This window comes from Arthrobacter sp. RT-1 (assembly GCF_003367205.1).
Lineage (GTDB): Bacteria > Actinomycetota > Actinomycetes > Actinomycetales > Micrococcaceae > Arthrobacter.
This window is the reverse complement of sequence record NZ_QRGQ01000014.1, coordinates 111,233-154,613: the sequence shown is the minus strand read 5'-3', so window position 1 is coordinate 154,613 and position 43,381 is coordinate 111,233. Positions and strand designations below refer to the sequence as shown.

44 protein-coding genes and 1 pseudogene (1 of these 45 only partly in view) are annotated in these 43,381 nt (G+C 67.1%); 15 read left to right on the top strand and 30 right to left on the bottom strand.

Going from position 1 to position 43,381, the window contains the following annotated elements; translation table 11 throughout:
- A pseudogene (locus DXK94_RS21430) lies at positions 1–487 on the top strand (peptidase); the annotation flags it as partial.
- Between the two features lie 26 nt (positions 488–513).
- Here the strand turns inward: DXK94_RS21430 and DXK94_RS13960 are convergent.
- Positions 514–963 carry a PaaI family thioesterase gene (locus DXK94_RS13960; protein ID WP_115525430.1) on the bottom strand — a complete coding sequence of 150 codons (450 nt, stop codon included), beginning with the start codon at positions 961–963 and terminating at the stop codon, positions 514–516.
- Between the two features lie 164 nt (positions 964–1,127).
- Here DXK94_RS13960 and paaZ point away from each other — a divergent pair, with 164 nt between their 5' ends.
- Complete coding sequence (gene paaZ, locus DXK94_RS13955) at positions 1,128–3,239, top strand: phenylacetic acid degradation bifunctional protein PaaZ (RefSeq protein ID WP_115525429.1); 2,112 nt, start codon at positions 1,128–1,130, stop codon at positions 3,237–3,239.
- Positions 3,240–3,295: 56 nt separating this feature from the next.
- Positions 3,296–3,520 carry a hypothetical protein gene (locus DXK94_RS13950; RefSeq protein ID WP_115525428.1) on the top strand — a complete coding sequence of 75 codons (225 nt, stop codon included), beginning with the start codon at positions 3,296–3,298 and terminating at the stop codon, positions 3,518–3,520.
- Here the strand turns inward: DXK94_RS13950 and DXK94_RS13945 are convergent.
- From DXK94_RS13945 to phnD, 5 genes are read right to left on the bottom strand one after another with little or no spacing between them, the layout of a single operon-like run.
- A complete protein-coding gene (locus tag DXK94_RS13945; RefSeq protein ID WP_115525427.1) occupies positions 3,517–4,197 on the bottom strand; it encodes a TetR/AcrR family transcriptional regulator in 681 nt (226 codons plus the stop codon). The genes DXK94_RS13950 and DXK94_RS13945 overlap by 4 nt on opposite strands.
- The gene (locus tag DXK94_RS13940) at positions 4,194–4,958 is read right to left on the bottom strand and encodes a tyrosine-protein phosphatase (RefSeq protein ID WP_115525426.1); all 765 of its coding nucleotides are present in this window, start codon (positions 4,956–4,958) and stop codon (positions 4,194–4,196) included. Before DXK94_RS13940 ends, DXK94_RS13945 begins: the two co-directional genes overlap by 4 nt.
- Complete coding sequence (gene phnE / locus DXK94_RS13935; RefSeq protein WP_115525425.1) at positions 4,955–5,806, bottom strand: phosphonate ABC transporter, permease protein PhnE; 852 nt, start codon at positions 5,804–5,806, stop codon at positions 4,955–4,957. The genes DXK94_RS13940 and phnE overlap by 4 nt, the downstream gene beginning before the upstream one ends.
- Complete coding sequence (locus DXK94_RS13930) at positions 5,790–6,608, bottom strand: phosphonate ABC transporter ATP-binding protein (protein WP_115525424.1); 819 nt, start codon at positions 6,606–6,608, stop codon at positions 5,790–5,792. Before DXK94_RS13930 ends, phnE begins: the two co-directional genes overlap by 17 nt.
- Complete coding sequence (phnD, locus tag DXK94_RS13925) at positions 6,608–7,513, bottom strand: phosphate/phosphite/phosphonate ABC transporter substrate-binding protein (RefSeq protein WP_115525423.1); 906 nt, start codon at positions 7,511–7,513, stop codon at positions 6,608–6,610. The genes DXK94_RS13930 and phnD overlap by 1 nt, the downstream gene beginning before the upstream one ends.
- A gap of 234 nt (positions 7,514–7,747) precedes the next feature.
- On the opposite strand from phnD, the gene DXK94_RS13920 reads away from it, so the two are divergent.
- Both DXK94_RS13920 and DXK94_RS13915 read left to right on the top strand, forming a co-directional pair.
- The gene (locus DXK94_RS13920; protein WP_079597467.1) at positions 7,748–8,695 is read left to right on the top strand and encodes a manganese catalase family protein; all 948 of its coding nucleotides are present in this window, start codon (positions 7,748–7,750) and stop codon (positions 8,693–8,695) included.
- A gap of 69 nt (positions 8,696–8,764) precedes the next feature.
- A complete protein-coding gene (locus DXK94_RS13915) occupies positions 8,765–9,172 on the top strand; it encodes a VOC family protein (RefSeq protein WP_176156859.1) in 408 nt (135 codons plus the stop codon).
- 70 nt (positions 9,173–9,242) lie between these two features.
- Here DXK94_RS13915 and DXK94_RS13910 read toward each other — a convergent pair whose 3' ends face one another.
- The 5 genes from DXK94_RS13910 to DXK94_RS13890 all read right to left on the bottom strand — a co-directional run bounded on the left by DXK94_RS13910 (position 9,243) and on the right by DXK94_RS13890 (position 13,439).
- On the bottom strand, positions 9,243–9,548 hold the full coding sequence (locus DXK94_RS13910) for a hypothetical protein (protein WP_115525422.1): 306 nt from the start codon (positions 9,546–9,548) through the stop codon (positions 9,243–9,245).
- Positions 9,549–9,574: 26 nt separating this feature from the next.
- A complete protein-coding gene (locus DXK94_RS13905; RefSeq protein ID WP_115525421.1) occupies positions 9,575–10,690 on the bottom strand; it encodes a S1C family serine protease in 1,116 nt (371 codons plus the stop codon).
- A gap of 204 nt (positions 10,691–10,894) precedes the next feature.
- Positions 10,895–11,533, bottom strand: a complete 639-nt coding sequence (locus tag DXK94_RS13900; protein WP_079597464.1) for a TetR/AcrR family transcriptional regulator — start codon at positions 11,531–11,533, stop codon at positions 10,895–10,897.
- Between the two features lie 60 nt (positions 11,534–11,593).
- Positions 11,594–12,967 carry a phenylacetate--CoA ligase PaaK gene (gene paaK, locus DXK94_RS13895; RefSeq protein ID WP_181884838.1) on the bottom strand — a complete coding sequence of 458 codons (1,374 nt, stop codon included), beginning with the start codon at positions 12,965–12,967 and terminating at the stop codon, positions 11,594–11,596.
- A gap of 7 nt (positions 12,968–12,974) precedes the next feature.
- Complete coding sequence (locus DXK94_RS13890) at positions 12,975–13,439, bottom strand: hotdog fold thioesterase (protein ID WP_115525420.1); 465 nt, start codon at positions 13,437–13,439, stop codon at positions 12,975–12,977.
- A gap of 200 nt (positions 13,440–13,639) precedes the next feature.
- On the opposite strand from DXK94_RS13890, the gene pta reads away from it, so the two are divergent.
- Positions 13,640–15,718: a phosphate acetyltransferase gene (gene pta, locus DXK94_RS13885; RefSeq protein ID WP_115525419.1), complete on the top strand. Its 2,079-nt coding sequence runs from the start codon at positions 13,640–13,642 to the stop codon at positions 15,716–15,718.
- Between the two features lie 84 nt (positions 15,719–15,802).
- On the opposite strand, the gene DXK94_RS13880 is transcribed toward pta, so the two are convergent.
- Positions 15,803–16,108 (bottom strand): hypothetical protein, encoded by a 306-nt coding sequence (locus DXK94_RS13880; protein ID WP_115525418.1) that lies wholly within the window; start codon positions 16,106–16,108, stop codon positions 15,803–15,805.
- Between the two features lie 136 nt (positions 16,109–16,244).
- Between DXK94_RS13880 and DXK94_RS13875 the strand changes: the two genes are divergently transcribed.
- The gene (locus DXK94_RS13875) at positions 16,245–17,405 is read left to right on the top strand and encodes an acetate kinase (protein WP_115525417.1); all 1,161 of its coding nucleotides are present in this window, start codon (positions 16,245–16,247) and stop codon (positions 17,403–17,405) included.
- A 15-nt stretch (positions 17,406–17,420) separates the two neighbouring features.
- Complete coding sequence (locus tag DXK94_RS13870) at positions 17,421–17,933, top strand: GNAT family N-acetyltransferase (protein WP_395929339.1); 513 nt, start codon at positions 17,421–17,423, stop codon at positions 17,931–17,933.
- Positions 17,934–18,116: 183 nt separating this feature from the next.
- Here the strand turns inward: DXK94_RS13870 and DXK94_RS13865 are convergent, their stop codons facing one another.
- From DXK94_RS13865 to DXK94_RS13850, 4 genes are read right to left on the bottom strand one after another with little or no spacing between them, the layout of a single operon-like run.
- Positions 18,117–19,313 carry an NAD(P)/FAD-dependent oxidoreductase gene (locus tag DXK94_RS13865; RefSeq protein ID WP_115525416.1) on the bottom strand — a complete coding sequence of 399 codons (1,197 nt, stop codon included), beginning with the start codon at positions 19,311–19,313 and terminating at the stop codon, positions 18,117–18,119.
- Positions 19,314–19,317: 4 nt separating this feature from the next.
- Entirely contained in the window at positions 19,318–19,524 is a 207-nt protein-coding gene (locus DXK94_RS13860; protein WP_009356625.1) for a DUF2945 domain-containing protein, read from the bottom strand.
- Positions 19,525–19,532: 8 nt separating this feature from the next.
- Positions 19,533–21,944: a M50 family metallopeptidase gene (locus tag DXK94_RS13855; protein WP_115525415.1), complete on the bottom strand. Its 2,412-nt coding sequence runs from the start codon at positions 21,942–21,944 to the stop codon at positions 19,533–19,535.
- A 6-nt stretch (positions 21,945–21,950) separates the two neighbouring features.
- Positions 21,951–22,694 carry a peptidoglycan-binding protein gene (locus tag DXK94_RS13850; RefSeq protein WP_115525414.1) on the bottom strand — a complete coding sequence of 248 codons (744 nt, stop codon included), beginning with the start codon at positions 22,692–22,694 and terminating at the stop codon, positions 21,951–21,953.
- 314 nt (positions 22,695–23,008) lie between these two features.
- Here DXK94_RS13850 and DXK94_RS13845 point away from each other — a divergent pair, with 314 nt between their 5' ends.
- A complete protein-coding gene (locus tag DXK94_RS13845) occupies positions 23,009–23,461 on the top strand; it encodes an SRPBCC family protein (protein ID WP_115525413.1) in 453 nt (150 codons plus the stop codon).
- Positions 23,462–23,516: 55 nt separating this feature from the next.
- Here DXK94_RS13845 and DXK94_RS13840 read toward each other — a convergent pair whose 3' ends face one another.
- Entirely contained in the window at positions 23,517–25,757 is a 2,241-nt protein-coding gene (locus DXK94_RS13840; RefSeq protein WP_181884836.1) for a S9 family peptidase, read from the bottom strand.
- A gap of 657 nt (positions 25,758–26,414) precedes the next feature.
- Between DXK94_RS13840 and DXK94_RS13830 the strand changes: the two genes are divergently transcribed.
- Positions 26,415–26,837, top strand: coding sequence for an Hsp20/alpha crystallin family protein (locus tag DXK94_RS13830; RefSeq protein WP_079597450.1), 423 nt, complete (start codon positions 26,415–26,417; stop codon positions 26,835–26,837).
- 256 nt (positions 26,838–27,093) lie between these two features.
- Here the strand turns inward: DXK94_RS13830 and DXK94_RS13825 are convergent, their stop codons facing one another.
- The 5 genes from DXK94_RS13825 to DXK94_RS13805 all read right to left on the bottom strand — a co-directional run bounded on the left by DXK94_RS13825 (position 27,094) and on the right by DXK94_RS13805 (position 32,735).
- On the bottom strand, positions 27,094–28,023 hold the full coding sequence (locus DXK94_RS13825; RefSeq protein WP_115525412.1) for an NAD(P)H-hydrate dehydratase: 930 nt from the start codon (positions 28,021–28,023) through the stop codon (positions 27,094–27,096).
- A complete protein-coding gene (locus DXK94_RS13820) occupies positions 28,001–28,777 on the bottom strand; it encodes a histidine phosphatase family protein (protein ID WP_115525411.1) in 777 nt (258 codons plus the stop codon). Before DXK94_RS13820 ends, DXK94_RS13825 begins: the two co-directional genes overlap by 23 nt.
- 101 nt (positions 28,778–28,878) lie before the next feature.
- On the bottom strand, positions 28,879–30,570 hold the full coding sequence (locus DXK94_RS13815) for an alkaline phosphatase (protein WP_115525410.1): 1,692 nt from the start codon (positions 30,568–30,570) through the stop codon (positions 28,879–28,881).
- Between the two features lie 182 nt (positions 30,571–30,752).
- A complete protein-coding gene (locus DXK94_RS13810) occupies positions 30,753–31,877 on the bottom strand; it encodes an LCP family protein (protein WP_115525409.1) in 1,125 nt (374 codons plus the stop codon).
- Positions 31,878–32,072: 195 nt separating this feature from the next.
- Complete coding sequence (locus DXK94_RS13805) at positions 32,073–32,735, bottom strand: low molecular weight phosphatase family protein (protein ID WP_115525408.1); 663 nt, start codon at positions 32,733–32,735, stop codon at positions 32,073–32,075.
- Between the two features lie 205 nt (positions 32,736–32,940).
- On the opposite strand from DXK94_RS13805, the gene DXK94_RS13800 reads away from it, so the two are divergent.
- Positions 32,941–34,158: an FAD-dependent oxidoreductase gene (locus tag DXK94_RS13800; protein WP_115525407.1), complete on the top strand. Its 1,218-nt coding sequence runs from the start codon at positions 32,941–32,943 to the stop codon at positions 34,156–34,158.
- A 168-nt stretch (positions 34,159–34,326) separates the two neighbouring features.
- On the opposite strand, the gene DXK94_RS13795 is transcribed toward DXK94_RS13800, so the two are convergent.
- The 4 genes from DXK94_RS13795 to DXK94_RS13780 form a co-directional block, all read right to left on the bottom strand.
- On the bottom strand, positions 34,327–34,944 hold the full coding sequence (locus tag DXK94_RS13795) for a DUF305 domain-containing protein (RefSeq protein WP_115525406.1): 618 nt from the start codon (positions 34,942–34,944) through the stop codon (positions 34,327–34,329).
- Between the two features lie 72 nt (positions 34,945–35,016).
- Complete coding sequence (locus DXK94_RS13790; RefSeq protein ID WP_115525405.1) at positions 35,017–35,502, bottom strand: hypothetical protein; 486 nt, start codon at positions 35,500–35,502, stop codon at positions 35,017–35,019.
- A gap of 92 nt (positions 35,503–35,594) precedes the next feature.
- On the bottom strand, positions 35,595–37,739 hold the full coding sequence (locus DXK94_RS13785; RefSeq protein ID WP_115525404.1) for a heavy metal translocating P-type ATPase: 2,145 nt from the start codon (positions 37,737–37,739) through the stop codon (positions 35,595–35,597).
- A gap of 52 nt (positions 37,740–37,791) precedes the next feature.
- Positions 37,792–38,139, bottom strand: a complete 348-nt coding sequence (locus DXK94_RS13780; protein ID WP_115525403.1) for a heavy-metal-associated domain-containing protein — start codon at positions 38,137–38,139, stop codon at positions 37,792–37,794.
- Positions 38,140–38,423: 284 nt separating this feature from the next.
- Between DXK94_RS13780 and DXK94_RS13775 the strand changes: the two genes are divergently transcribed.
- On the top strand, positions 38,424–39,098 hold the full coding sequence (locus DXK94_RS13775) for a PAS and ANTAR domain-containing protein (protein WP_258868551.1): 675 nt from the start codon (positions 38,424–38,426) through the stop codon (positions 39,096–39,098).
- 143 nt (positions 39,099–39,241) lie between these two features.
- Positions 39,242–40,597 carry a Na+/H+ antiporter NhaA gene (gene nhaA / locus DXK94_RS13770; RefSeq protein WP_115525401.1) on the top strand — a complete coding sequence of 452 codons (1,356 nt, stop codon included), beginning with the start codon at positions 39,242–39,244 and terminating at the stop codon, positions 40,595–40,597.
- An 88-nt stretch (positions 40,598–40,685) separates the two neighbouring features.
- Here the strand turns inward: nhaA and DXK94_RS13765 are convergent, their stop codons facing one another.
- From DXK94_RS13765 to trxB, 4 genes are all read right to left on the bottom strand, one after another.
- On the bottom strand, positions 40,686–40,949 hold the full coding sequence (locus tag DXK94_RS13765) for a GlsB/YeaQ/YmgE family stress response membrane protein (RefSeq protein ID WP_079597438.1): 264 nt from the start codon (positions 40,947–40,949) through the stop codon (positions 40,686–40,688).
- A gap of 75 nt (positions 40,950–41,024) precedes the next feature.
- On the bottom strand, positions 41,025–41,258 hold the full coding sequence (locus DXK94_RS13760; RefSeq protein WP_115525400.1) for a hypothetical protein: 234 nt from the start codon (positions 41,256–41,258) through the stop codon (positions 41,025–41,027).
- Between the two features lie 85 nt (positions 41,259–41,343).
- Entirely contained in the window at positions 41,344–41,568 is a 225-nt protein-coding gene (locus tag DXK94_RS13755) for a hypothetical protein (protein ID WP_115525440.1), read from the bottom strand.
- 145 nt (positions 41,569–41,713) lie between these two features.
- Complete coding sequence (gene trxB / locus DXK94_RS13750; protein ID WP_115525399.1) at positions 41,714–42,691, bottom strand: thioredoxin-disulfide reductase; 978 nt, start codon at positions 42,689–42,691, stop codon at positions 41,714–41,716.
- A 126-nt stretch (positions 42,692–42,817) separates the two neighbouring features.
- On the opposite strand from trxB, the gene DXK94_RS13745 reads away from it, so the two are divergent.
- Entirely contained in the window at positions 42,818–43,165 is a 348-nt protein-coding gene (locus DXK94_RS13745) for a helix-turn-helix transcriptional regulator (protein WP_115525398.1), read from the top strand.
- Positions 43,162–43,381, top strand: the 5' portion of a protein-coding gene (gene chrA, locus DXK94_RS13740; protein WP_115525397.1) for a chromate efflux transporter. The gene runs 1,004 nt beyond the window's last position; the window shows 220 of its 1,224 coding nt (coding positions 1–220); it begins with the start codon at positions 43,162–43,164; the stop codon falls past the right edge of the window. Before DXK94_RS13745 ends, chrA begins: the two co-directional genes overlap by 4 nt.

The following is a 43,381-nucleotide window of genomic DNA, read 5'->3' as shown; positions in this document are numbered from 1 at the left end:
CCCGGCTCCCGTTCCGGCTGACCCGGCTCCCGTTCCGGCTGACCCGGCTCCCGTTCCGGCTGACCCGGCTCCCGTTCCGGCTGACCCGGCTCCCGTTCCGGCTGACCCGGCTCCCGTTCCGGCTGACCCGGCTCCCGTTCCGGCTGACCCCGCACCCGTTCCGGCTGATCCGGCACCTGCTCCCGCCGACTCAGCGCCGACAAACCCCGCATCCGTTCCGGCTGACCCTGCCCCGGCTGACCCGGCCCCGGCGGTGCCGGCAGACCCTGCGGACGGCGCCCCCGCCGTCGTCGTACCTCCCGCTGCCAGCACGCCTCCGGCTGATCTCGCCAACACCGGGAACGGCTCACGTGCCCCGGCGGGTGCCGGCTACCTGGCCTTCACCGGTTCGTCGGCGCTGCTGCCGGCTGCCGTTGCTGCCGCGGCAGCGATCGCCGTCGGGGGAGTCCTGATGGCGCTGGTCAGGCGCAGGAAGCGCAACGGGTAGGTTTCGCAGGCTTAACCCAGGTGCGGCTACTTATGGCGCCGCATCAGCAGGTTGGTGATACGCATGGTGCAGAGCCGCTGGCCGGCTTCGTTGGCGATGACCACCTCGTGCGTGGTGAGCGTGCCGCCCAGGTGGATGGGTGTGGCCGTGATGGTCACCTGGCCTTCGCGCGCGGAGCGGTGGTGGGTGGCGGAAACGTCCACCCCCACGGCGGTCTTGCCCATGGTGCTCGCATGGATGACCGCCGCCCAGGAACCCACAGCCTCGCCGACAGCCAGCGACGCCCCGCCGTGCAGCAGCCCGAAGGACTGCCTGTTCCCCTCCACCGGCATGGTGGCCACCACGCGCTCCACCGACTCTTCAACGATCTTGACGCCCATCTTCTCGTCCAATTCGCCGAGGTGGATCTTCCACAGCTCATGCTCCGCGGCGGGACTTGCCTGGGTGTCTGATTCGTTCGGGGATGCGTCGTTCATGTGCTCTCCTTCGGGGCTGATGTGCTTCCAGTGTGCAGCGTGATGGTGTGGTCCGTTCTAGTGTGCACGGCGGCACATTCATGTAAGGTACTTATATTACCGAACGGACGGTCAGTAATGATCGGATGCCGTTTCCTGCCCCCTTGTTGGAAGGACCGTCAACGATGACCACCACTGCCACAGCTCCCCACGCCACGCTCGACACCGTGGAAACGGTGCCCAGCTTCATCATGGATTCCTGGTGGACCCCGGATGCCGGATCAACGGCGTCAGCCGTGCCTGTCCGTGACGCCAGCACCGGGGAGATCCTGGCCAAGGTGAGCACCGAAGGGCTGGACCTGGCCGCCGTCGTGGAGTACGGCCGCACCACGGGCCAGGCGGAACTGGGGCAATTCACCTTCCACCAGCGCGCCCTGAAGCTCAAGGAACTGGCGCAGTACCTGCACGCCCGGCGGGAACACTTCTACGCGTTCTCCGCGCAGACCGGCGCCACCAAAATCGACAACCTGATCGATATCGACGGCGGCATCGGCGTCCTCTTCACCTTCGGTTCCAAGGGCCGGCGCGAACTGCCCAACTCGCAGGTGGTGGTGGACGGGCCCATGGAGGTGCTGTCCAAGGACGGCTCCTTCGCCGGCGAACACATCTACACCCGCATTCCCGGCGTGGCCGTACAAATCAACGCCTTCAACTTCCCCGTCTGGGGCATGCTGGAGAAATTCGCCCCCGCATTCCTGGCCGGCGTACCCACCATCGTCAAGCCTGCAACACCCACCGGCTACGTCGCCGCGGCCGTGGTCAAGGCCATCGTCGAATCCAACATCCTGCCCAAGGGTTCGCTGCAGCTGATCTCCGGTTCGGTCCGCGGCCTGCTGGACGTGCTGGACTACCGCGACCTGGTGGCGTTCACCGGTTCGGCGTCCACCGCACTGTCCCTGAAGTCCCACCCCAACGTGGTCCAGGGCGGCGTCCGCTTCACCTCGGAAACGGACTCCCTGAACGCCGCGATCCTGGGCCCTGACGCCGTCGAAGGCACGCCCGAATTTGACGCCTTCGTGAAGTCCGTCGTCACTGAAATGACGGCCAAGGCGGGCCAGAAATGCACCGCCATCCGCCGCGCCATCGTTCCCGAAGCGCTGGTTTCCGCGGTCAGCAAGGCCATCGGCCAGCGGCTCACCGAACGCGTGGTGCTGGGTGATCCCCGCGCGGACGGCGTCACCATGGGCGCCTTGGCCTCTGTGGAACAGCTCAAGGACGTCCGCGCGGCCGTGCAGTCAATGCTCGACGCCGGCGGTGAGCTTGCGTACGGAACGCTTGATTCGCCGTCGGTCACCTCGGCGGACGGTTCCACCGGACTGGTGGACGGGGGCGCCTTCATGGCGCCGGTCCTGCTGAACTGGAACAACCCCGAGGCGGAGGAAGTCCACTCGCTGGAGGCGTTCGGGCCGGTCTCGTCCGTGATCGGGTACAAAGACACCGCCGACGCCGTCCGCCTCGCCGCGCGCGGCAGCGGCTCCCTGGTGGCCACGGTGTGCACCAACGATCCTGACGTTGCCCGCGAACTCGTGACCGGTATCGCCGCGCACCACGGACGCGTCCTGATGCTCAATCGCGAGGACGCCAGAAGCTCCACCGGCCACGGCTCACCTGTCCCGCACCTGGTCCACGGCGGTCCCGGACGGGCCGGTGGCGGCGAGGAGCTCGGCGGCATCCGGTCCGTCATGCACCACATGCAGCGCACCGCCATCCAGGGGTCGCCGAACATGCTCACCGCAATCACCGGCGTCTGGCATGCCGGGGCAGACCGGAACTTCACCGTTGAGACGGAAGGAACGCACCCGTTCCGGAAATCCCTGGAGACGCTGCGCATCGGCGACGCCGTCCGCTCCGACCTGCGGCAGGTCACTCTGGAGGACATCACGGCGTTCGCCAACTCAACCGGAGACACGTTCTACGCCCACACCAACCACGAGGCCGCGGAGGCCAACCCGTTTTTCCCCGGCATCGTGGCCCACGGCTACCTGCTGCTCGCCTGGGGTGCGGGACTGTTCGTGGAGCCCGCACCGGGCCCTGTCCTGGCCAACTACGGGCTGGAGAACCTGCGCTTCATCACTCCGGTGGCCGCCGGCGATTCCATCCGGGTGACCCTCACGGCCAAAAGGATCACGCCGCGCGAAACCGACGAATACGGCGAGGTGGCCTGGGATGCCGTCCTCACCAACCAGAACGACGAGATCGTGGCCACCTACGACGTCCTCACCCTCGTCGAGAAGTAGCCGGGGCACCATGGCCGGTGGTTGCCGTCAACGCAAGAGGGTGATTCGCTGGAGTGATGAGCGACGAGGAAACCCCCGGCAACCAGGATCTTCCCGCTGACGAGCATCTGCGCGAGGACATCGCACCCGGGTCCGGGGAGGAACAGGCAGCCTCCCCGGACGGACACTTCCTGCCCGGCCAGACCAATGCCGGCCAGCAGGTTGGCGGACTGGCCTCGGCCACCGGCTACGGGGACGGCCAGGACCCCGACAAGCGGGACGACAGCAACAACCCGATCTAGCCGCCGAAGGGGGAGGTGCCCGGCTGGCCGCCGGACACCATGCCCCGCCAGGCCACGTCCAGGGCGGACCGGCAGCGGGCCCTGGTATTCCCGTCGTCGAGGTGATCGCCGCGGACCACCAGCTGGTAGTAGAACACGCCGGCGATGAGGTCGAAACAGGCTTCCGGATCGAGGTCGGCCCGGAGTTCGCCCCGCTCGATGCCGGTCCGGAGCGCATTCTCGATGGGCGCCCGCCGCCGGGATACGTGGGATGTCCAGTACGCCTTCTGCAGTTCGCGGTCCGCCATGGCCAGCCGGATCCTCTGCCGGAACCGCTCGTCGGGGTAGTCCACCGGCCCGGTGCCGGCCGTGGCGCCCAGCAGGCTTTCGAGGATGGCGTCCCGCAGGTTTCCGTCAGCAGGTATCGCGGGAGGCATTTCACGCCCCACGTCGAGTGCGGCAGCGATGAGGGTGGTCAGCGAGGGCCACCGCCGGTACAGGGCGGCACGGCTGACTCCGCTGCGCTCCACGATCCGCGCCGCGGTCACGTCCTGCTTGTCGTCAATGAGTTCCAGGACGGCGGCCAGGACCTGGGCGTCAATGTCCTCATTGCGTGGCCGGCCGGGGCCCCGGCGCGGGGTACGTGCCGGGGCCTCCTCCGTCCCGGTGGCAAGAGTCACGGTGGCAAGAGCGGTCATGCAAGGGCCCGTTCGCGGAGGCGGGTGATGGTCCCGTTGCCTAGCCCGGCTGCGCGGAGGGGAGCCAGCGCGTCCCCGTGGCGTTCCCGGAGCCTGGCAAGCATCGTCAGCATCGAGATGTCCATGGGTTCGTCGGAGAAGGTCACCGCCGTCATGGCGTCCAGGTCGAAACCGAGGCGGGCCATCAGCGCACCCATGGTGGGCCGCAGGCGCTTTAGGATGGCGGTCATGTTGGGGTGGGTGCGGGCGTAGTCGGCGACGATGGCGTCATCGCCGGCACCCAGTGCCAGCAGCAGCGCCGCGGCCAGGACGCCCGTCCGGTCCCTGCCTGCGGCGCAATGGAAGGCGGTGGCCCCGGGGGCAAGGGCGATGATTCCCAGGGCGCTGGCGAGCTGCGGCGCTGCGGTTTCCACCATCCGGGCGTACATCTCGCCCATGGCGACGTGCTCGATCACTGGAGTGCCGCCGTCGGGCATTCCCGCTGTGATGCTTTCCATCAGGGGCAGGTGGTGGTAGGCCACCGCATAGTTGGCGAGCGGGCCCCGGCCCGTGAGCACGGCCTCGTCGGCGGTGCGCAGGTCGATAACGGCGGCGAGCCCGTTGTCCACGAGCAGGCGTGCGTCCCCGTCGGTGATGACGGAAAGGTCGTCGGCGCGCAGTGCCAGGCCCTCCCGCAGGACGCCGCCCTCGATGGGGATGCCGCCGAGGTCCCGGAGGTTGACCGGAGCGCTGAGCTCGATGTCGATGATGGGTGCTGTCATGTGATTCTCCTTCGGATGAGTGCGCTGCCCTGGTCGATGACCGTGACGAGCGCGATGATGCAGATGATGATGGCGCTGAGGTGTCCGTAGTCGTACATCCGCATTGCCGTGGTGAGTTCGAGGCCAATGCCGCCGGCGCCCACGAGGCCCAGGATGGTGGCTCCGCGAACATTGCCCTCGAACAGCAGGAGCGTGTACGAGACCAGCAGCGGTGCTGCCTGCGGGACGATGCCGTAGTGGATGACCTGGCGCTTCGACGCGCCCACCGCCTCCATGGCGGTGACCGGCCCGCGGTCCACCGACTCCATTGCCTCGGCGAAAATCTTGCCAATCGAGCCGAGGGAGCCCAGTGTCATGGCGAGGATTCCTGCGAACGGTCCCAGGCCGACGGCGGAGACGAACATGAGCGCGAACACCAGGTCGGGCACCGAGCGGATGATGTTCATGACCCAGCGCGCGGGGTAGTAGAGCCAGGGCGGGGCGATATTGGACGCCGCGGTAAACGCGACCAGCAGCGAGAGGACCGCGCCGAGCACCGTTCCGACGATGGCCATCTGCAGCGTTTCAACCAACAGGGCAACGATGGTGCCGAATTTCGAAAAGTCAGGCGGGAAGAGCCGCGACAGGAATTCGCCCATGTTGACTGTTCCTTCGCCGAGTTTGGCGAAGTTGAATTCGGCGCCCCAGAAGGACCAGGCCAGCACGATGAGCGCCAGCGGAATGCCCGTGAGGAACCGTGCGCGGGGAACCCGGAAAGCACGCTCGAGGCGCAGCCGTTCTGCCGGGTCCAGGGGCGGGACCGCTGATGAGGCTCCGCGGGCGGCCGTGGCTTCAGACGTGGTGGTCAACGGGCTCTCCTTCGTCGTCGTAGAGCGATGACAGCTTGTGGGCATCAAGCCCGGGGGTGGGCGCCGAGATGAGCATCCGGCCCTGCCGGAACCCCAGGATGCGGTCGCTGTAATCGAGGGCGAGGGGAAGGACATGGAGGCTTACGAGAACGGGGATGCCGTCTTCTGTGGCGATTTCACGCAGCAGGCCCAGCACGGAGCCTGCGAGTTTCGGGTCGAGGGAAGCCACCGGCTCGTCGGCCAGAATGACGCGGGGCTGCTGCATCAGAGCCCGGGCGATGGCCACGCGCTGCTGCTGGCCGCCGCTCAGGGAACGGGCAGGCTCCTTCGCTTTATGCGCGATGCCCACCCGGTCCAGGTAATGCATCGCCAGGCGGCGGTGCGCGCTGCTGAACCCGCCCAGGAGGTTGCCGGGCCCGGCGTTGTGCAGGGCACCGGTGAGGACGTTCGTGAGGACGCTCAGGCGCGGAATCAGGTTGAACTGCTGAAAGACCTGCCCGACGTCGGAGCGCAGCTTCCGCAGGTCGCCGCGTCGAAGGTTGGTGGCATCGTAGCCGGCAACCCTGGCGGTTCCCGCCGTGATCGGCGCGAAGCCGGTAAGGCTCTTCATGAGGGTGGACTTGCCGGAGCCGGAGGCGCCCAGGAGGGCCACCATTTCGCCCGGGCGGACGTCCAGGTCGACGCCGTCCAGCACCGGCTGGTCGCCGTAGGCCACCGTGAGGTTCCGGACCGAGATGAGCGGGAGTGCCTGCAGCAGTTGTGCCTCGGGAGTAAGGGCTGCTGCAGAAATCGTCGCGTTCATCAGCCCAGGTCCTCAAGCTTCACATCGGCCACCGAGGCAATCTCGGCGAAGGAGTCGAAGATGGCCGGTTCCGGATCCATGACTTCCTCGAGGCCGATGAAGCCCTTGCCGAGTGCGCCCAGCGCCTCGGCGTTGTTCTCCGAGAACACCTTGGGCAGCGCCTCCTGCAGCTGCAGCCGGGTCTCGCTGTCCAGCGACTGGCGGGCAAGCACGCTGCCCATGACGTCCATTGCGGGGCTCTTGCCAATGCCGCGCCACTCACCCTCCCCGAAGGGGAACATGGGTGCGCCGAGCTCGGTGAGCATGACGGCGGTGCAGGCGGCGTCCACCTGGCCCTGGTTCAGTGCGGCGAAGCTGCCCTCGTGGCCGCCGGCAAAGATGGCCTCGTAATCCTGGCCCTTCTTCAGTCCTGCCTCGTGCAGCATGTAGACCGGCATGACATAGCCGGAACTCGACGCCTGGTCTGCGAAGGCGACAGTCTTGCCCCGCAGGTCTTCAAGCTTCTGGACCGGGGAGCCGTCCAGCACCACGCAGGTGGAGACGGGGTCGTCGCTGCCGGCCCACGCCATCAGGGAGTCGACCTCGCCGGTGTTCACAGCCAGGGCCGACGGGAAACCGCTCATGATGCCGATGTCCACGTGGTCGCCACGGATGGCTTCCACAACGCTGAGGTAGTCGGGAACGTCCGTGACCTCCACCTCGCGGCCGGTTTCGGCCTCCAGCAGTTCCGCGAAAGCCTCGATGGGGTTCGCCTGGGTGGGGTCATCGCCGAGGGGAATGGTGGCGATGGTGATCGGGGCGCTTGCAGGGTCCGCAGGCTCGGAAGCTGCTGCCTGGCAGCCCGTAAGTGCAAGGAGGGTGCTGACAGCCAGGATGCCAAGGGCAGGAGGAGTGGGATAACGCATGATGTCCTTCGCGGAAGATGAGGGGGATTATCGAGAACACCGATATCCAAACTCCGCCAGACAACGGGAAATTACGAGAACGCCGTACTGCAAAAGAAACGGCAGGTTAACAATGGGAGGCGAAAAGTAGTAAGTACCCTTGCGATTAAAGCTAAGCATGCTTACGGTGGTGGCATCCATTCACCTGAGCAGGACCTTCGGTGAGAGCAAACCAGCGAAACGAGGAAATGGCCCATGTACTTGCATACCCAGCTTCTGATCAATGAAATTGCCGCCGATGAGCCGGATCCGGCCGCAGCCAACGCCCTGCAGGAAGGCCTGGGCGGCCAGTTCGGCGAGATGCGCACCATGATGCAGTACCTCTTCCAGAGCATGAACTTCCGTGGCGACCCTTCGTCCAAGCCCTACAAGGACCTCCTGCAGGGCGTGGGAACCGAGGAGATCAGCCACGTTGAACTGATCGGCACCACCATTTCGCAGCTTCTGGACGGATCCCCGCGCTACCAGGGCAAAAAGACCGACCCCGTGGACGAGCCCGGCGCCAAGGGTGCCACGCCCCTCAAGATCGCGCTCGACACCAGCAACATCCACCACTACCTGGTGGGTGCCCAGGGTGCCCTGCCCGTGGACGCGGCGGGCAATCCGTGGAGCGGCTCCTACGTCTACAACAGCGGCAACCTGGTCCTGGACCTCCTCTACAACCTGATGCTCGAATCCACCGGCCGCCTGCAGAAGTGCCGCATCTACGAGATGACGGACAACAAGACGGCGCGTTCCACCATCGCCTACCTCATTGTCCGGGACCAGGCCCACGAGAACGCCTTCGCGAAGGCACTGGAAAGCCTGGGCGTGAACTGGGGCAAGGTCCTGCCCATCCCCAAGACCAACGCCGAACAGTTCCCCGAGGTGAAGAAGCTTCTGGACACGGGGCTGCAGAGCATCCAGTACACCTTTGGCGCGGACAACCTCAGCCAGGCGGGCAAGCTGTTCCGTGGGGCGTCACCCTCGAACGACGGAACCGAGCTGACCACCGAGGTCATGCCCGAAGGTTTCCCCATGACCATGTCGCCGGAGCGGAAAGAGGAGTTTGCCCCCGGCCTGGACCCCGAACTGCTGGCCCTCATCCAGGCCACAGCCGAGGTGGAACTGGCGGAAGCCAACAACCCCAAAGAGCCGAAGTAATCGGCCCGAAAATCCCGGGTTCTTTCCCGGTGCCGCAGGCGTAAGATTCTGCCCGTAGGAGGTGGCCACATGAGCCTGAAAATGAACACAGCCACAACCATCCTGCCAGTCGATGACCCCGCCCGCGCCCACAGTTTCTATACGGAAAAGCTCGGACTCCCGCACTGCGGCACGGCTGACGATGGCAGCGAACTACTCGGCAGCAACGGCGGCCCCATGCTGCAGTTGATGCATGTCTCGGACGGCAAACACTCCGAGCACACCGCCCTGAGCTTCGAAGTGACGGACATCGAGAAGACGGTGCGGGACATGGAATCGATGGGGGTGCAGTTCCAGGACTACGACCTGCCGAACCTCAAGACCGAAAACCATATCTGCACCAGGGACTCGGAGAAGTCTGCCTGGTTCATGGACACCGAGCACAACATCCTGTGCGTCCATGAAGGCCTGGGCAGCACCATGGAGTACCAGCTCTAACAGAACAAAAAGACGGCAGGGGCGCCCCGGATCATCCGGGGCGCCCCTGCCGTCGTGGTGAGCTAAGAAGTCAGGATTCGGCGCCGCCGTGCAGGCCGTCGTCACTGCTGTCGTCCTCGGGGCCGGTTCCGCGCCCGCCCTGGCTTTGGTCCGAGAGGTCCATGTTGCCGCGGGCCTCGTCAATGGTGGGTCCGCCCGAGGGCACGCTGTACGTGTCCGGCCGGATGCCGTGGGCCTGCTCCTCTATAAGGGCCTGCTCTTCACTGAAGCGGATCACGTTCGCTTCGTCGCCGGCGTCGCCGGGTACGTCCTCGCGGACCTTGGACGGATCCGGAATGATGAATCCTGCGTCTGCTTCATCTTTGGGGTGGCTCATTGTCTTACCTTCCTGTCGGGGTGGTGCTAACTTGCGGGCCGTTCGGTGAGTTCCGCCTTGATGTCCAGGCTCTCGTCTCCCCGCTTGACCTTGAACCCGACCGAGTCGCCGGGGTTGCGGTTGCGGAGTTCAGCCAGGAGCCGTTCCGGCGCGTCCAGCTCCACGCCTTCCATGGATTCCAGGACGTCGCCGGGGCGGATGCCGGCACGTCCGGCCGGGCCGTCCTCGTCAACGTTCAGAACCACGACGCCGGTGCTTGCGTCGATGCCCAGCTGCTCGGCGATCTGCCGCGTGAGTTCGCCCGGCGTCAGTCCCACATACGCGTGCTCCGCGGTGCCGTCGGCCAGGAGCTCCTCCGCGACTTCCACTGCCGTGGCCGCGGGGATGGCAAAGCCCAGTGCCACCGCGCCGGTGGACGGCGGGAGGTAGGCCTCACTGATCCCGATGATCTCGCCGCGCATATTGATCACGGCACCGCCCGAGTTGCCCGGGCTGATGGGCGCGTCGGTCTGGATCAGGTCCACTAGGGACAGGCTGTTGGAGGCGGAGCCCGGGATGGAGCGGTGGAGCCCGGAAATGATGCCGGCGGTGGCGGTGTTTTCGAAGCCGAGCGGGGAGCCCAGCACCAGTGCGCCCTCGCCGACTTTCGGCAGGTTGGTCTGGTACGTCGGCTTCGGCAGGCCAGTGCGGTTGGCCTGGACCAGGGCGAGGTCTGTCACGGCGTCGGTGGCCCGGACGGTGCCTTCCACCCGCTGGCCGTCGGCGAATGCCACTTCCACCGTGGTGTTGCCGCGGATCACGTGCTCGTTGGTCAGAATCAGGCCGTCCTCGGAGTAGACCACACCGCTGCCCAGCCCGCCGTCGGTGAAGATGGTGACCACCGATGGCGAAAGATTCTCCACCAGCTGGGGGATGTTTCCGGCCGCATCAGCACCGCTGCCCGTTGCCGGCGCACCGGTTGCTGGGGCTGATGCCGCCGGGCTGGGAGCCCCGGTGTTCGTGGCTGTCGCGGCGGTTTCGCTCGGGGCCGGGGGAGGAGAGCCGCCGGTGCAGGCGGAAAGAACGACGGCGGCACTTACGGTAGCCGCTGCGGCGGCGGTCCTGCATCGGCCGGGACGGGTTGGACGTGTGGCCGGGCTCATTCTCAACCTCCTGCAGATGGTGGCTTTCCTACCACCGTAGCCGGGGATCGGCCGAAATACCAAGCACACTTAGTATCTGCGGAACTGGGTCGTGCCTGGCAGCGCGCGGGGCAGCCGAAGGGGGGGGCGGCAGCCCAACTGGATAGCGCCAACTGTCGTTATGAGGCTCCATAACGACAGTTGGCGCTACTTGGTTCGGAGAGTCTAGGAGTGGCCGTGGAGGCCGTCGAACGCCATGGTGATCACGTCGTCGGCAAGCCTTGTGGGCGAGAGCGGACCGCCGGGCTTGTACCACTCCACAATCGAGTTGATCATGCCGAACAGGAGCCGGGTGACGGTCCGCGGATCGATGTCCTGGCGCAGCGACCCCTCGTCGCGGGCCGCCGAAATCAGTCCGGCCACCTTGTGGTCGAACGTGCGCCGCCGCTCCAGCGCGTCCCGTTCGATCTCGGTGTTGCCCCGCAGGCGCAGCAGTAGCGTAACGAACGGCAGTCGGTCCACCAGCACGGCCACGGTCTGCCGGAGGACGAACTCGAGCCGGGCGTCGGCGGCTCCCGACGTCGCCTCCGGCTCTTCCAGGATGGCCTCGAGGCCGCCCAGTGCGTGGTCCAGGGCGAGCTTGAGGAGATCGCCCTTAGACGGCACGTGGTGGTAGATGGCGGACTTGGAGATGCCCAGGTTTTCGGCCAGGATGCCCATGGAGGTGGCGTCGTAGCCGTGCCGGTTGAAGACGTCCACGGCGATGCGCAGCACTGACTGCTGGTCATAGCCGGGGCGCCCGCGCTTGGTGCCGGCGCTGCTCGCTGGACTGCCGGGGCTGGAGGTTTCAGTGGTGCTGGGCATAGTGGCTAGTTTCTCACGAACGGTCGGTAAGTCCGGGACGGCCCCGCACCATCGGTCCTGCTATCCCTTCGGCCGAAGGTCGTAGATCCGGCGCAGCTTGCCGTTGGACCGCTCAAGCGAACCCGGCTCCACCACGTCCACCGCGCACGAAGAACCCACGTGGATCTTGATCTGCTCCTTCAAGGCGCGCGCCGCCGTCGTGCTCTGCTCGGCGGTGACGTTGTCCCGGCGCTCGATCCGGACGGTCAACTGGTCCATCCGCTGGCCCTCCGGCCGGGTGAGTTCGAGCTGGAAGTGCGGGCTGAGTTCCGGGATCCGCAGGGCAATTTCCTCAATCTGCGACGGGAAGAGGTTCACGCCGCGCAGGATGATCATGTCGTCGCTGCGGCCCGTGATGCGCCCCATTCGGCGGTGCGCGGGGCGGGCCGTGCCCGGGAGGAGGCGGGTAAGGTCCTTGGTGCGGTAGCGGATGATGGGGAGCGCTTCCTTGGTGAGCGAGGTGAACACTAGCTCGCCGTGCTCGCCGTCGCCCAGCACGTTTTCCTTGCCCGCCACGGGGTTGAAGGGGTCGATGATCTCGGGGCGGAAATGGTCCTCCCAGATGTGGCTGCCGTCCTGCGTCTCCACGCACTCGCCGGCGACGCCCGGGCCCATCACCTCGGACAGGCCGTAGATGTCGCAGGCCTTGATGTTCATGGTGACTTCGAGCTCGTGCCGCATCTCCTGCGTCCACGGTTCAGCGCCCAGCACCGCGTATTTCAGGGACGTGGAGGTGGGGTCGATGCCCATGTGCGCCATGGCGTCGGCGATGGTGAGCAGGTAGGTGGGCGTAGCCAGGATGGCGTCCGGCTGGAAGTCCTGGATCAGCTGGATCTGGCGTTCGGTCTGCCCGCCGGACATGGGGATGACGGTGCAGCCCAGTGCCTCAGCGCCGGCGTGCGCGCCCAGGCCGCCGGTGAACAGGCCGTAGCCGTAGGCGTTGTGGACCTTCATGCCGGGGCGGATGCCGGACGCGCGGAAGCAGCGGGCCACGAGCTTGGCCCAGTCGGCCAGGTCCTGCTTGGTGTATCCGACGACGGTGGGCCGGCCGGTGGTGCCGGAGCTGGCGTGGACGCGGGCGACCTCGTGCTGCGGCACGGCGAACATGCCGAACGGATATTCCGCGCGCAGGTCTTCCTTGGTGGTGAATGGGAAGTTGCCCAGGTCGCTGAGTTCGCGCAGGTCGGAGGGGTGGACGCCGGCGTCGTCGAACTTGCGCTTGTACAGCGGCACCCGCTCGTAGGCGTAGGCCACCGTGTGCTGCAGGCGGCTGAGCTGGAGCGCCTCGAGTTCGTCGCGGGAGATGGTCTCCTCGCGGTCCAGGACGGCGTCCGCCTGTGCGGAGGTTGCGGCGGAGGTTGCTGCGGCGGGGGTTTCGGGGGCGTGCAGGGTCATGGTCTACCTACTTCTTGGGGATGGTGCGGCTGCGTCCGCGGAACTCGGCAATGAGTTCGCCGGGAGTGCCGGAGGTGGCTTCTGCCTGGGGGGCGTCGGCGGCGAAGATCTGGATGTCGTACAGGCCGCTGCGCCCGGCGCTGGAGCGGCGGTCCGCGACGGCGGTCAGCACCTGGCCGCGGAAGGCGGGCTTGAGGAAGTTGATGTCCACGCCGGAGGCCACGGTGATGTTGTTTTCCTCACCGGGTGCCGGGACGGCCGGGTTGCATGCGAGCGCAAACGCCGTGTCCCCGAAGGCGAAGATCATTCCGCCGTGGGCCATGCCGAAGCCGTTGAGCATTTCCTGCCGGAGGGTCATCCGGATGGTGGCGTGGCCGTCGCTCAGCGAGAGGACCTCGATGCCCATCCACTCGGAGGCGTAGTCGTTCTCCAGGATCTGGTGATGGGGCCCGGAAAGGGTTGTTTCAGCCATGCGTCATTGCCTCCAGCTTTATTTACCGAATGTTCATTAGGTAATCCCATGAGGGGGTCCGGTGTCAAGGCCATGCGGGCTTCGCGGGATGGCACTTCACGGCAGTCCCGGGGTCCGATACTGCCGCGAAGTGCCATCTCGCGGGGTGGGAAGTGCAAGGATGGGAGGACCGGCACCAGCAGACAGCAAAGGGCAGACCCATGGCCAAAGGCATCTACGTCAGCGCAACCACCCCCGGATCGGGCAAGTCCCTTGTGGCCCTGGGCCTGGCGGACACCCTGCACCGCCACGCGGACAGGATCGGCTTCTTCAAACCCGTGGTCCACGGCCCGGACGCGAATGACGACCCCATGGTTGCCCTGATGAAATCCCGCTTCGCGCTGGAGGATGAGCGGTGCCGCGGCGGCCTCACCCATGAAGAGGTCAGGACCCTGCTGGCCGAGGGAAAACGGGCCGACATCGACGCCCGCTGCGTGGAGATCTTCGCCGAAATCTCCCGCCACTGCGACGTGGTGATCGTGGAGGGAACGGACCTTACCGGCCAGGACGCCGCCGTCGAATTCGACCTCAACGCCCGCCTTGCCAACAACCTGGCCGCCCCCGTGGTGGCGGTGGTGGGCGCCAAGGGGCGCACCGTCGCCGAGGCCGCGGCCGCCGTCGAGGTCGCCCGCAAGGAACTGTCCGCGGAGAAGTGCGCGCTGCTGGCCATCATGGTCAACCGCGCTGACCCGGACGACGTCGAGGCTATCGCCGCCGCCGTGAAGCCGGGCGCCTCCGGGCGGCCCGTGTATGTCCTGGCCGAGCTTGAGGAGATCGCCCGGCCCACCACGGGCGAGGTGGCCGCCGCCCTGGGCGTGCGGCAGATCGCAGGCCGGGCGGACATGGAACGCGACGTCAGGGACATCAAGGTTGCCGCGATGAACGTGGGCAACTTCCTGAATGTGCTGGACGAGGGCGCCCTGGTGATCGTGCCGGGGGACCGCGCGGACGTGATGGTCGCGTGCTTGGCGTCGTCCTTCTCGCCCGAATTCCCGGTGGCGTCCGCCCTGATCCTGACCGGCGGCCTGGCACCGGACGCCAACATCTACCCGCTCCTGGCGCAGGCGCCGTTCCCCGTGTTCGCGGCGCGCGAGGACACCTACACCACGGCCCGGCGCGTCTCGGAGGTCCGGAGCGAGATCTGGTCCGGGCACCGCCGGAAGGTTGCCTCGGCCCTGGGCCTGTGGTCGCGGCAGGTGGACGAGGGCGAGCTCATGGAGCGCCTGCACCTGCCCCGGGCCGAGCGGATGACGCCGCTGCGGTTCCTGCATGACCTTATCGAGCGGGCCCGCGCGCAGCGCCGCCACGTGGTGCTGCCCGAGGGGACCGACGTCCGGATCCTCCGCGCGGCGGAAATCCTGCACCGCCGCGACGTCTGCGACCTGACCGTCCTGGGACCCGAATCCGACGTCCGGGAGCTGGCCGCCGCGCGGGGCATCGACCTCACCGGCATCAACGTGGTGGACCCGGCCACCTCCGACCTGCGGCAGAAGTTCGCCGAGCAGTACGCGGAGCTGCGGGCGCACAAGGGCGTTGACCTGCCCAAGGCGCTGGAAATCATGCAGGATGTCAGCTACTTCGGCACCATGATGGTCCAGCTGGGCGTGGTGGACGGCATGGTCTCCGGGGCAGCCCACACTACCGCGCACACCATCCGCCCAGCCCTGGAGTTCGTGAAGACCCGCGAGGGCGTGAAGATTGTGTCCTCGGTGTTCCTTATGCTGATGCCGGACCGGGTGCTGGTGTACGGCGACTGCGCTGTGAACCCGGACCCCAACGTGGAGCAGCTGGCGGACATCGCGCTCGCCTCGGCCGAAACCGCCGCGCAGTTCGGCGTGGAGCCGAGGGTGGCCATGCTGTCCTACTCCACCGGCGGCTCGGGCTCCGGCGAAGCCGTGGACGAAGTGCGGCAGGCCACCGAACTGGTGCGGGAGCGCCGCCCCGACCTCGCCGTCGAAGGCCCCATCCAGTACGACGCCGCCGTGGATGCCTCGATCGCCGAGTCCAAGATGCCGGGCTCTTCAGTGGCCGGGCAGGCGACCGTGTTCATCTTCCCGGACCTGAACACCGGCAACAACACGTACAAGGCGGTGCAGCAAAGCTCCGGTGCAGTCGCCGTCGGGCCCGTCCTGCAGGGGCTCCGGAAGCCGGTCAACGACCTCTCCCGCGGCTGCACGGTGGAGGACATCGTCAACACGGTGGCCATCACCGCAATCCAGGCGCAGGTGCCGGCTTCCTAGGCGAAAAAACGCGGGGTCACTCCCGGCCCAATAACGGCGCCAGATTGGGCATTTAGTGACCCCGCGTTGCTTCTGAGTGGCCCGTCAGCTGTTGTCCGGCTTGGCCAGGCTTTCCTTGTCCTCCTGCTTGGCGGGCTCGTCGGAGAGGCCCTGCGGCGTGAGGTCGAGATCCTCGGCGTTTTCGGGGGCTTCCGGTGCCTCGCCCGTTTCGGCGGCCTTGACGTTGCCGGTGTCGTCAAGGGCGGGGTTCGCGCCCTCCACGCCGGTGGGGTCCTTGCTTCCGGATCCGGCGCCGGCGTCGCTGTCCGCCTGCGCATTAAGGGGCGCGGTGCTGCTGGAGCCGGTGTTGGTGGGGTCGTTCTCGTCGATCGAAGTGGTCTCGTTCGTCATTGGAATGTCCTCTCGGGCGTGGTCCAGCCTGTCCGCCGACTCTAGGCACAGACGGTCGGCATCCGCAAGGAACCTGCCCGGTGCTGGCACATATAGTGGGGTTTGAACCGCAGACGCAAGGCTCAGGAGGCCCCACATGCTCGTGCTCGTCATCAACTCCGGCTCGTCCTCGCTCAAGTACCAGGTGCGCGACGTCGCCGCCGGGACCGTCCTGACGGAGGGGCTGATCGAGAAGATCGGCATGGGCAACGGGGGCGACGGCGACGGCGAGATCGAGGGCCCCCGGGACCATGCAGCGGCGCTGGAGCAGGTGGACGCGGCCATCCACCGGGAGCTGGGCGACCTGGAGCTGGCCGCCGTAGGACACCGCGTTGTGCACGGCGGGGAACGGTTCGCCGAGCCGGTGCTGATCGACAATGAAATCACCCGTGCCATAGAGCGGCTCAACCCGCTGGCGCCCCTGCACAACCCGGCCAATGTCCTGGGGATTCGCGCCATCACCAAGAAGTGGCCGGACATGCCGCAGGTGGCCGTCTTCGATACCGCCTTCCACCGCACCCTTCCGGAGCACGCCTGGCGCTACGCCGTCCCGGACGAGCTCTACACCAACCACGGCATCCGCCGCTACGGCTTCCACGGCACCTCGCACGAGTACGTCACCCGGCGTGCAGCCGCCCTGCTGGACATCCCGGTGGGGGAGTTCGACGGCGTCATCGCCCACCTGGGCAACGGCGCCTCCGTCACGGCGATCCGGGGCGGCCAGTCGGTGGACACCTCCATGGGCTTCACGCCGCTCGAGGGCCTGGTGATGGGTACCCGCTCCGGTGACCTGGACCCGTCAATCCTAGTGTTCCTGGGCCGTGCCGGCTGGACCCCGGAGGACATCGACACCATGCTCAACCGGGAGTCCGGGCTGAAGGGCCTGGCCGGCAACAACGACATGCGCTCGGTGGTGGAAGCATCCGAGGACGGCAACAGCAAGGCGGCCACCGCGCTCGCTGTCACCTCCTACCGGCTGGCCAAGTACATCGGCGGTTACCACGTGGCCGTCGGCGGGGCCAAGGCACTGGTGTTCACGGCGGGGATCGGCGAGAACTCGCACCAGTTCCGCGCGCTGGTGGCCGACAAGCTGGGCGCCCTGGGTATCGAGCTCGACGGCGGCCTGAACGCCGAGCGGTCCAAGGAACCGCGCGTTATTTCCACGCCGCAGTCAGCAATCCCTGTCCTGGTGGTGCCCACTGACGAGGAACGCGCCATCGCGGAGGCGACGGCCGCCGTCGTCGGTTCCGCCCAGTAGCCCGGGGCGCGGTCAGTGCCTGACATCCGCCTGCCCATCCGTACCGAACGGCTGGTCCTGCGCCGCTTCGACGGCGGCGACCTGGACGCGTTCCACGCCTACCATGCGCTCCCGGAGACTGCCCGCTTCCTGCCCGGGCCTGCGAAGACGTACACGCAGTCCATGGAACGCGTAGGCCGGTACGCCAACTTCGTTTTCGAGAAAGCGGGGGACTGGGTGGCCCTGGCCATCGAGGCCGACGGCGAGCCCGGGCTCCAGGGCGAGGTGGTGCTCAAGTGGCTGCCCGGCCACCTGCAGGGAGAAGTGGGCTGGATGCTGGCCCCCGCGGCCCGCGGCAAGGGCTATGCCACCGAAGCCGCGGCGGCGATGCTCGAACTGGGCTTCGGGGAGCTCGGCCTGCATCGTATCGAGGCGCGCCTGGACGAACTCAACACGGCGTCGTCGTCCCTGTGCTGCCGGCTGGGCATGCGGCTGGAAGCACGCCACGTTGATAAGTGGCACTACAAGGGCCAGTGGCCACGGAGCTGATCTACGCCATCCTCGCCGATGAGTGGCGCGTGGGCAGGGAACTGGAAAGCCGGAACCCGTAGGCGCTCCGGTGGTTGAGCCTGTCGAAACCCTTACGCGCGCTGGTGGTTGAGCCTGTCGAAACCCCTACGCGCGCCGGTGGTTGAGCCTGTCGAAACCCAGGACCCCGGTACCCCGGAACCCCTAGGCACGCCCCTTGAGGATCAGGTTCCAGTACACCTGCGGGAACATGTCCCGGTCCACCACCCAGGACAGGCGGCTCTCGTTCCACGTGGGCACCCGGGGGATGGTGGGCATCGGCCGGTAGCGGTCGTCGAACTCGGCGAACACCACCGTGTCGCGCGACACCGTGAACGGGCACACCGAGTAGCCGTTGTACTTCTCGGGCAGCGGTTTGCCCTTCCGCGCAGCCACGAGGTTTTTCGCCAGCACCTTGGTCTGCTTGCGCAGCGCCCCGCCCGACTTGGAGTTGGTGGTCCCGGCGGCGTCGCCAAGCGACCAGACGTTGGAGAACCGGAGGTGCCGCAGCGTCTGCCGGTCCACCTCCACAAAACCGCCTTTGTCGCTGGCGGCGGGCAGGTCCGTGGCCTTGAGCCAGTCCGGGGCCGACTGCGGCGGGACGCCGTTGAGCACGTCGTAGTGCAGAACTTCCTCGGCGCCGGTTTCGGTGTTCCGGATGGTGGCGGCCTGGCCGGCGGCGTCCACCGAGACCAGCTCGCTGTTGGTCCACAGTTCGATCCCGTACTCGGCGATCTTGCGGTCCAGCTCCCGGTCCACTTCCGGCACGCCGAACACGGTGGGGTAGGGCTGGACCATCACCACGCGGATCTTGTCCAGGACACCCTGTTCCTTCCAGTAGTCGCAGGCCAGGTACATGGGCTTCTGGCTGGCCCCGCCGCACTTGATGGGGCCGGCCGGCATGGTGAACACGGCGGTGCCGGACGTCAGTCCGCTGAGCAGGGTCCAGGCCTTCGGCGCCAGTTCGAACTCGTAATGCGAGGCGCCGTGCGGGGAGTGCACGGCCTCGGCCAGCCCGGGCACGGCGTCCCAGTCGTACTGCAGCCCCGGGCACACCACCAGCTGCCCGTAGGCCACCGTGCTTCCCGAGGCGAGGGTGACCGTGTTGGCATTCGCGTCGACGTCCATTGCCGCATCGCGGATCCAGGTCACGCCTTTGGGGGTGACCGACTGCTGGGTCCGGACTGCTTCCTTGGCCTGCGCCCGGCCGCCTGCGATGTGGGAGAACAGCGGCTGGTAAAGGTGGTGGTCCCTGGGTTCGATCAACGCCACATCCTTGATGCCGTAGCGTTCCAGCCGGGCGGCGAGGGAGACGCCGGCATTCCCGCCGCCGATGATGAGGACCTCGTGCTGGGTAGCCATGCCGCTACTTCTTCTCTGTCAGGGCGGAGGCCTTGTGTGCGGCACGGGCGCCGGTCTTGGCGGATTCCACAACGTACTGCGGCTCATCCTCGCTGGCCCGGTGCGTGTGCCCGTCCAGTTCGAAGTCGCTGGTTTTCTTCTCGATGATCTTGCCGTGCGTCTTGCCCTGCGACGTATTCCACTCCACGGATGTTCCCTTGCTCAATGACATCGGCTCTCCTAGCTGGGGTTGGCGGTGGGTTGGGGCTCCACGGCGGGGGCCGTGCCCCCAGTATCCGCCGTTGGCAGCGGCGTCTCAATGGGGGCGTACGACGGCGGCGGGTCACCCACGGAGGGCTGCGTTGCCGGTGCGGTGGGCATCTGGGTGGGTGCGGGTGCGGGTGCCCCTCCGGCCGGTGCCTGGGAAGCGGGCCCCGTGGGCGCGCCGGCCGGGGCGTTTGTTCCGGTGGGTGCGGCTGTTCCCATGGGAGCCGGCGTCGCCGTGGTCCTGGTGGCGCCGGGGTCCGCCTTGATGATTGCAGTGATCTGCTCCTTGTACGCGGCGAGCCGGGCCTGGATTTCCGAGAGGGGAACGTTCTGGATGTTCCGGCCGTATTCAGCGATCTCGGCCCACAAGGCATTGAGCTGTTCAAGGCTGTTCGTGCCCAGCGGGCCGTCCAGGGTGAGGACCAGCTGGCTGGCCAGCGCATAGGTGAGGCAGTCCACGCAGTTGTAATTTGCCGCGGCCGACAGGTTTTCGGGGACGATGACATCCGCCTCGCCAACGATGAGCACCACCTGGAAACCCACCGCCACGGCGGCACACCCGGTGCAGCTGGCGAAGGCGTGGGCCTCGTTCCGGGTATCTACGGGTTCGCCGTCCTCGGCCCACACCAGCGCAAAGGCCACACTGTACGTCACCGAACCGTCGGTGGTGTTCACCGCCAGCGCCTGGTTCCCGTCCTCCTCCGGCGCGGCCGGCCGGTCGAACGGGAACACCCAGGACGGTGCCGCGGTGCCCGCAGTAGTTGCAGCGGACGCGGTGCCGGAGCCGCTCTTCTCCGCCGGCACCAGCACCATGCTCAGCTGGGGGTTCTCCCGGGTCGGCTTGGCGGCGCCTTCCGGCCAGAGTGCAACGGTTGTGCCGCTGCGGCCTTCACGCAGCACGGTGCTGCCCTGCGGAACGATTGACGAGGTGGCGTCAGCCAGCGTGCCGCGTTCGTAAGGCTGCACGGGACGGTACGTGCCGCCGTCGGGCCACCATGCCCAGCCGAGCCCGGCGAGCAGTGCCGCCACGGCGGCCATGGCGACGGTCCGCTGGAGGACCTTGCCCCGGGTCTTCTTCCAGAGGCCAGTGACCAGCTGCCGCAGCAGCCGGAACAGGATGTACAGCATCCCGAGCATGGGCAGCGCGACGGCGGCGATCGCCAGCGCGCGCACGGCAGCGCCGGCCAGGTCCCCATCGGAGAGGCTGGCAGCGAGCATGTCCCGCTGCCAGCCTGCGCTGTCCCAGGCGGTGGCCAGCAGCCGCGGCAGGGCGAGCACCATCATGGCCAGGCTGAACAGCAGCAGCGGCACGGTGACCAGCACCCATACAGTCACCACGGCTCGGGCCCACGGCTTGAGCACCTTGTTTTCGGGCTTCCCCCAATGCCAGGGCAGCAGGCCCAGGAGGGTGGGCTTGATGCGCTGGAAGAGGTCGGGCACTCCGGTGGTGTCCGCCAGGATGTGGTAGCCGTCGAACCGCACCAGTGGGAGCAACTGCCGGACCATCTGCAGGATCTGGGTGACCACCACCAGCAGCAGGGCATCAAAGCCGGTGGCCCACCAGAGCCCCATGATGGCAACGGCCACGATGGCGTTGAAGTACAGGCCGCCGAGGTCCGTGCGGAGGCGGCCGCCCCTGCCCAGCCGGTACGAGTCGGTGACGTCTGTGAAAAAGGCGGGCCACACGAGGTACAGGCCCGCACCCATGGCGCCGGGCGTTGCGCCGCCCTTTCGTGCGGCCGCGGCATGGCCGAACTCGTGGAAGCCGGCAGAGAGGATGGTGATGGCAAAAATCAGCAGCAGCAGCGCCGGATTGGCGAACGCCTCATGCGTGGCGGAGCCCAGGCCCTTCACCATCAGCACCCACCAGCAGGCAGCCAGGAATGCGGCAGTAACGGCCACCACGATCAGCGGGTTGAACAGCACTGCGAAGGGGGCCGTGATTTTCCTGGTGCGTTCGGGGTCCGTCACGGTGTACCGGAACCGCATACCGAGGAGCGGGTCTGCTTTCTTCACCGCGGGCTGGGAGCCGTCCGCCAGGCGGAGCAGTCCCATCGGCAGCAGCTGGGAGTCCATCAGCGTGCGCACGTTCTCCGCGCTGACCAGCCGCCCCGACCCCTGCGTGGCGTGCTGCGCGATCTCCTCCACGTCCCGGGTTCCGTCGGCACCTTCCAGCACCAGATAAAGCAGCCGGGTGAGCTGCAGGGTCTGGCCGTCGGCCCGGCGGACCAGCGAGGGAGCTTCCCGGTAACCGGACCCCTCGGACTGGCCCAGCAACTGGACGCCGTCGGCGCGCACGGGGACCTGCAGCGGGCGCTCGGCAAGGGAGGCATGGGACGACGGCGGGCCGGCCTCGGGGCGCGGCCCGCCGGTGGCGTGGCTCATCCGTGCTTACTGTTCGAGGTCGGACTGCTGGTCGGCAGAGGCGTTGGCCTGGCCTTCGATGTGCTGCGAAATGATGGCGTCCTGCTCGGCCACGGCGTAGGCCTGGCTGTCGATGGAGCCGATGTTCGCTGCCACGGCGGCGTCGATCGGGGCGGCCACATTGGCATTTGCTGCCACGGCGCCGTTGATCGGGGCGGCGATGTCCGCGTCGGCGGCCAGGTCCACGTTGACGTTGAGCAGGTCCCCGTCCAGGGCGGCCGCCGGGTCCACCGGCAGCGCACCGACGTCGGGCAGGCTCTCTTCGGGAAGGACGCCGTCCGGAAGCGTGCCATCGGGAAGGGTGCCGTCAGGAAGGAGGCTCCCGCCGTCGGCCGTTCCTGCTGTGGTGCCCGGCTCAGTGGTTCCGGTGTCTGCCGCGGTATCGCCGTCGTCGACCGTGTCATTAGCCTGGTCGATGGTGCTGTCCTGGGTGGATTCGGCGTTCGCGTCAGCCACGATGCCCTGCTCGATGACCACGCCCTGGTCCGCCAGGGCCTGGGCCTCCGAGCCAAAGGAAAGAATGTTCGCCGAGGCGGCCGCGTCGATCGGGGCAGCTACGTTGGCGTTGGCGGCAACCGCCAAATCGATGGGTGCTGCGGCATCAATCCCCAGGTCCAGGTCCGCGTTCAGGTCGAGGACGGACGCGACTTCCTTGTCCGGCAAAGCTGTGGCCTGCTCCGACATCAGTTCGTCATCCGTCAGGGGACGCATTTCATGTTCCATGCTGATGCAACCTCCGGGTCCGGCACGGGTTGGTCTGCCCCCAGCGGGCAGCCCGGCACAGCCAATAGTAAGCATGATTAGCTTTTTTGGGTATCGGGAGGGGTGGCTAAGGGATGACTGTTACCGCACGTCAACGCCGTGCGGGACGCCGCACCGTATCCCGCACGGGGCTCCGGGGGAGGTGCCGCGAGCGCTTTAAGGGGAGCATTGACACTGCCTGCGCCCGGGTCCAAGCTGGCGCTGTGCCTGCCTCCACGCCGGCCGATCCGCGCCGGCGTCAGGTGCATGTCGAGGAGAATCCCATGCCCGTAGTAGAAGAAAGCGTCATCATCGCCCGGCCGCCCGAGGAAGTCTTCGATTTCCTGGCGAAGTTTGAGAACACGGCCGTCTTTGACTCTTCCGTCACGTCTTCCGAGCAGGTGAGCGACGGTCCCGTCGGGTTGGGGTCCAGGGGCCGGGGTACCAGCAAAGTCATGGGACGGACCTTTGACTGGACCACCGAGATCGTTGAGTTCGACCGGCCCCGGCGGCTGGTATCACGATCCGTCGAGGGAAAGCTGGACTTCACTGTTTCCTTGACCATGGAACCGTCCGACGGCGGCACCCGCCTCACGCAGCGGATCGAAGCCGCGTCCGGCCTTGGCGGCATCTTTGGAAAGCTGGCCGATCCGCTGGTGGAGCGGGCACAGGGCCGGACGGTGCGGGCCAACCTCGAGACCCTGGCCGAGCTTCTGGAGGAGCACCCGGACGCCTGACCTGCGCGTCCGGGCCGCAACCCCTGGTTTCGGGTCTCTTACTTCAGGCCGGTGCCTACTTCAGGCCCGCGCCGGGCAGCAGCTCGGTGGCACCCAGGGAGTCGGCGATGAAGGCGTAGTCCCATGCCCGTTCGCGCCACTGCACGTACCGGCCGGAGGCGCCGCCGTGGCCGCCGTCCATCTCGATCTTCATGAGGATGGGCTCGGAACCGGTGGTCCTGTTCCGCAGCTCCTGGACCCATTTGGCCGGCTCCACGTACAGCACCCGGGTGTCGTTGAAGGACGTGACCGCGGCGATCTTGGGGTAGGCCACCTCCCGCACGTTCTCATAAGGGGAGTAGGACTTCATGTAGGCGTAGGCCTGGGGGTCCGTGATCGGGTTGCCCCACTCCTCCCACTCCAGTGCGGACAGCGGCAGGTCCGGGTCAAGGATGCTGGTGAGCGGGTCCACGAAGGGCACCTGCGCCACGATTGCGGCGTACTTTTCCGGGGCCATGTTCGCCACCGCACCCATCAAAAGCCCGCCCGCGGAGCCGCCAAGGGCTGCGATCCGGGCCGGATCCACCCAGCCAGAGTTTGCCAGCCAGTCGGTGGCGTCCACGAAATCCGTGAAGGTGTTCTTCTTGGTGAGCTTCTTGCCGTCCTCGTACCAGTGCCGGCCCAGCTCGCCGCCGCCGCGGATGTGTGCGATCACGAACACCACGCCGCGGTCCAGCAGGGACAGCCGGGCGATGCCGAAGCCGGGGTCCATGCTCAGCTCGTAGGAGCCGTACCCGTAGACCAGGCCGGCCGCCGACGAGTCTTGTTGTACGGCCTTGTGGCGCAGTACCGACAGCGGGATGCGGGTGCCGTCCCCGGCCACCGCCCATTCGCGGGTGGCAACATAGTCGCTGCCGTCGTAGCCGCCCAGGACCGGGCACTCCTTGCGCAGCAGCAGCTCGCCGGCGGGCCGCTCCGCGGTGGGCAGCACGAAGTCATACACCCGGGACGGCGTGAAGTAGGAGGTGTAGCCCAGCCGGATGACGGGCGCTTCGTAGTCGGAACCGCCCACGCCGGCGGTGTACAGCTCCTCGTCAAATGCCGGTTCCACCGGTGCCTGCTGGGCCGACGTGCCCAGCCCGGCCAGCCCCATGACCTGGACCCGCTCGATGGTGTCCTTGCGGATGGAGACGATGAGGTGCGTGGAGGTGACGCCAGCGCCGTTGACGCGGACGTCGTCGGAATGCTCGACGACGGTCTGCCACTGCTGCTCGGACAGCGGCTTCTGCAGCTCGGCCGGGTCCGTCAGGGAGACCATGGAGTTAATGGCGCCGCGGTTGTGAGTGAGGAGGATGCGTTCTGTTGTTTGGCCGTCCGGGCCGTCGAGCAGGAACGGCTCGGCCTCGTAGAGGACCCGTTCGTTGCGGGAGATGACGGTGGTGACAGTGCCCGTGGGATCGTCGAACCGGAGCAGGCGGGTCTCGCTGTATTCGGAGCAGCCGATCCCCAGCACCAGGTACCGGCGGTTGGCGGAAAGTTCGAAGCCCAGCCACATGGCGGCGTCGTCCTCCTGGTAGACCACCACGTCATCGGTGACGGGCGTGCCCAAAACGTGGGCCTTCACCTGGTACGGCCGCCAGGAATCATCAACCACGGTGTAGAAGATGCGTGTGCCGTCGGGGGAGAAGGCGACGCCGTAGAACACGTTCTCGATGACATCCGGGAGCAGTTCGCCCGTGCGGAGGTCCTTGATCCGGAGCGTGAAACGCTCGTCGCCCGAGTTGTCCACGGCGTAGGCGTACAGGTTGCCGTCCACGGTCACGGCCGTGCCGCCCACCGAGAAGAACGGCTTGCCTTCCGCTTCCACGTTCCCGTCCAGGAGGACTTCCTCGCCCGGGATCTCCACGCCGGGCTCGACGGCGGGCGGGGTCCAGTCGGCGATTTTGTCGTCGGTGTCGGCGGCCCTGACCCGGCACTGGATCCCGTATTCCTTGCCTTCGACGGACCGGCTGAAGTACCACCAGCCGTCCTTGCGGTGCGGCACGGAAAGATCGGTTTCCTGGGTGCGGCCCTTGATCTCCTGGAAGATGGCCTCGCGGAGCGGCTCCTGGTGCGCGGTGACGGCTTCCTGGTAGGCGTTTTCGGCCTTCAGGTGCTCCACTACCTCGGCCGATTCCTTGTCCCGCAGCCACTCGTAGTTGTCCACGAAGGTGTCCCCGTGGTGCGTCCGTTCGAGGGGAACTCTCTTGGCCACCGGCGGCGTGGCCGTGGCGGACGAGGGGGTGCTGGCGGAATCCTGCAGCGGAGTCTGGGTCATTCCTTCAATATAGCCACCAGCCCGGACAATGGGCGGGGCCGTTCGCTACCGGACGATAACGCCCCATCACTTCCTGCCGTAATCCGGCTGATGCCCCATCACCTCCTGCGGCCAACCGCGCGATGCCCTATCACCTTTGGTCCCCAAACGGCCGCCTTGGGGCCTAAAGATGATAGGGCATCACCTGTATGGGTGCCCTAGTGGGGTTCAGGCGGCAGGCGTATCCTGTTCACGCCAAGGCACATCCGCCCAGCGTGAGAGGGGAAGTTTATGACCATCCCGCCAGTGCATGAACCCGAGCCGTTCCCGCCCGAGCCCGGGCCATCTCCTGATCCCACCCAGCCTGGCCATCCCGGGCCGCCGGCTCCGAATCCGTTCCCCACTCCCGAGCCGCCGGGCCCGTTGCCGGTGCCGGACCCAGGTCCTGCACCGCTCCGCCCGGACCCCACCAGGAGCTAGAAGCGCACCTTTTGAGGGGCCTTTCACTCTCAGTGAAGGGCCCCTCAGCCACGTCTGCAGCAGCCGAAAAATCTTCCAAAATTCCCTGCCGGACCGCTTGCGGATCTCCTTCTGCGGTGCTAAAAAATCTATATCAGCCAATACAGATCGGCTGGTAACCAAAAATGTGTTGGACCGTCTCTTACGAGGAGGGAAGCCATGTTGATGCGAACCGATCCGTTCCGCGAGCTGGACAGGCTGGCCCAGCAGGTCCTCGGTACGGCAGCGCGTCCGGCAGCCATGCCGATGGACGCATGGCGTGAGGGCCAGGAATTTGTTGTCGCCTTTGATCTGCCCGGCGTCGCAGCGGATTCAGTGGATCTGGATGTGGAACGGAATGTCCTGACGGTGCGGGCCGAGCGTCCGGACCCCGCGGGCAAGGACACCGAGTTGATCGCCTCCGAGCGGCCGCGCGGCGTGTTCAGCCGCCAGCTGATCCTCGGGGACACCCTGGATACGGACAACGTCAAGGCCAGCTACGACGCCGGTGTCCTGACGCTGCGGATTCCTGTCGCCGAGAAGGCCAAGCCGCGCAAGATCGAGATCGAAACGAAGGGGGCAAAGCAAGAGATCGCCGCCTAGTTTCGACCCCAGGATCGGGACGTCGGGTACTGATTGTTGACTGCCTCTTTGGGCGGATTGCCATTCTGAGCACGCCACAGCGCTTATGCGCACCGGCAGGTTACGCCTGAACTTCCCGATACGGTGGCCCCCGGATCCGTCCGGGGGCCATCCCATGTGAAGCCCCGCTGGAGAACGCAACGCGGAGTCAGACCCGGCCCAATACGGTCGGGATATTGGGCCAAAAGTGACTCCGCGTTGCTTTCGTGAGGGGGCGTCAGGTGTTGAGTTCGAGCATCAGTGCGGGAAGTTCGTCGGCGAGTTCGCGGGCCAGGAAGCCGAGCGGTCCCAGGCGACTGGCCAGGCGGTCGGCGGCCGCGGCATGCAGATGCGTCCCCCAGCACGCGGCCTGGGCGCCGCTGGTTCCGCGGGCCCGCAATCCGGCGATGGCACCGGCCAGAACATCGCCGCTGCCGGACGTCCCCAGCCCGCCGTACCCGGTGGTGATCTTCCACATCTCGGATTCCTCGGGAGCGTCACCGGGCGGCCGCGCAATCAGGCCCTGGCAGCTCACCACGGCGTCGAAGCGGCGGGCCACCGACGCCACATCAGCTTCCAGGTCCTCGATGTCCCGCCCCAGCAGGACCGCCGCCTCTTTGGGGTTCGGCGTCAGGATCAGCCGGCCCCGCCACGGCTCCAGTTGATCTTCGAGCTTGACCAGGCCGCCCAGGGCGTAGGCATCGAGTACGACGGCGGGGCCTCCTGAGCCGTCCGGCCCGCCGTCGGATTCCTCCCGCTCCAGGAGCAACCGCAGCATCTCCTCCGCGAGGTCCGGGTCGTCCAGCCCCGGGCCAATAAGAATTGCATCGGCACGCTCAAGGTAGGACGAGATGCGGTCCAGGCCCTCACCCGTCACGGACCCATCGGCAGTTTCCGGCAGTCCCATGGCCCCGCATTCGGGCAGCGCAACCCCCACCTGCGCCGCCACGGATTCCGCAACGGCCAGTGTCAGCTTTCCGGCACCCGCACGCAGGGCTGCGGTACCGGCGAGCAGGGCAGCCCCCGGCGTTGCCCGGGCCCCGCCGACCACCAGCACCGAACCGCGCGAGTACTTGTCCTCGCCCGGCGCAGGCAGCGGCCAGTCCCGCAGCAGCGACGGGGTTACCAGGGTAGGGGAACCGGAATCACTTCGGGTGGACACTGGCATCCCCCGCATGCTCGGTGACTGTGACACCCTGTTCGGCCAGGTGGTCCGCCACGTTGAAGCTTTCAAGCGTCCATGGTCCCTCGCCGGACGGACGGACGTAGCGTGTCAGGGACGCGTTGAGGACCGAGGTGCTGGCCGCGAGGTCGAGGATTTCACGTTCAGTCATGCCTTCCAGGACGTACCTGAACAGCAGGATCACGGCGTCGTGGCACACCAGCATGACCCGGTGCCCGGTGCCGAGGTTGTTCAGTTCGTCCAGGACCGACCGCAGCCGGAGTGCCACGTCAGCCCAGGATTCACCGCCCGGCGGCCGGTAGTACAGCTTGCCCAGCCACTCCCGACGCTCGGCTTCCTCCGGGTGACGCGCCTCGACGCCCCGCCGGGTGAGCCGGTCCAGGATGCCCAGTTCACGGTCCCGCAGCCGTTCGTCGGTCCGCACTTTCGCACGCCAGCCCGCAGTTTCCACCGCGATCTCCGCCGTCTGCAGTGCCCGTGCGTAAGGGGAGGAGAAAACAGCATCCGGCCGGAACTCCTCGGCGATCCGGGCCAGCGCCGTCCCCAGCGCCTTGGCCTGTTCCCGCCCGGTATCGGACAGGTCCACGTCCGCATCCCGGGCGGGCACATCGATGACCTCCGCCCCGGCCAGCCGCGCCTCGGTGGCGGCAACGTTGCCTTCGCTCTCGCCGTGCCGGATCAGCAGCAGCTCCACCGCGCCGGCCTCCTGCACTGCCTGTGTCAGCCCGTCGTCGTTCACGAAAAACCACCCCGTCCGCTTGCCTTGCCGAATGCAGGAACACTACCAGCGGCGTACCCAGGCGCAGGGAAAGATAAACGGACGACGACGTCCTGCCGCGGCTACCGCTCCGGCGTCAGCACCTTGGAGAACACCGTGGCTCCGTTGGCGTTGCGCAGGCTCACGGTAAAGGTGTCGTCATCCAGCTGGACGTGCCCGAAGAACTGGTTCTCGCCGTCGCGCGGCGATTCGCCCGGGAAACGGCCGGCCTTGGAGAACACCACCTCGGGCCCGAACGTGCCGTCCATGGCGTTCGGGCCGAAGGATCCGGCCGCGATGGGGCCGGCCACAAACTCCCAGAACGGATCGAAGTCGGTGAACGCAGCGCGCTCGGGCGAGTAGTGGTGGGCGGCGCAGTAGTGGACGTCGGCGGTCAGCCACACCACGTTCTTCACCCGGTTCCGCTTGAACACGCTGAGCACCCCGGCGATCTCCAGCTCGCGGCCCAGCGGCGCGCCGGCGTCGCGGTTCGCCAGGCTTTCCTGGTTGACGGCACCGTCCGGCACGATGATGCCCAGCGGAAGGTCCGCGGCGATGACCTTCCAGGTGGCCTTCGACGCCGACACCTCACGGATCAGCCAGTCCACCTGCTCCTGCCCCAGGATGGACGTGGCGTACGGCTCCTTGCCGTCCGTGTTAGGGGATTTGAACGTGCGCATGTCCAGGCAGAAGATGTCCAGCTGCGGGCCGCGGGAAATCTTCCGGTAGATGCGGGCGGGCTGGTACTGGCCGGCGTCGTCGAACGTTCCCGGCCGCCACAGCGCCGCGGAGTCCGCGATCGGCATGTTCTCCTGCCAGGCCTGCCGGCCGCGGGCGGCGAGGGTGTTGACGTCACGGACGGTGTACCGGGGGTCGTCCAGGATCTCGCCCGGGTACCAGTTGTTGGTGGTCTCATGGTCGTCCCAGTTGGCGATGACGGGCACGTCGGCGAACATCGCGCGCATGTTGGCGTCCATCGAGTTGTAACGGTGCCGGCCGCGGTATTCGGTGAGCGTTTCGGCCACCTTGGACACCTCCTCGGTGACCAGGTTCCGCCACACCTGCCCGTCCTTCTCCACCACAGTCTCCGCCAGCGGCCCGTCAGCATAGACGGTGTCGCCCGAGTGGATGAAGAAGTCCGGCCGTGTCTGGTGCATGGCGCGGTAGCCGCGCATCCCGCCGATGTCCTCGTTGATGCCCCAGCCCTGGCCGGCGGTGTCGCCGGTCCACACAAAGCTTTGGGCGGACGACGCCGGGACGTCGCCGCCGGCGCTCGTCCCGCCGGTGCGGCCCTTGCCGTTGTACGTCCCGGCGTCCGGGGCCGTGCGGAAGGTGCCGCGGACTATCTCGCCGGCCGCGCCGCCGTCGTCCTCGAAGCTGATCTCCAGCGCGAACCGGGTGTTGGACGGCAGGTTCCCGGAGTGGATCTTGGCGGTGAAGTCGGATGCCTGGGTGGCCCGCGGGCCGCGGAGGGTGCGCTCAAAGGCGCCTCGCCCGCGCAGGATCTCGCCGCCGTCGTTCACTGCCCGTAAGACGGCGGTCATCCGGCCGGCGCCCGACGCACGCGACCACAGCACAGCCGAGTCCGAGGTGACGTCCCCGGTGGCGATGCCGCTGGGAAGGGTCAGCCGGTTCCGGACCAGCGCAACGCCGGCGGGGGACTGGCGGGAGGTTTGCGCCTGGGCGGCGGCCGGAACGGAGGCCAGGGCGGCGGCGAGGACGGAGCTCTTGACGATGGTGCGGCGGGAAATTTCAGTACGGGAGTTCGACGTCATGACCTCAGGCTGTCGCCGCCCGGCACACGGATCCTTTCCCGAGGGTGAACGGCCGGTATGCCCGGGTTGAACAGCGGTGCGGGCCTGTCGGAGCGGGCGTCCGTACGCAGTGAAGTTCGGGTTCAGTGCGCAGGGGCAGTCCCTGCGCACTGAACCCGGCGCTCACTGCACTGGCTATGGTCTTACGGCCTCGCGAACTCTGCGATCCGGCCTTCCCGCAGTGCCGCGCCGACGGCTGCGACGCCACCGTAATCGGGGAACAGCACGGACTGCCCGGCAACAAACCCGGCACCCGCCGTCGGGAGGGTCATGGTGCCGATCGCATTCGCGTCCAGGTTGCGGAGGCTGTAAGCGAGGATGGCGGCCTGGACCGGGTCAAAAGCCCTGTCCACGGTAAGGCAGCAGGAGGCGAAGTCCACCAGCCCGCGGACGGCGTTGACGTCGTTCAGGGCACCGCCGGCAGTGAGCCGGGCCAGGATGGCGCGGAGCAGGATCTGCTGGTTGCGGACCCGCTGGAAGTCGCCGTCCACGAACGCGTACCGTTCCCGGGAGAACTCCAGCGCGGACTGCCCGTCCAAATGGTTCACGCCGGCGGCGAAGACGTGCCCGGTATCGTGCGTGGACTGGAATGCGATGGGCACGTTGACGTCGATCCCCCCAAGCCCGTCGACCAGGACCTTGAGCCCGTGGAAGTCCATCATCAGGGTGTGGTCGATGGCGATCCCCAGCAGCGACTGGACGGCGGCGGTCTGCATGTCAATGCCGCCGTACTGCAGGCCCGAATTGATCTTGGCCCCGCCGAAACCGGGGATGTCCACCCACGTGTCCCTGTTGATCGAGACGATATAGAGCGCCCTCCGGTCAGCCGGGACATGGACCACCATCAGGGTGTCGGCGCGCTGGTCCTGGGGCTGGCCGGTTGCCGTCGTGTGGGCTGCTGCCTCTCTCGCATTTCCACGCATGTCGCTGCCGATCACCAGCACGTTCATGGGTGCAGCGGGCAGCTCCGGGATGGGTGGCGGCGGCGGTGGAGGCGGCGGAGGCGCGGGGGTGGTTTCCGTCTGCGTCTCCGACGGCGTGGGGCTGGGTGTTTCGCTTTGCGTTTGGGTGGCCGCCGGCTGGGCTTCGGACCCGGTGCGGTTCAGGCTGACGACGGCGACGACGGCCGCTGCCGCCAGCACCAGCGCCAGCAGTGCCGCGATCCAGCGCCGCCGGCCGTGGGCCACCCATGCGAGGCCGTGCGGATGCGTGTCGGAAGGGTTGGGTCCCGTGGCCCCGGATGGGTCAGAACCGCCTGGCATGCTCATGGTGCCGTCACCTCATCGTGTTGGGTGGGATCAGTGTCCGCCCACCAACCCCCCGTTGGCTACAGGCTTATTCAAACTGTCACCTGTGAATGCCAGGGAGATTCCCGCCACGTCATGGTGGGCAGCCAACACGATTTTTTCCCGTCCGGTGAGGTGCCGCCGGGGTCGCTGGAACCGAGCGTGGACGCCGGAACGTTACAGCGTGGTGGACGCGTTCCCGCGAACCGGGGCGTTGAGGCGGGCGTGGCGGAGGATGGAAACGATGGCGGGGGCCATCTCGTCCTCCATCTGCCGGTACACCTCCGGCGCGCGCCGGTAGGGGTCCACGATGTCGTTCTCGGCTGCGTCGGCTGGCAGGGCGAGGTGCCGCACCCCGGCGGCCCGGGCCGGCAAGCCCCGCCAGAAGGCGGCGTTGGCACCCAGCCAGTCGCCGTCGTCGTACTCCTCCGCAACGGGCGGGCCGCCTGCGCTGGCCTCCGCACGGGCGTCCAGGACATCGAGCATGCGGGCGAACTCGCGGATGGTGAACGTCCGCTTCAGCAGCGACGCGTCCAGCTGCAGCACTTCGCCGCGGTGCCCGGAGGTCATGGTGAGCACCAGGTCCACCCCGCGCAGGATTTTCGGGCTCAGCTGGCGGGCCACGAAGTTCTCCGGATCGCCGCCGAAGGTGCGGACAATGTCGGCCGAGATGGGCTGCATGGGATCGCCCACCATGGCCCGCGTGCCCGCGCTGGTCACCTGGAAGCCGCCCGGCACCACCTGGTTGAGCCCTGCCTGCAGCAGCCGTTCGGCCACGGGAGAGCGGCAGATGTTGCCGGTGCAGACGGTCAGGATTCTTACTGGTGCGGATGTATCCAAGGAGATTTCTCTTTTCCCAGCCGGTGCACGGACCGTTCAGCCCGTGCATTTCAACTTAACACGCCCCGCCCCAACGCCCCCTCATATCCTGCGGCTAAACCACCGACGCTCTATCACCTCCTGCGGCTTTTTCCCGGATCCTCTCGCACTACCAATTCATTTCCTCTCCCACCACCATGGAGTATGCGGAAAAAGGCACCATGACATGACTGCAAGCCGTATCGAACGCGACTGCGTGATTTCCGGCGGCGGACCGGCGGGCATGGTGCTCGGTTACCTGCTCGCGCGCGCCGGCGTGCGTGTCACCGTGCTTGAGAAGCATGCGGACTTTTTGCGGGACTTCCGGGGTGACACCGTGCACCCGTCCACCGTGACCCTTCTCGGCGAACTCGGGCTCAGGGAAAAGTTCCTGGAACTGCCGCTCACCCGCCTGCCGACCATGGACGCGGTGATTGACGGCCAGCGCCTCACCATCGTGGACTTCTCCACCCTTCCGGCGCCTGACAACTTCCTGGTCCTCGCGCCCCAGTGGGACTTCCTGAACTTCCTGGCCCGCAAGGTGGCGATGTTTCCGAACTTCGAGCTCCGCATGCTCACCGAGGCCACCGGCCTGATCATCGAGGACGACCAAGTGCGTGGGGTGCGGGCCACGTCACCGGGCGGTCCGCTTGAAATACGCGCAACCCTCACCGTTGCCGCCGACGGACGCGCTTCGGCCCTCCGTGCCGCCGCCGGACTGGTTCCGGAGGAGTTCGGCGTGCCCATCGACGTGCTGTGGTTCGGCCTTCCCAAACCGCCGGAGGCGCCGCCCCCAACCCTGGGATACCTGTCCCGGCGTGGGATGGTCCTGACGATTGACCGCGGCGACAGATACCAATCGGGCATGGTCATTCGGAAAGGCGGTTTTGACCAGCTTCGCGGCGGGGGAATCGAAGGCCTTCGCGAGCAGATCACCCACGCTGCGCCCGTACTGCGGCCGGTGGTCGGCAGCCTCACCGACTGGGAACAGGTCAAGCTGCTGACCGTCCAGATTAACCGGCTCCGGCGCTGGTACCGTCCCGGGTTCATCGCGATCGGCGATGCCGCCCACGCGATGTCCCCAGTGTTCGGCGTCGGTGTGAACTTCGCGATCCAGGACGCGGTGGCCCTATCCAATGCCATCGCGGCAGACCTCGCGGCCGGAGCTGCCCCGACGGCGAAACTCGCCCGGGTGCAACGGCGGCGGGAATGGCCCGTGAAGGTCATGCAGCGGCTGCAACGCAACGCCCACAGAGTGATCGTCAGGGCAACCACCGGCAGCCGGATCGCGCCCCGCTGGGCGGTTCGGCTTCTCCGGGCCGCCTCACCACTGCTGCGCCGCTTCACCGCCCGCTTCATCGGCATCGGCGTCCTCCCCGAACACGTCAAAAGCCGGGACGCCTGACCCTGTTTGCGCCGCTCCGACGCTCTCTCACCTTTCGCAGGTTAAGCAGCGACGCTCTCTCACCTTTCGCAGGTTAAGCAGCAACGCTCTCTCACTTTCTTCTCGAAAGTGAGAGAGCGTCGCCCGGAATGATGCAGAAGGTGAGAGAGCGTCCGGGGGTAGGGCCGGTCAGCTGGCCAGGAGCTGCTTCATCTCGGCGATCTCGGATTCCTGGGCCGCGACAATATCGCGGGCGAGCTGGATGGATTCGGGGTACTTGCCGGCGCCGATCTCCTGTTGTGCCATGTCAACGGCTCCTTCGTGGTGTCCGATCATCTGCTCCAGGAACAGCCGGACAGCGTCCGCTCCCGACGCGGCTTTGAGCTTATCGATACCGTCGCCGTCCACCATGCCGGACATCCCGTGCCCGGAGTGGTCACCCATCACGGGCGCGTTCCAGCTTTTGAGCCAGCCGGTCATGGTCTCGATTTCCGGGGCCTGGGCATCCTTGATCTTGGTTGCCAGGGCCGTGATCTCGGCAGGCAGGCCAGGCTTGGCCAGGACGATGTCGCTCATCTCCACGGCCTGGGCGTGGTGCGGAATCATCATCTGGGCGAACATGATGTCCGCCTGGTTATGCTCGGCGCCGGCATCCGGCATCATGCTGGACATCGGGCTGGAGCTGGCATGGCCGCTGCCGTGCATGCCGTTGCTGCCGGGATTTCCGGAGTCGGCGGCGCACCCGGCAAGGCCGAGCGAGGCTGCCAGGGCGGCAGCAATGGACAGGGTTTTGATCTTCTTGTTCACGTGAAATGTCCTTCAGGAAAGTAACTGGACTGGATCGTTAATTGCGTGCGGGAGCACGCTGAGCAGTCCGCTTTACGTCCGGCTGATGGACAGTTCGCAGGGCGTGGGGCTCGCCGGGACGTACGAGTAAATGCTTGCCCCACCGAGGCGACCCGCAGGGACCGGGGCGGCGGCGACGGATCGCTCGGGAGGGGCGACGGTGAGCGATCCGGCCTTGGCCAGCGGGACGCAGGACGTACCGGAGGTTTGCATTCCCGAGCAGGAACCTTCGCACGACGGCGGTGCAAGGCTTGGCTGCGCCGCGTGCCCCGGGCGGTCTGCAGCAGGGTGCGCGTCCGTGGAGTAGTGCGCAGCGGTCTGCCGCGATGCAGAGCTGTGGTCACGCGGGGCGTCGGCATCCTGCACCACTGTTCCGTGAGTAACGGGGTGCGACGCGTGCGCAGAATGGCTGGCCGTTATGACGTGCATGCCGAGGATTCCGGCCACGATCAACATAAGACCTGCCAGCAGTGCGGCCCTGCCCAGGAGGGCCGCCAGGCCCTGCATGGATCCAGGCATTGGCGGTTCCTCCTTTCGGCAGGGGCGGGTCAGGTGACCACGAGTGATGGGGCGTTGTGTGAATAGCGGCGGAAGGTGATGGGGCGTTGTGTCTAACGTACCGCCGCCGGGTTCAGTTTCAGGCGGCGGAGCAGCTGGGCGTTGAGTGCCACCACGATGGTGGACGCGGACATCAGCACCGCGCCGGCCGCAGGGGAGAGGACAACCCCGGCGAATGCCAGGACGCCCGCGGCCAACGGCACGGACAGCACGTTGTAGCCGGTGGCCCACACCAGGTTCTGCCACATCTTCCGGTAGCTCGCCCGGGACAGGTCCACCATGGACAGCACGGCCCGCGGGTCGTTGCCAGCCAGCACCACGCCGGCGGACTCCATGGCCACGTCGGTTCCTGCGCCGATCGCGATACCCACCTCGGCCCGTGCCAGCGCAGGCGAATCGTTGACGCCGTCGCCCACCATGGCAACCTTCAGGCCGCGGGCCTGGAGTTCAGCCACCTTCTTGTCCTTGTCCGCGGGCAGTACCTCGGCGAACACCTCGTCGATATTCAGGTCCGCAGCCACGGCCTGCGCCACCTGCCGGGCGTCGCCGGTGACCATGGCCACCTTGATGCCGCGGTTCTGCAGCGCCGCAACCGCCTGCCGCGACTCCGCCCGCACCGCATCCTCCAGGCTGACCGCCCCCAGCACGCGGCCGCCGTCGTCCATCACATGCAGGACGGCGGCACCCCTGTCCATCCACCCGCGGGTGGTGGCGGCCAGGGCAGCGGGTTCGACGGCGGCAAGCTCGCGCAGGAGCGCGGGCCCGCCAACGTGCACTGTCCGGCCGTCCACCACGGCCCGGACCCCGCGCCCGGTCAGTGAGCTGAAACCGCTGGCGGCGGGCAGTGCAAGGCCGCGGGCTGCGGCGGCGCGGACAATAGCCCGTGCCACCGGGTGCTCGCTGTCGGATTCGACGGCGGCGGCCAGGGCCAGCAGCTGATCGGCCTCCACGCCGGGCGCGGCGGCCACGTCTTTCAGGTCAGGTGCGCCGGTGGTGAGGGTGCCGGTCTTGTCGAAGAGTACAACGTCGATGGTGCGCATCCGCTCCAGCGCCATCCGGTTCTTGATCAGGACGCCGGCCCGGGCTGCCTGTTCAGTGGAGATCGCGATGACCAGCGGAATGGCCAGGCCCAGGGCGTGCGGGCAGGCGATCACCAGCACGGTGACGGTGCGCGTGACGGCCTCGGGGACACTGCCCAGGAGCGTCCAGGCGATGAACGTGAGGATGCCGGCAGCCGTGGCGAAGTAGAACAGGAAGGCGGCGGCCCGGTCAGCCAGGGCCTGGGCCCGTGAGGACGAGGCCTGGGCCTCCGCCACGAGGCGCTGGATCCCGGCGAGGGCGGTGTCATCACCCACGGCGGTCACCCGGACCCGGACGCTGGTGTCCGTGGCGACGGTACCGGCAACAACCGTGTCGCCGGGGCCGCGGGCTACGGTTTTGGACTCACCGGTGATCATCGACTCGTCGAACTCGGCCTGCCCGTCCACCACGGTCCCGTCGGCCGGCATCCGTGCGCCGGAGCGGACCAGGACCAGGTCATCGGGCCGGAGTTCGGAGACGGCGACGGTCTCCGTGCCGCCGTCGGTGATCCGTTCCGCTTCATCGGGCAGCAGCGCGGCCAGGGCGTCCAGTGCGCCCTGCGCCGATCCCAACGCCCGCATTTCGATCCAGTGGCCCAGCAGCATGATGGCCACCAGCAGGGCGAGCTCCCACCAGAAGTCGAGGTCGAAGCCGCCGATTCCAAGGCTCGTGATCCAGGAGGCGGCGAACGCCACGGTGATCGCCATGGCGATCAGCAGCATCATGCCCGGCCGGCGGTCCTTCAGCTCCTGCAGCCCGCCTTTGACGAACGGTTGCCCGCCGTAAAGGAAAATCACGGTTCCTAGGACGGGCGGGATCCAGGCGGAACCCGGGAACATCGGGGCCATGTAGCCGAAGATGTGGCCCACCATGGGGCTGAAGTAGACCACGGGGACGGACAGTGCCAGCGTGAGCCAGAACCGGTTCTTGAACATCGCGGTGCTGTGGCCGGCGTGCTGCCCATGGGTGTGGACGGTGTGGTCATCGCTGTTGTGCTGCGCATGGCTGGCGCCGTGTATGTGGCCGGCAGGGGCTGACGACATGTGCGCTTCGGTAAGGGTCCCGCCCTTCTTGCTGCCGTCGTCGTGATGATGGTTGTGCTGGCTGTGGTCTTGCATTGTTTCCTCCTCGGAGGACAGTCGCTGCCCGGGATGTGCCGGGCGCGGAAGGTCAGTGTGCAGCTACGGAGTATCCGGCCGAAATAACAGATGCGCGGACGGCGTCATCGGAAGCGTGGCCGGACACATTCAGACGGGAACGGCCGACCGGGACCAGGTCAACGGACGCCGATTCAACGCCATCGAGGGCGGAGACAGCTGATTCAACAGTCTTGACGCAGTGCCCGCAGGTGAGGCCCTCCAGGCTGAACGTCCGCTGGGTGGGCGCAGCGGCGTCGGGTGTGTCACCGCCGGGGATCCCGACGGCGGCCGGCGGCTTGAGTGCGTGGGCTGCGGGTGAACAGCAGCTGCAACCGGAGGAGGAAGCCAGGGGGAGGGTGGTGCGGTTCTCGATGTTCATGTCAGTTCCATTCCTTAAAGCAGGATTAATGGGTGCTGGGGTTGAACGGCTGTGAAGGCGGTGGGGGCACCGGCCGGGACATACCACTTCACTGACAACACCTTCAATATACCCCCGGGGGGTATATGAGTCAACTGTTTGGTGGCTGTGCTTCTGGCGGGTGTTCCCGTCATGCGGGCGTCCGGCCCTATCCACTGCGGCCCGCTCCGGCCATACTGGTAGGAACGCCCACGGAGCCACCAGGCCTGCTGCGGGCGCGCTGGATGCTACATGGAGGTGGCCCCGTGACTGACCTGAACGGCCCTTATACGTTTTCGAGTGCCCTTGGTGACAACGAATGCGTCGCGGGGACTTTTCATGTGGACATGGACGGGATGAAGATCCACTGGTCGGACGGCATGTACCAGCTGCACGGATACCAGCGGGGCGAGGTGGTCCCCACCCTGGACCTGCTGTACGCCCACAAGCACCCGGAGGACCGGCCCAAGTGCGAGGCCATCGTGGCCCAGGTGGCGCAGACCGGCGGCTACTTCTGCATGTACCACCGCATCATTGACGCCCGCGGACGGACCCGGCGGGTACTCACCTCCGGCGACGGAATCATGAACGATGAAGGCGTGGTCACCGTGATCGAAGGGGTCATGGTGGACCTCACCACCACCCTTCAGCGCGAAACGGAGCAGATAGCCCGGGACGCCGTCCTCGGTGCCACGTCCACCCGCAGCATCATCGACCAGGCCCGCGGCATCCTGATGGGCCAGCTGAAGATGGGCGCCGACGACGCTTTCAAGATGCTCGTGAGCACCAGCAGCCACAGGAACGTCAAGCTGGTGGTGGTGGCCGCGGAGCTGGTACAGCTGGCCAACTCCGCGGAAACCCAGAGCTACCTGGACACCGCCGTCAGGGCCATCCAGGCCGAGGGCCGGGTCTCTCCAGCGGGCCGGCGCCGGGCGAGCTAGCCGGAACCGTCGGCACTGCCCCCCGCGGCGCTTCCGTGATCCGGCATTTTCATGCCGGCGGCAGGGCCCGTACTATGGACAGAAGGTGCGCCGGGAAGTCTGGTCGGCATGATTTTGTCGACTCCACATGTTAGGACGCCTTCATGAGCTCCACGCCGCCATCAACACCGCCGCCAGCCGCTCCCCGCGGATCCACGATCCTGTCCCGCGGCTCTTATGCCGAGGCACTGCGCATCGGCGAGATCCTCCGCAAGGAAACTGTGGGCGGCGCCCTCCTGGTGATTGCGGCGGTGATCGCACTGGTTTGGGCCAACTCCCCGGCATCGGACAGCTACTTCGCGCTCCGCGACTTCAAGGTGGGCTACGAGCCCTGGCACCTTGAGCTGAGCCTGGGTGCGTGGGCAGCTGACGGGCTGCTGGCCATCTTCTTCTTCCTGGTGGGCCTGGAACTCAAGCGCGAATTCGTGGCCGGCGACCTGCGGCAGATCAGCAAATCCATTGTCCCCGTTGCAGCCGCCGCGGGAGGGGTAGTGGTCCCGGCGGCGATTTACGCCGTCATAAACCTCACCAGCCCGGAGACGCTCCGCGGCTGGGCCATCCCCACCGCCACGGACATCGCCTTTGCTGTTGCGGTGCTGGCCATCATCGGTTCCCACCTGCCCAGCGCACTGCGGATCTTCCTGCTGACACTGGCCGTGGTGGACGACCTTATCGCCATCAGCATCATCGCGTTCTTCTACACCACGGACATCCAGGTCACGCCCCTGCTCCTGGCCCTGGTTCCGCTGGCGCTGTACACCTTCCTGGCCCAGAAGTACCGGCATTTCTTCGGGCGCAAGGCGGCCGCGGCCTGGTTCATCCTGCTGCCGCTGGGAGTTGTTGTGTGGGCATTAGTGCATGCCTCGGGCATCCACGCCACGGTGGCCGGTGTGCTGCTGGGCTTTGCCGTCCCGGTGATCCGCTCGCGTGCCGGCGGCGGCCCCGGGTCCGGCCCCGGACTGGCCGAAATCTTTGAGCACCGGTTCCGGCCCATCTCCGCCGGCATCGCCGTCCCCATTTTCGCGTTCTTCTCTGCCGGCGTGGCCGTGGGCGGCTGGGAGGGCCTGCGCTCGGCGCTCGCGGACCCGGTGGCCCTGGGCATCATCGTTGGCCTGGTGCTGGGCAAACCGATCGGCATCCTGGGCACCACGTGGGTCCTGACGAAGGCCACCAGGGCCAGCCTGGACAGCTCGTTCAAGTGGATCGACATCTTTGGCGTGGCGCTCCTGGCCGGCATCGGATTCACGGTGTCCCTGCTTGTAGCCGAGCTCAGTTTCGGCCACGGCAGCCTGCACGACGACCACGCCAAGGTGGGAATCCTCACGGCGTCCCTGCTTGCCGCCCTGCTGGCCACCGTGGTGCTGCGCACAAGGAACCGCCAGTACCGCGCCGCCGAGGAGCTGGAAAAGGTGGACGCGGACCGGGACGGAATCCCGGACGTCTACCAAAACCGCCCCTGACAACAGCAACGCGAGGTCACTCCCTGCCCAATGTTCGCCTCGGATTGGGCCGGGAGTGACCCCGCGTTGCTCTAGTCGCGTTGGTTACTTAGCGCCGCACGGACTTCCGGCGGCCGGCGACTGCTTCTGCGGTGCCCACCAGGAGCACCGAGGCGATGACGGCCACGATGAAGCCCAGGAAGTTCAGCTCGAAGATGTCCCCGGTTCCCAGCAGTGACGCCACCACTCCGCCGATCACCGAGCCCACAAGGCCCAGCAGGAGGGTGGCGAGCAAGCTAAGGTTCTGCTTGCCGGGTTTGATAAGGCGGGCCAGGGCGCCGATGATCAGGCCGGCAACGATGAATCCAATCACGGTGTGCTCCTTACTTGTGGTTTCTGCCGCAACAGCAGCATTCCTAGCACTGACCGTACCCCGGCCGCCCCGGGTTTATGCCGGTGAGAACCGGGTAAGCGGCTGGGCCGGTTCCTCCACGTGCCGGATTTCCAGGGCTTCGGGGTCCAGCAGCTTCCGCGTGCCGGTCCTCGCGTCCAGTATCCAGAACAGTTCAAGGGCGGGTACGACGTCGGTCACCCGGCCCCGGTGGAACAGCTTGCCCCTGTGCCACGCTTCGATGTGGTCTCCGATGCGGAGCTGACCGGTACTGACTCGTTGTGCCTCCATGGCTGCCTCCTGCTGTTGTATCCCCGTATGCACAGCTTGCCGTGGCGAGGTTGCCGGAGTGTTTCAGGAGGGTGTTTTTTCTGTGTCAGCTGTGACCACTGCGGCGGAGGTTCAGCATGTGCATCAGGAGTGCCCGTTGCGGTTGTCCGGGATTGTGCTCCACATGCCAGGTCAATGAGCTCCGGACGTCCGCTTCGCAGGGCTCGGTTCCACTGAGAATCTCGTCAATAATCTCCATGGCCTGCAGCTGCAGGCCCAGATGTGCCACTTCAGCGCAGATGTTGCGGGTGGGCTGCCGGTCTCGGTGCATGGTTGCCGCCTTCGTGCCATCGCAGGCTCCCTCGTGGGGAGCGAAACTGAAGGCCCCAGCCCGCCCGGTGAATATGCTAAGTGTACTTATGAACGTGGGGCGGGCCAAGCATTTTGGCCGGGTCGAACGTTCGTATTCCTGGTTTCTAGGCGTGGGTTGGTTCTTCGACCAATGCCGTGGCGATGCTGTCCGCATCGTCCAGGGCTGCGAGGTAGCGTTCGGCGTCCAGGGCCGCGGCGCACCCGGTTCCGGCAGCGGTGATGGCCTGGCGGTAGCGGTGGTCCACTGCGTCGCCACAGGCGAAGACCCCGGAGATGTTGGTGACCGTGGTGGGGGCATCCACCTTGATGTAGCCCTCAGCGTCCAGGTCCACCTGCCCGGCTACCAGTTCGGTGCGGGGGACGTGGCCGATCGCCACGAAGATCCCGGTGGCCCCGTGCTGGCGGGTTTCCCCGGAGCGGGTGTCAGTGAGGGTCACGCCCGTCACCTTCCCGTCGCCGTGGATGGCCGTGACGGCGGAGTTCCAGGCGAAGCTGATCTTCGGGTTGTCCTTGGCCCGCTGCGCCATGATGCGGGAGGCACGGAGCTCCTCGCGGCGGACGACGACGGTCACGGACTTCGCGAACCGGGTCAGGAACGTCGCTTCCTCCATCGCCGAATCACCGCCGCCGACCACGATGATGTCCTGTTCCCGGAAGAAGAACCCGTCACATGTGGCGCACCAGGACACCCCGTGGCCGCTGAGCTTCTTCTCCTCCGGCAAACCCAGCTCCTTGTAGGCCGAACCGGTAGCCAGGATCACCGCCGGCGCCTGGTGGGTTTCCCCGGCCCCGGTGACCACGGTCTTCAGGTGACCCTTCAGATTCACGGACGTGACGTCGTCGAACACTACCTTCGCGCCGAACTTCTCGGCCTGTTCCTGCAGCCCGTCCATCAGCTCCGGACCCTGGATCCCGCCCGGGAACCCCGGAAAGTTCTCCACCTCAGTGGTGTTCATCAACGCACCACCGGCTGTCACCGAACCGGCCAGCACCAAAGGCTCCAAACCCGCCCGGGCCGCGTAAATGGCAGCGGTGTACCCCGCCGGACCGGACCCGATAATGATCAGCTGTTCGTTCGTCATGGAGGTCTCCTTTGGAGTTACTGGGCGGACGGATTCTACGCCCTTGCCAGCATGATCCTCCAGCCCCCACCTCCGGATGCGGGGTCAAACATTGATGACCGTCAATGCAGCGGCATAATGGGAAGTATGAAAGCTTCGCAGACACTTGATCCGTTGCTGGACCCTGCCTGCTGCCCGCCGGCCGGTCCGGCACTGGGGGCAGAGGAGGCGAAGGAAGCCGCGCTGGTCTTCAAGGCGCTCTCCGACCCGAACCGCCTGCGCCTGCTCTCGCTCGTGAAGGCGGGGGAGTCCGGTGAACGCTGCGTCTGCGACCTGACCGAACCCCTCGACCTCGGTCAGCCCACGGTCTCGCACCACCTGAAGATCCTGGTGGACGCCGGCCTGCTGCACCGCGAGAAGCGGGGCACCTGGGCCTACTACTCCATCGTCCCGGGCGCCCTGGAACGTGCGGCCGGGCTCGTGGCAGCCCTGTGACGGCTGCCGCCGGCAGCCCCGCAACGGCCACCGCCCGGGGCTCGGCGTGGGAAGTCTTCCGGGTTTTCCTGAAGCTGGGATTCACGTCCTTCGGCGGGCCCATCGCCCACCTGGGCTACTTCCGCGACGAGCTGGTGGAACGCCGCAAATGGGTGGACGACAAGGAATACGCGGACCTTGTGGCGTTGTGCCAGTTCCTCCCCGGCCCCGCTTCCA

Excerpts from the sequence above, each read along its gene's own strand:
- DXK94_RS13960 (WP_115525430.1), bottom strand. The coding sequence starts at position 963 with ATGAACGACGCATCCCCGAACGAATCAGACACCCAGGCAAGTCCCGCC.
- paaZ (WP_115525429.1), top strand. The coding sequence starts at position 1,128 with ATGACCACCACTGCCACAGCTCCCCACGCCACGCTCGACACCGTGGAA.
- DXK94_RS13950 (WP_115525428.1), top strand. The coding sequence starts at position 3,296 with ATGAGCGACGAGGAAACCCCCGGCAACCAGGATCTTCCCGCTGACGAG.
- DXK94_RS13945 (WP_115525427.1), bottom strand. The coding sequence starts at position 4,197 with ATGACCGCTCTTGCCACCGTGACTCTTGCCACCGGGACGGAGGAGGCC.
- DXK94_RS13940 (WP_115525426.1), bottom strand. The coding sequence starts at position 4,958 with ATGACAGCACCCATCATCGACATCGAGCTCAGCGCTCCGGTCAACCTC.
- DXK94_RS13930 (WP_115525424.1), bottom strand. The coding sequence starts at position 6,608 with ATGAACGCGACGATTTCTGCAGCAGCCCTTACTCCCGAGGCACAACTG.
- phnD (WP_115525423.1), bottom strand. The coding sequence starts at position 7,513 with ATGCGTTATCCCACTCCTCCTGCCCTTGGCATCCTGGCTGTCAGCACC.
- DXK94_RS13920 (WP_079597467.1), top strand. The coding sequence starts at position 7,748 with ATGTACTTGCATACCCAGCTTCTGATCAATGAAATTGCCGCCGATGAG.
- DXK94_RS13915 (WP_176156859.1), top strand. The coding sequence starts at position 8,765 with ATGAGCCTGAAAATGAACACAGCCACAACCATCCTGCCAGTCGATGAC.
- DXK94_RS13910 (WP_115525422.1), bottom strand. The coding sequence starts at position 9,548 with ATGAGCCACCCCAAAGATGAAGCAGACGCAGGATTCATCATTCCGGAT.
- DXK94_RS13905 (WP_115525421.1), bottom strand. The coding sequence starts at position 10,690 with ATGAGCCCGGCCACACGTCCAACCCGTCCCGGCCGATGCAGGACCGCC.
- DXK94_RS13900 (WP_079597464.1), bottom strand. The coding sequence starts at position 11,533 with ATGCCCAGCACCACTGAAACCTCCAGCCCCGGCAGTCCAGCGAGCAGC.
- paaK (WP_181884838.1), bottom strand. The coding sequence starts at position 12,967 with ATGACCCTGCACGCCCCCGAAACCCCCGCCGCAGCAACCTCCGCCGCA.
- DXK94_RS13890 (WP_115525420.1), bottom strand. The coding sequence starts at position 13,439 with ATGGCTGAAACAACCCTTTCCGGGCCCCATCACCAGATCCTGGAGAAC.
- pta (WP_115525419.1), top strand. The coding sequence starts at position 13,640 with ATGGCCAAAGGCATCTACGTCAGCGCAACCACCCCCGGATCGGGCAAG.
- DXK94_RS13880 (WP_115525418.1), bottom strand. The coding sequence starts at position 16,108 with ATGACGAACGAGACCACTTCGATCGACGAGAACGACCCCACCAACACC.
- DXK94_RS13875 (WP_115525417.1), top strand. The coding sequence starts at position 16,245 with ATGCTCGTGCTCGTCATCAACTCCGGCTCGTCCTCGCTCAAGTACCAG.
- DXK94_RS13865 (WP_115525416.1), bottom strand. The coding sequence starts at position 19,313 with ATGGCTACCCAGCACGAGGTCCTCATCATCGGCGGCGGGAATGCCGGC.
- DXK94_RS13860 (WP_009356625.1), bottom strand. The coding sequence starts at position 19,524 with ATGTCATTGAGCAAGGGAACATCCGTGGAGTGGAATACGTCGCAGGGC.
- DXK94_RS13855 (WP_115525415.1), bottom strand. The coding sequence starts at position 21,944 with ATGAGCCACGCCACCGGCGGGCCGCGCCCCGAGGCCGGCCCGCCGTCG.
- DXK94_RS13850 (WP_115525414.1), bottom strand. The coding sequence starts at position 22,694 with ATGCGTCCCCTGACGGATGACGAACTGATGTCGGAGCAGGCCACAGCT.
- DXK94_RS13845 (WP_115525413.1), top strand. The coding sequence starts at position 23,009 with ATGCCCGTAGTAGAAGAAAGCGTCATCATCGCCCGGCCGCCCGAGGAA.
- DXK94_RS13840 (WP_181884836.1), bottom strand. The coding sequence starts at position 25,757 with ATGACCCAGACTCCGCTGCAGGATTCCGCCAGCACCCCCTCGTCCGCC.
- DXK94_RS13830 (WP_079597450.1), top strand. The coding sequence starts at position 26,415 with ATGTTGATGCGAACCGATCCGTTCCGCGAGCTGGACAGGCTGGCCCAG.
- DXK94_RS13825 (WP_115525412.1), bottom strand. The coding sequence starts at position 28,023 with ATGCCAGTGTCCACCCGAAGTGATTCCGGTTCCCCTACCCTGGTAACC.
- DXK94_RS13815 (WP_115525410.1), bottom strand. The coding sequence starts at position 30,570 with ATGACGTCGAACTCCCGTACTGAAATTTCCCGCCGCACCATCGTCAAG.
- DXK94_RS13810 (WP_115525409.1), bottom strand. The coding sequence starts at position 31,877 with ATGAGCATGCCAGGCGGTTCTGACCCATCCGGGGCCACGGGACCCAAC.
- DXK94_RS13800 (WP_115525407.1), top strand. The coding sequence starts at position 32,941 with ATGACTGCAAGCCGTATCGAACGCGACTGCGTGATTTCCGGCGGCGGA.
- DXK94_RS13790 (WP_115525405.1), bottom strand. The coding sequence starts at position 35,502 with ATGCCTGGATCCATGCAGGGCCTGGCGGCCCTCCTGGGCAGGGCCGCA.
- DXK94_RS13785 (WP_115525404.1), bottom strand. The coding sequence starts at position 37,739 with ATGCAAGACCACAGCCAGCACAACCATCATCACGACGACGGCAGCAAG.
- DXK94_RS13780 (WP_115525403.1), bottom strand. The coding sequence starts at position 38,139 with ATGAACATCGAGAACCGCACCACCCTCCCCCTGGCTTCCTCCTCCGGT.
- nhaA (WP_115525401.1), top strand. The coding sequence starts at position 39,242 with ATGAGCTCCACGCCGCCATCAACACCGCCGCCAGCCGCTCCCCGCGGA.
- DXK94_RS13760 (WP_115525400.1), bottom strand. The coding sequence starts at position 41,258 with ATGGAGGCACAACGAGTCAGTACCGGTCAGCTCCGCATCGGAGACCAC.
- DXK94_RS13755 (WP_115525440.1), bottom strand. The coding sequence starts at position 41,568 with ATGCACCGAGACCGGCAGCCCACCCGCAACATCTGCGCTGAAGTGGCA.
- trxB (WP_115525399.1), bottom strand. The coding sequence starts at position 42,691 with ATGACGAACGAACAGCTGATCATTATCGGGTCCGGTCCGGCGGGGTAC.
- DXK94_RS13745 (WP_115525398.1), top strand. The coding sequence starts at position 42,818 with ATGAAAGCTTCGCAGACACTTGATCCGTTGCTGGACCCTGCCTGCTGC.